Origin of the sequence: Allomuricauda sp. M10, assembly GCF_020782875.1 — a bacterium.
Taxonomy (GTDB): Bacteria; Bacteroidota; Bacteroidia; order Flavobacteriales; family Flavobacteriaceae; genus Flagellimonas.
The window spans coordinates 288358-346028 of sequence record NZ_JAJGBN010000002.1; the positions used below are offsets into that span (position 1 = coordinate 288358).

Sequence of the window (57671 nt, forward strand, 5' to 3'; positions counted from 1 at the left end):
TTACAAGGATCAGGTAATTGATCAAACGGCTACCGTAATCCAAAAATTGGAAGATGCCGGAGCGGTTCTGGTGGCGAAACTGGTTTCGGGTTCTTTGGCCCGTGGCGACGTTTGGTTCGGTGGCAAGACCAAAAACCCTTGGGATCTTAAACAAGGGGCAACTGGTTCTTCCGCTGGATCGGGATCGGCAACTTCCGCTGGTTTGGTTCCTTTTGCCTTGGGAACGGAAACCTTAGGTTCCATTACCTCACCAAGTACCCGGAACGGGGTTACCGGATTGCGCCCTACCTACGGAAGGGTGAGTCGTCATGGAGTAATGAGTTTAAGCTGGTCCATGGATAAGGTTGGGCCTTTGGCCAGAAATGCCGAGGATTGTGCCATCGTGTTTTCGGTAATTCAAGGGGAGGACAAGAATGATCTGACCACCAAAAATTTGGCTTTTGGTGTGGATTGGAACAAAGATGTGAAATCCCTCAAAGTAGCCTATCTGAAAAAGGACATTGAAAAGGATACCACCGATACGGGTGACAATTTGCGGAATGCCCTCAAAATCTTAACGGATATGGGCATTGAAATGACCGAGGTGGAACTTCCAGAAAATGTTCCCTACCGAGGATTCGACATTATCTTAAGAGCTGAGGCAGGTGCCTTTTTTGATGATTTGGTTCGTTCTGGCGAGGTAGATCTGATGGTAGAACAAGACCAACGATCTAGGGCCGCTTCCTTGCGTCAAAGTCGATTTATTCCTGCGGTGGAATACCTTCAGGCAAACCGACAACGCCAAGTGCTCATGCAAAAAATGCAGGATCTGATGAAGGATTATGACGTGCTGATCTCCCCTTCGTTCGGTAACGACCAATTGATGGCCACCAATTTAACCGGTCATCCGGTAATTGCCATTCCCACAGGTTTGGATAAGAAAACCCATCCGACCAGCATGACGTTTGTGGGCAAATTGTATGATGAGGCGAGTATTTTGTTATTGGCAAAGGCATTTCAAGATCAATCCGAGTTTGATGAATTGCATCCGCCTGGATATTGATCAAAGTTCCTTGGCAGGGTCCCAAAAGTGTTTTTGAAAGTCGACAATTTGATTGTCCTTGACTTTGACACCTTCATTTTCCAGTAGTTGTTGCATCAGATTGGTGCCATCAAAATGATGTTTTCCAGTCAATACCCCGGTGCGATTTACCACCCTATGAGCTGGCACATCTTTCGCTGAAGAATTGTTCATGGCCCAACCTACCATCCTAGCACTTCGGGCTGCGCCTAAATATTTGGCAATGGCTCCATAAGAAGTAACCCGACCATACGGAATCTCCCTTGCGACTTGATAAACCTTGTCAAAAAAATTAGTCTCTTCCATGTTATCGGTACAGAATACGCATCAGGGTGATGATCAACAACAAAAGCATCAAGGCACTCAGAATATAATTTGAGTTTTTCGAAAACCGATTGGTCTTGGTTTCCAGCTTATCAAAATAGAAAGTATAAAGATAGAGTACGGCAAAGGTACCTGTGCCAGCGGCGACCACAAAGGTGGTTATGTCCTGCGCCTCGAACTTGATCCAGCCGGCCTCGTTCCACATGGCGTTGAGACCACTGTAATAAGGAATGGTCAATAGATTGAGGGCCGCCAATAAAACCCCTTTAAAAAAGCTGTTCTTCTTGCTCAAGTTCACTTTTTTGAGCTTTTTCTCCTTATTCTGTTTGGCGACTATGAAAAAATAGATTGCGAAAAAGGCAAAAATGGCGATGGCAATTTTTAGAAGGATATCGATGACATCTGGATTCCGGTATAAAAATTTAGAGATGAAAACCGCCACATAGGCCTGGATCATGATCATGGAGGAGACCCCAAGGCTAAAAATGACCCCGTTCAACTTTCCTTTTTCCACACTGATCTTGGCTGCATTCATATTGAGCAGACCTGGCGGCACCGTTGCCATAAAGGCAGCCGAAAACGTGGCAAAAAAAAGGATGAGGATATGGGTCATGGGTCAGTGGTCAGTGAATCCTAAATTGGATGAAGGTAATTGGTTTTCCTTTTTCAAGATACTGATTTTCATAGAAAGTCTGAATCTCCAAAACCTCCGAAGGAGCACCTTCGTTCTTGTACACATCATGATTGGAGTAAATGATCTCATGGCCCAAACCTTGAAGCAGACCAAGGGTATACCCATGCATGAACTCACTGTCCGTCTTCAGGTTGACCACACCATCCTGTTTAAGGATTTGCTTGTATTTTTTCAGAAAATCAGGATTGGTCATCCTATGTTTGGTGCGTTTGTACTTGATCTGCGGATCAGGAAAGGTGATCCAAATTTCGGACACTTCACCAGGACCAAAAAGGTAATCTACCAACTCAATTTGGGAACGTAAAAAACCTACGTTCTTCAAATTTTCTTCCACAGCAATTTTGGCACCTCTCCAAAATCGGGCTCCCTTAATGTCTACGCCTATATAGTTTTTATCAGGATTTCTTTTGGCAAGCCCCACCGTGTATTCTCCTTTGCCACAACCCAATTCGAGCACAATGGGATGGTCATTGCCAAAAAACGAGGCCCAATTTCCCTTATACTGGAAGCCTTCCATCACATCGTCCCTTGTAGGCTGGACCACATTGGAAAAGGTTTCGTTTTCTTTGAACCGTTTTAGTTTGTTTTTACTTCCCACTTTCGAATTTTCTTGTGCAAAAATTTAATGATTTCGCAAAACTAAGGAAATCTATAACCAATTGGCATTTTGTTTTTTTGCAGTTATGCAAAATTCCAAACGAATCTTGGTGGCCCCATTGAATTGGGGATTGGGACACGCCACAAGGTGCATCCCCATAATTCAGGCATTGATCGATCATGGCCATCAACCTTTCATCGCTTCGGATGGGGTGGCGCTGTCCCTTTTGCAAAAGGAATTTCCGAATGTTCCTTCCTTTGAACTTTCTTCCTATAAAATCACTTATGCCGAAAAGGCGAGGAATTTTAAGATCAAGATGATCTGGGATTCACCAAAAGTACTGAAAGCCATATCCAAGGAGAAAAAAGAGGTGAAACGTTTGGTGAAAGAGCACAAGTTGGATGGCATCATTTCGGACAATAGATTGGGAGTGTTTTACAAAAAGGTGCCTTGTGTGTTCATCACCCACCAATTAAATGTATTGTCGGGCAATACCACTTGGATGAGCTCCAAAGTGCATCAAAAGGTGATCAAAAAATTTAATGCCTGCTGGGTTCCCGATGTTGAAGGAAAACCTAACCTCACTGGTAAATTGGGCCATTTGAAAAAATCCAAATTGAAGATTGCCTACTTAGGTCCTTTGAGTCGATTTGAAAAAAAGGAACTCCCAAAACAATACAATTTGATGGTGCTTTTATCTGGACCGGAGCCCCAACGGACGTTTTTGGAGGAAAAGCTGTTGAAGGAATTACAAGGGTTTGAAGGGAACATCCTTTTTGTGAAAGGTAAGATTGAAGGGGAACAAACCACGGAAGAAATAAAAACGGGAAAAGGTTCCATCACCCTTTACAATTATATGAAATCGGCGGAACTGGAAACATCCATCAACCAAAGTGAAAAAGTACTGTGCCGATCAGGGTATACCACGGTCATGGACTTGGCCAAATTGGAGAAAAAGGCCTTTTTTATCCCCACACCTGGGCAGTACGAACAGGAATATCTGGCTAAACGCTTGGAAAAACAGCAATTGGTTCCGTATTGCGAACAGGATGATTTTGCCTTGGAACAACTATCAAGAATGGAAGATTTTGAAGGACTTACCCAATTTGAATCCCCGATGGATTATGCGGGTTTGTTCACGGTCTTTTCCAAGGTGAACGAAAACTCGGACCCCACCCCGACCTCACTTTCCACATAAATTTTTTCACCATGGGCCTCAATGATGTGCTTTACAATGGATAGGCCCAATCCTGAGCCGCCCTCTGTTCTACTTCCGCTTTGGTCCACACGATAAAAGCGTTCAAAAAGTCGAGGGATGTGCTGTTTGGGAATACCCACGCCGTTATCGGTTACCCTAACGATCACTTTGTTCTTGATCAAATTTTCCACACTCACCTCGGTGGTTCCGTTGGCATGGCCATACTTAATAGAGTTCACCAAAAGGTTACTGATCACTTGTTGTATTTTTTCCCTATCTGCACTCACGAAAATGGGATTGGGATATTCCATATCAAAAGTGAGGGCAATATGCTTTTTAGCGGCCTTCATTTCCAACAGATCAAAGGTGTTTTGTATCAACTCTATAACATCAAAATCTTCTCGCTCCACCTTAAGTTCCCCTGCTTCAAACTTGGTAATCAAATCAAGGTCCTTTACGATGTAAATCAAGCGCTCCACACCCTTATTGGCTCTTTCCAAGTATTTTTCGCGGAGCTTTTTGTCGCGCATGGCGCCATCCAAAAGGGTAAGGATGTACCCTTGTACGGTAAACAAGGGAGTCTTCAGTTCGTGGGAAACGTTTCCCAAAAATTCCTTTCGGTACTCTTCCCTGATTTTTAAAGTATCGATCTCTATTTTCTTGCCTTCGGCAAATTTTTCGATTTCCTCCGTAAGGGTTTTCATGTCGGTGGTCACCGGTTTGGACGAAAAAGAAGAGGATTCCAAAAGGGTAACATCGTCATAGATCTTTTTGATCCTTCTATAAATAAAACGTTCTACACGTACTTGGATCACCGTAAAAGAGATAATAAAACTGATCAGTGCAAAGAGAGACGTGTATGCCCAATCCATATGGCCAAGGTCCATGTGGAACAACACAAAAAGCAGGGTGGTTAAAACGGTGATGAATAGGGATGACCTAAGGGCAAACTTGTATGATTTCCTTAGTTTAATGGCCATTAGAGAACAAACTTATACCCCACACCTTTCACGGTCTTGAAATGATCGTCCCCGATTTTTTCGCGTAGTTTTCGAATATGCACATCAATGGTACGGCCCCCTACGACCACCTCGTTGCCCCAGACTTTGTCCAGGATCACTTCTCGTTTGAAAACTTTGTTCGGCTTGGAGGTAAGAAGGGCCAAAAGTTCAAATTCTTTTCGGGGAAGCACAATTTCTTCACCGTTGTTCACGATTTTGTACTCTTCCCTATTGATTACAATTTCGCCGACTTTTACAATTTCATCGACTTCCTTTTTCTCCTCCTTCAACCTTCGAAGCAAGGCTTTTACCTTACTTACCAAAACTTTTGGCTTTATGGGTTTGGTGATATAGTCATCGGCCCCGGCATCAAAACCGGCCACTTGGGAGTAATCTTCCCCGCGCGCGGTTAAAAAAGCGATGATCGTATTTTCAAGACCGGGCGTGTTCCGGATCATTTCACACGCTTCAATACCGTCCATTTCGGGCATCATCACATCCATGATGATGAGATGTGGCTGTTTCTTTTTCGCCTTGGAAACTCCTTCGGCGCCATTTTTGGCCGTGAAGACCTCATAGCCTTCAGCGGAAAGATTGTAACCTACAATTTCCAGGATATCAGGTTCATCGTCAACAAGTAAGATCTTAATGTCCTTGGTTTTCATGGGATGGTATTTCAATGTTAATCCGTCAAATGTAAAGATAATACACTAACGGCATAAATGCTTAACGTTCATTTAATCTGATAACCTTATTGTAACGTTTCTCGAAAGAACACTTAACATGTGGCTAACATCGCTTTTACAGCATGACCGTTTCTTTGCCCCGAAATCTAAATGAGATACAACCGCGTATGAAAACGTATTTGATAGTGGCCTTTTCCTTCTTCACCTTGATTGCTTCTGCTCAGCAGAATGGAAGCATTGTAGGTAAATTGACGGACAAGGAACTAAACAACGAACCACTTCCTTTCGCCAACGTTCTGATCAAAGGAACTACAGTAGGAACCACGTCCGACTTCGATGGTCTTTTTGAGATTCCAGATGTAGCACCAGGATCCTATACCCTAGTATTTAGCTTTTTGGGATATGAGACTTTGGAAGTCCCCAATGTAGTGGTGGAAGCAGGAAAAGTTACCGAAATAAACACCGGCTTGGGTGCCAGTAGTGTAGGATTGGACGAAGTAGTAGTGACCACAACGGCCCGTAAAGATTCTGAAGTGGCCCTATTGCTACAACAAAAGAATGCCCTTGTAATGCAGGAGGCCATTAGTGCCGAGGCCCTTACCTTAAAAGGTATTGATGATGCCGCTGCGGCAGTTGCCCAAATTTCTGGTATTTCCAAACAACAAGGATCTAGCAATGTATATGTAAGAGGTTTGGGAGACCGTTACCAGAACACAACCATGAACGGTCTTTCGTTACCATCGAACGACGTAAACAAAAAGAACATCAATTTGGATCTTTTTGGGTCCTCGATCATTGAAAACGTTGCAGTAAGCAAAGCGTATAGTCCAACTTTTTATGGGGATTTTGCCGCGGGTAACGTGAACATCGACTCTAAAGAATATACCGGTGATGGATATTTGGAAGTTGCTGTTGGTGGTGGGATCAACACCAATGCTGCTGGCGAGGACTTTGTGAAAAGCGAGGGAACCAGCGATTTTGGCTTTTATAATAGGTACAGTCATGATCCCTTTGCTATCATTTTGCAGCATGATGTAGACCCAGAATCCGCTTTGGACCCAATTAATTTTTCTGGTGCTATTGAGGGTGGATATTCTTTCAACTTCAACAATGAAAAATCTCGTTTAAGCTTTTTTGGAGCTGCAAGCTTTGGCAATTCCTATGAATTGAGGGAAGGTCCTGCTAGGGATTTCACCAACGTTTTGAAATTTGATTTTCCAACGGTTCGTGAATATGCATATAAGACCACCACTACCATGCTTGGTAATGTGGCTTACAAAATCAATAGTGAGCACAAGATAAAGTACAGCTCTTTGTTTGTGAACAATTCCACTGATGCGGTGGGTTACTATGGTGTTGATGGTGATGGGTACAACAGGGATGGTATTACCTCTGACAACGGATTCTTTGTTCAGAATGTCCAGTTCAATCAAGATATGATCTTCGTGAACCAATTGACTGGTCAGCACATTTTCGACGAGAAAATATCCTTTGATTGGGGTGTTGGATTTAATAAAGTTTTCTCCGATGAACCAGATAGAAAAAGGTTTACCATGGAGAACTACCAATTCAGTTTGGATGATGACCCCAATACCAATCCAGTATTCTTTACCAATACGGCTTTTGAAAATCAGCGTTTTTTCCAAAGTATAGAGGATGATGAATTGAACAGTTATATGGACTTATCATACAAACTTTCAGACAACATTACCATGAACTTTGGATATAATGGAAGAAGAAAGGAACGTAGGTTCACTAGTATTAGATACGGCTACCGAATTTTTGATAGAACTACAGAAATCGAGGATGTTAATGATTTAAACTCCTTCTTTACAATTGAGAATAGCAGTTTGGTTGGAAATGAAAATGCGTTGTACGAAATAAGGAACCTCAATCCTATAACCAATGATATTGGTTCCATCAACAGACCAGGGTTACCCGATAATACCTATAAAGGAAACCTAGGTATCCATGCCGGGTATGTTTCTGTTGATTTCAAGGTTGGGGAAAAGTTGAACATTGTACCTGGTTTGAGAGCTGAATCTGTAAACCAAAAAATAGTTTACGATGTAATCAATCTTCCTCCTAGCGACCCAGGGTTTAGAAATGCCTATGAAAACTTGTTCCTTCCCAGTCTTAACTTGAAATATGCACTTACTGAAAATTCCAACCTTCGGGCTAGTTTCAGTAATACTGTTTCTTTCCCTGAATTCAAAGAAGTTGCCCCATTTGTTTATGAAGGTGTCACACAACGAGTTGGTGGTAATCCTGATCTTTTTGGAGGAAAAGATGGAACTGGGGTAAACTATTCGGACATCTACAACTTTGATATGAAGTATGAATGGTTCTTGGAAAGAGGTGAAATCATTTCATTGGCTGCTTTCGGAAAATTGATTCAAGACCCTGTCAACAAAGTAATTGCCGCGGACGCTACTGGAACCCAACGTTTTTTCAGAACCGGGGATCAAGCTGAAGCTTACGGGGTAGAGCTTGAATTGAGGAAGAACCTGGTTACTGATGCTGATGACAATGCCACAATTTCTGTGGGTATGAATGCAGCTTATACGTATACCCATCAAGATTTAAAATCCATTCAAGCTGGTGATGAAAACACTTTTGGAACTTCTTTCGACAGAGACTCTGACGAATTGGAAGGAGCCTCTCCTTTCATTATCAATGCCGATTTGAACTACAGCCCCGTTTTTGGCAATTATAAACCAAAAGCAACAGTAGTGTTCTCCTATTTCTCTGATCGTATTTATGCCCTTGGTGCAGGATCATTGGGCAACATCGTTGAAAACGGAGTTCCTACACTGAATTTTGTTTGGCAAAATGCAATAGGAGAACATTTTGAGGCCAATTTGAGTGCCAGAAACCTTTTGAATCCAGATGTAACCTTGACTAGGGAAAATACAGGCAATGGGGACATCATTATAAGACAGTATAACCTTGGGGTTAACATTGGGCTAACCCTTAAATATAAATTTTAATTCCTTTTTTAAACTTAAACAGATGAAAAACAAGTTTTTATTTTTAGGTATAGCCGCCGCTTTGTTCATTGCTTGTGAAGCCGACGATACCGCAGATATTGTTATCAACGATAACAGTGTTACGAACAACACCACCACAACTGGTGGCTCTACTGAAGAAACAGAAGTAAGGATTAGTGGCATTTACACTGAAGACCTAACCTTGGAGTCAGGTAAGGATTATATCCTAACCGGTGCCACAATTATGGCTAGTGGAACCACCCTTACCATTCCTGCTGGAACAACTATTAAAGCACAAGCTGCTGGAACAAGTGTCTATTTGGCAATCGCTCAAGGTGCTCAGATCATTGCCGATGGTACTGCTGCCAATCCAATCGTATTCACTTCTGCTGCAAGCAATCCATCTGCTGGTGACTGGGGTGGATTAATCCTTTTGGGAAGAGCTCCTATTAACTCTGTAACCGGCACCGCCACTTCTACTTCAGAGATTGGCAACCTTCCTTATGGTGGAAACCAATCAGACGATGACTCAGGAATTTTGAGATATGTTAGAGTTGAGTATTCAGGAGGTGCCGCAGATGGTCAGTCTGAAAATAATGGATTCTCCTTCTATGGTGTTGGTAATGGAACCATCGTAGAATACATTCAAGCCGTTGAAGGTGATGATGATGGTGTGGAATTTTTCGGGGGAACCGTTGACGTACGTTATGTTGTAGTCGTTAATGCTGCTGATGATTCTATCGATTGGACTGAAGGTTTCTCCGGTTCCGTAACAGATGCATATGTAATTCAAGGTGATGGAATCGGTGACGAAGCTTTCGAATGTGATGGATTCAACACTGATTACACCAATGCCACTGGAACTTTCTCTAATCCAACCGTAAGCAATGTTACGATAGTTAGTGAAAGTACTGCTGATAGCACAAGAGGTTTCTTGCTACGTGCAGGAACTCAAGGTACATTTACCAACATTGTTATTATTGGCAAAGCTACTGGTATCTCTGTGGATGATGATGATGCGGGTACTCCAACATCACAGAACATTACTGATGACACCCTAACCTTTACCGATGTTACTTTTACCAATGTAGGCGCAAATACCGAGATTGACGGTGGTGTAGCTGAAGGTGATTTGGTAACCGGAATCGGAAACGGAACTGGTACTGATTATGCTACCTGGACTGCTGGTTGGACCGTAGGTATCAACTAAGCCCAAAATCCAAATGAAAATATGGAGCCCCCGATCTCTCGGGGGCTTCTTTTTTGCATTTCGTCGAAAAGTAACCCCTTATTCATCAATTGGTTCCACGATCGCGTTACAATTTTTTTATATTTGTGGCACAGCGTTTGCAACCATTAACGTATGAAGCACTTTTACCTCGTCATTTTCTTTTTTGTGTGTGCTCTCGGATTTTCTCAGGAAAATGCCAAGGGCAGTGCCGATATTGACGGGTTCAAGCTCTATCCAAATCCTGTAACCCAAGGTAAGGTCTACATTGAGACTTCCTTGAATTCCCCAAAAAAAGTATTGGTCTTTGACGTGCTTGGCACCCAAGTTTTGGAAACCACCATTTTGGGTAAGGAACTCAACCTTTCCAACCTGGACAAAGGAGTGTATATCCTTCGTGTTTTTGAGAACAACAAAGTGGCTACCAGAAAGTTAATCATCAAATAGCCCGAATTTCCCCTTCAACAAACCACATTTTTTACGAGTTTCCCAACACACTGGCCCGTTTCACAACAAATAATGGGTGTTCTATAGCTGTTTATCTACATTTACGTTGCGCATTACCCCAAATCTGCATACATGAAGAAACTCTACTTTATTATACTTATGGCTTTACCCATACTTACTTACGGTCAGGAATTGGTCAGCATAAACACCGAGCCCATTCAAGAGCTCAAGGGTTTTAAGATGTACCCCAATCCGGCTTATGGGGATGAAGTGTACATCACCACCGAATCCAATGGCTCCAAGGACATTAAAATCTATGATGTTTTCGGGGAGGTTGTGTTAACGGATAGGATCAATACCAATACCTTGGACATTTCCCGACTTGTTCCTGGCGTGTACGTGCTCCAAGTAACGGAAGATAAAAAAACCATGACCCGAAAGCTGGTCGTGAAATAAGCAAGATCTTTTGAGCTCCTTTTACCAAGGGGCTTTTTTTTTGGGTAATTTTACCCATTCATGCATCCTATAAACACAGACCGAATCTTTTCCATTGCCAATTCCCATGAATTTGAGGACATGGCATTGCAACAATTCAACTATCAATATCGGAACAATTCGGTCTACCAGGGTTTTTGTGACCACTTGGGCAAATCCCCTTCCCACTTACAAAAACTGAGTGACATTCCTTTTTTGCCTATCGAATTTTTCAAGTCGCACAACGTTGTTTCCTCGACCGATAAACCTCAGGCTATTTTTGAAAGTAGTGGCACCACCCAAAGTGCTACCAGCAAACATTTTGTTCACGACTTATCATTGTACGAGCAAAGTTTTTTAAAGGGTTTTTCTTCCTTTTATGGACCTGTAGAAGATTATTGCATCCTAGCATTGCTTCCCGCTTATTTGGAACGCCAAGGATCATCATTGGTATATATGGCCAACGATTTGGTGAAACGATCCCAACATCCTGACAGTGGATTTTACCTGTACGATCTGGCATCACTTCAACAAAAAATGATGGTTTTGGAACAAAACGGAACCAAAACGCTATTGATCGGGGTCTCGTTTGCACTATTGGATTTGGCCGAACAATTTCCAATGAAACTCCAGAATACCATCATCATGGAAACTGGCGGTATGAAGGGTCGAAGAAAAGAGTTGATCAGGGAAGAACTTCACGGAATCCTTAAAAATGCCTTCGGTGTACCTACTATTCATTCGGAATATGGCATGACCGAATTGTTGTCCCAGGCCTATTCCAAAGGAAATGGGATTTTTGAAACCCCTCCTTGGATGAAGATCATTACCCGCGATACCGAAGATCCTTTGAGCCTTCAAACTGAGGGAAAAACAGGCGGCATTAATATTATAGATTTGGCCAATCTGTATTCCTGCTCCTTTATCGCTACCCAAGATTTAGGAAAGACCTATCCCGATGGTTCCTTTGAGGTTTTGGGAAGATTCGATAGCTCCGATATTCGCGGTTGTAATTTAATGGTGCTGTGAAAGAAATCCAACACTAACCAATGAGATTATCTTCAACCTGAACTTTACAAAAATGTCATCCTGAATGTAATGAAGAATCTAGTATTGCTTCATTCAATTCTAGAGATTTTTCGCTTTGCTCAAAATGGCATCAAAGTCTTTTTTCGTAAAAATGTTTTATTCCACCACTAAAACAAAGTGATTTTCGTCAACCTGAACTTGTTTCAGGTTCTCATCTGTAAGAAATTAAACTGCATGAGATTCTGAAATAAATTCAGAATGACGCTTTTTCAAAACTTTTAAAAAACCCGTCAAATGTTTATTCTACCACCAGCACAAAATAATTCTTCTTACCCCGTTGAAGCAATACAAATTTGTTGTTGATCAAATCCGCTTCGGTAATCAGATACTCTTCCCCAACTTTCTCCTTGTTCACAGAAATGGAATTTTGCTTCAGTTCCCTCCTAGCCTCGCCATTGGATCCCAAAAAGTTGGTCTTGGCGGCCAACGCACCGATCATATCCAATCCGGGAACAAGTTCTTCCCGAGAAACCTGAGCTTGGGGAACACCTTCAAAAACATCCAAAAAGGTTTTCTCGTTTAACCCTTTTAGATCTTGGGAGGTAGATTTCCCAAAAAGGATATCACTCGCCTTAATAGCATTTTCCAAGTCTTCCTTGGAGTGTACCATGGTAGTCACCTCTTCGGCCAATTTCCTTTGAAGCGCCCTTTCATGTGGCGCTTCTTTATGGGCGGCCACCAAATCCACTATTTCGGTCTGGGTCAAGAAGGTAAAGATCTTGATGTGTTTTTCGGCATCTTCATCGGAAGTGTTCAACCAGTACTGGTAGAATTTATAGGGTGAAGTACGTTCAGCATCCAACCACACATTGCCTCCTTCGGTTTTTCCGAATTTGGTACCGTCAGCCTTAGTAATCAAAGGACATGTAAGGGCAAATCCCTTGCCACCGCCAATTCTTCTGATAAGTTCCGTCCCCGTGGTAATGTTCCCCCATTGGTCGCTCCCTCCCATTTGAAGGGTACAGTCATGCTTTTGGAACAGGTACAAAAAGTCGTACCCCTGAACCAATTGATAGGTAAATTCGGTAAAGGACATTCCTTCCTTCGCATCCGCAGAAAGTCTCTTTTTCACGGAATCCTTGGCCATCATATAGTTCACCGTAATATGTTTCCCTACATCACGGATGAATTCCAGAAAGGAAAAATTCTTCATCCAATCGTAGTTGTTCACCAAAACGGCAGCATTCGGTTCGTCGCTTTCAAAATCCAAAAACCGGCTCAATTGTCCTTTTAGGGCTTCTTGGTTATGCCTTAAGGTTTTTTCATCCAAAAGATTACGTTCAGCGGATTTACCAGAGGGATCTCCGATCATTCCAGTGGCGCCACCTACCAAAGCATATGGTTTATGTCCCGCCAATTGAAAATGTTTCAACATCATTACACCTACCAAATGTCCAATGTGCAAGGAGTCTGCAGTAGGATCAATGCCCACGTAAGCGGCGCGCATTTCTTCCATTAGGTGTTCCTCGGCTCCGGGCATGACATCGTGGATCATTCCCCTCCATTGTAGTTCTTGGACAAAATTCTTCAACATGGTTGTTTTTTTGAATGGTTGCAAATATAAAATGAACTTGGCACTTGACTCCATAATTACGGCACAAATAGGTACTTTTACGTTATGATTTTGGTTACAGGAGGCACTGGATTGATCGGTTCCCATCTACTTTACCACTTGGTGAACAGTGGACAGCAGGTAAGGTCGATTTACCGTACCAAGGATTCATTACAAAAAGTCGCCAAGGTTTTTGGTTATTATGCTGACCAGCCTACCCCATTGATGGATAAAATTGAATGGGTTGAAGGCGACATTACCGATATTGGCGAGTTGACACAGGCATTTGAGGGCATTGACCTGGTCTACCATTGTGCCGCGCTGATTTCCTTTGATCCCAAGGATTTTAAAAAGCTGGAAAAAATCAACGTTGAGGGAACAGCAAACATTGTGAACCTTTGTTTGAAATTTGGCATTCAAAAACTCTGTTATGTGAGCTCCATTGCCGCCATCGGACCCAGTGTAAAAGGAAAAGTGGCCAATGAAGAAAATGATTGGAACGAAACCAACGCATCTGTTTATGGACTTACAAAGTACAATGCCGAGCTCGAAGTTTGGCGCGGTTCACAAGAAGGGTTGTCCGTGGTCATCGTAAATCCAGGGGTAGTCATTGGACCCGGCTTTTGGAAATCGGGGAGTGGTTCTTTTTTTACCTATGCCGCAAAGGGCAAAAAACATTTCATACCAAGTGGAACAGGGTTTGTTACTGTGGATGATGTAGTAAAGGCCATGGTAACCGTAATGGAATCCGCTATCCGATCCGAGCGGTTCATTTTGGTGGACCAAAATTGGACCTATGAACAATTGTTCCAAAAAATTGCCCCAAAACTTGGCGTGGCACCACCTACCAAAAAGCTTTCTTACTTATCCCTTGAAGTGTTCTGGAGATTGGATTGGCTCCGCAGTACTCTTTTCGGTAAAAGACGAAGGTTATCCAAGGCAACGGCCAAAGGACTTTATCATCAAGAAATTTATGATAATTCCAAATTGAAGGACGCCTTGGGATTTAAATACGGAGACTTGGAAGCCACCCTTGGTTTTTGTTGTTCCAAGTTTAGGGATTAACCAGTACCGGCTTCTTTTTTTCCTGTTTGACCTTCATGGAATCCTTTATGGCCTCAATGGAATCTTTTCTAGCTTCATTTGCTTTCCTGACACTTTCGTTCTTGGCTTTAGCAGTATCTTCCATGATTTTGGCCTGATCGTCCAATTTCTTCTTTACAGTTTCGTAAAGAGTCTGGTATTCCAAAGGAATAGAGGCATAATAGAGGTCGCTTTCGGAAAATTGGACACTGTCTATTCCATATTTGTCATATAAAAACTGCATAATATCGATACCGGAATCCTTAAACTTATTTTCGGCGGTAGATTTGGTAGCATTCAAAACGGCCAGATCATGAAGAATATCGGCCATTTTATCTTTGGGAATAAGATTTTCAGGTGCTTCAATCACCTTTTCGGCACAAGCAGTAACCATGAAAATTACCAAAAAAGAAGCTATTATCCTTTTCATTCCCTAGCGGTTAAAAATGAGTCTCTTTGCATTCTTTTGAGCAGCAAAAACACCATCATCATAGGCCAAAAGTCCATTCACAAATGTACGAACGACCTTGGACTCAAAAGTAACACCTTCAAACGGTGACCAACCACATTTATACAAAATATTGGCTTTTTTAACCTCGTTTTGGCAATTTCGATTTACTTGGACCAAATCCGCAAAATACCCTTCCCTTACATAACCACGCCTATCAATATCGAACAACTTGGCAGGGTTGTGACACATTTTTTCCACCATTTTTTCCAAGGAAATCATTCCTTCGGATTCTTTTTGTAGCATGGCCAAAAGGGCATGCTGTACCAATGGCCCACCGGATGGTGCCGTAGTGTAGGGATTGTCCTTTTCTTCAAGGGTGTGCGGGGCATGGTCTGTGGCTACCACATCAATTCGGTCGTCCAGTAAGGCTTCCCAAAGTTTTGCCCTGTCCGTTTTGGTCTTCACCGCCGGGTTCCACTTGATCAAGGTACCTTTTTCGGCATAATCGTCGTCTGAAAACCAAAGATGGTGGATACAAACTTCTGATGTAATTTTCTTTTCTTCCAAAGGAATCGCATTCGTAAAAAGGTCCGTTTCAATTCCTGTAGAAACATGGAAAACGTGTAACCTTGCCCCAGTCTTTTTTGCTAAGGCAATCGCTTTGGATGAGGATAGGTAACAGGCTTCTGCACTTCGGATGATGGGATGTAGTTCAACAGGGATGTTATTCCCGTAAATACCCTTGTATTTTTCCATATTGGCGCGAATGGTGCCCTCGTCCTCACAATGTGCAGAAATGACCATTTCGGTATTGCTGAAGATTTTTTCAAGGACTTCTTCATTATCCACCAACATGTTCCCTGTGGAAGACCCCAAAAACAATTTTACTCCGGAACAGGCATTCTTGTCCAACCGTTTCAATTCTTCCAAATTGTCATTGGTGCCCCCAAAAAGAAAGGAATAATTGGCAAAGGAATCCTTGGCGGCAATGGCCATTTTTTCCTCCAACTTTTCAATGGTGGTCGTCTGCGGATTGGTATTGGGCTGTTCCATGTAAGTTGTTATCCCTCCTGCAATGGCTGCACGACTTTCCGAAGCAATAGTGCCTTTATGTGTTAGGCCCGGTTCCCTAAAATGTACTTGGTCATCTATGACACCGGGCAACAAAAGGTCGCCATTCAAATCAATGACTTTTGCTTGGGAATCGGTTATGTCCCTATCCATTCGGGAAATGATTTCCCCTTCCAGTAAAACATCGGTTTCAAAAATGCTGTTCTCATTAACGACCTTGGCATTTTTCAACAGTATTTTTGACATGGCTAAAAGTTCTTTTTAAAGAAAATGCTCCTGAATTTCATGGCAATCACGCCAAAAATGGCTTCACGGATGATGGCTCCGTTCATTTTTGATTTTCCATTGACCCTATCCGTAAAGATAATGGAAACCTCTTCTATCTTGAATTTCTTGAGATAGCATCTGTACTTCATCTCAATTTGGAAGGCATACCCAATGAACCTTACATTGTCCAGGTTGATGGTTTCCAAAACCTTCCTTCTATAACAGACAAATCCAGCAGTGGGATCGTGCACTTTCATACCGGTTATGAACTTCACATAAAAGGAAGCACCGTAAGAAAGAAGAATCCTGGCCAAAGGCCAGTTCACCACATTTACCCCCTTTTTGTAACGGGAACCAACGGCTACATCGGCACCATTTACACAAGCCCTGTGCAAGCGTGAAAGGTCTGCAGGACGGTGTGAAAAATCGGCATCCATTTCAAAGATGTACTCGTAACCATGTGCCAGGGCCCATTTAAATCCATGGATATAGGCAGTGCCCAACCCCGACTTTTCCTTGCGAACCTCCAAAAAAAGGCTGTTGGGAAATTGTTCTTGAAGCTCCCTGACAGCGGCTGCCGTACCATCTGGGGAATTATCGTCCACAACTAGTACATGAAAATCCTTCTTGAGATCGAAAACCGTTTTTACAATGGCTTCAATATTCTCAATTTCATTGAAAGTGGGTATGATCACCAGGCCGTCCGCCATTCCTATTGGATTAGATTGCCAAAAATACGCTTTTCTATTTTCCTTCGCTAACCCAACTGCCAATGATCGGTTTCAACTTGGTCATTATTTGTAACTTTGGGCCTTAAAAACCCTGTCGATGTCTCAAAAGTTTCCCAAGCTTTTTCTTATTCTGTTGGCCATCCTTTTTGTGCTGAACCTCATTCAGGCTTCGGTTACGGAGCTCATTTATGATGAAGCCTATTATTGGTACTATGCCCAAAATCTGGCCTGGGGGTATTTTGACCATCCACCCATGGTGGCGTTCTTGATCAAACTCAGCAGCCTTTTGTTTGATGGCGAACTTGGGGTCAGGTTTATGAGTTGTGTGCTTTCAGCAGGTACTTATGCGCTTTTGTGGGACCTTATCGATAATCCAAAGAAAAGGGATTATGTGATACATTTCTTTTTGTTGGTGTTTTCCTTTACCTTGATGAATGCCTATGGATTCCTGACCTTACCCGATACACCCTTGTTATTTTTTACCGCTTTGTTCTTGTGGTTGTACAAACGTTTTTTAAAGGATCCATCCCTATTGACAACCTTGTTATTGGGACTTGTGATGGCTGCCTTGATGTACAGTAAATACCATGCTGTCTTGGTCATTTTATTTGTGTTTCTTTCCAATATTAAACTGATTTTCAACAAGAAAGCGTGGTTAGCGGTCATTTTGGCATTGGTTTGCTACATCCCCCATTTTGTGTGGCTTTACCAAAACGATTTTGTCTCCATCACCTTTCATTTGTATGAACGACCCAATCAAGAATATTCCTTCGATGGGTTCACTTTGGGGTATTTTCTGAATCTGATTGTCATCATCGGACTCTTGTTCTTTTGGGTCTATGGCGCCTTGTTCAAGTTTAGGCCCAAAGATCAATTTTCAAAAGCATTGATCTATTTGATCTATGGAATTTTGATTTTTTTCTTCATTTCAAGTTTTAATAGAAGGGTTCAGGCGCAGTGGGCCATTGCCATCACCATTCCTTTGATCATCATTGCTTTCAATCGCTTATTGGATAATGCCAAAAGCAGAAAATGGATGTACCGGATTGGGTGGGTAAGCATGATACTTTTACTCTATGCCCGAGTATGGATGGTGTATCAACCTTTATTTCCCGTTCTGTATGAAACCCATGGTAACAAGCAATGGGTAAACACATTGCATGACAAAACAGGTGATGTTCCCGTAGTTTTTGAAAATTCGTACCGTCGTGCCCCCATGTACCAGTTTTATTCTAGTATTCCAGCCATTTCCTTGAACAACTATATGTACCGGAAAAATCAGTATTCCATTGATGGATCCGAAGAAAAGGTAAGGGGCAAAAAAGTTCTGTATGTGACCCAATATCGTAAATCAGGCGATATTACCTATATGCATTTGGACAGCACGGTGTTCCATGGTATTTACATTAACGATTTTCAGTCGTACCGAAGCCTAAAATGCATCGTTGACAAACGGGAATCGGCTATTGGTTATGACCTTAAAGTTTATAATCCCTATCCTTTCGATATTCCTTTGGAACAATTGAAATATACCATTTCCTATTCCAATGCCTACAAGCAAGTACAACAAATGTTGCCTTTAAAAGTAAACCCCGAAGGATTACAAGGGCCATTTCTTAAAACAAAGGATACCCTGTATTATTCTTTTGAGCTCCCCTTGACCAAAATGGAAAATCCGGTGTACTTTAGGATAGGTATTTCGGAAAACGGATTGCCGCCAGGTTTGAACGGACAACCTACAAAAATTCAGGAATGAACCCAATAGAAAAAAGCATTACTTCACTGGATTGGATGACTTTGGTGCTGTTCTCCGGTTTGGTATTGTTGGCTATTGGAAAATATATAAATAATGCCAAGTTCCTGAATTTCATCATTCTACCTTTTAATGATAAATATGTTTTGCTGAACAGTAGAAAAGGACCTTTGTTGAACTGGTTCCATATTTTAATGTCCCTCTTCCAATTGCTAAATCTATCCCTTTTCATTTACCTAGTATTGGATGTCTTTAAAATGATAACGGTACTTGATCCGATAATGGCATTTTTTGTCATTTTGGGCGGACTGGCCCTTTTCGAATTGACCAAATTGATCCTTCAGGCCTTTACGGGATTTGTGTTCAATAACCAAGAATTTATCCTCAGCATCATTTTCAGCAAAACTTCATACCTCAACTACAGCAGTTTGGTAATAGCCTTGGCAAACATTTTACTGATATACGTTTTAATCGACTCAAAAACAATCATATATGGTGCAATTGCCTTAATAATCATAATAAATGGCATTGGTACTATCAAGCTGTTGAAGAACTATCAAAAAGCCATGTTTCCGTATTTTGTGTATTTTATTTTGTACCTTTGCGCACTCGAAATTGCGCCCTTGGTGTTAATTGGAAGCTATCTAAAAGTTTAAAAACTTATGAAAGTAAAAACAATTTTGGTTTCCCAACCAGAACCCAAAGTCGAAAATTCCCCCTATTCCAGATTGATCGAAAAGGAAAAAATTAAAGTGGATTTTAGGCCATTCATTCATGTGGAGGGGGTTGAAGCCAAAAATGTTAGGCAGCAAAAAATTGATTTGAAGAATTTTACGGCGATCATCCTGACCAGCAGAAACTCTGTTGATCATTTTTTCAGGATTGCCGAGGAAATGCGCTTTAAGGTTCCGGACACCATGAAATATTTTTGCCAGTCAGAGGCCGTGGCCTACTACCTGCAAAAGTATGTAGTGTATAGAAAACGAAAGATCTATGTAGGCAAAAGGACTTTCAATGAATTGATTCCGTTGATGAAAAAATACAAGGACGAAAAATTCCTGCTACCATCCTCCGATCAATTGAAACCTTCTGTACCCGAAGCTTTGAACGAGCTTGGCGTAGATTGGAAACGAGGTATTTTCTACAAGACAGTGATCAGTGACCTGTCCGACCTTAGAGATGTTTACTATGACATCCTGGTGTTCTTCAGTCCTTCCGGGATCGAATCCCTTTTGAAGAATTTCCCGAATTTTGAACAGAACAATACGCGTATTGCCGTTTTTGGCAACAGTACTGTAAAAGCAGCAACAGAAGCGGGACTTAGGATCGACATTCAGGCGCCAACTCCGGAGACACCCTCCATGACGATGGCCCTGCAGAAGTACATCACCAGTGTGAACAAGTAAAAAAAAAATACTGTAAAAAAAATGAACGCCCCCGCAATGCGGGGGCGTCTTGTTAAAAGGCATATCGTTGTGGGCCGCCTCGTCTAATTTCCTCACTGGCAAAGGCCTCGAATTTTTTAAAGTTCTCCCTGAAGGCATTGGTCAGTTTAAAGGCCGTAGTGTAATAGGCCTCATCGTTGTTCCATGTGGTCCTGGGACTCAACACCTCTTTGGGAACACCGGGGCATTCCCTTGGTTGAGCCACTCCAAATACGGAATGGATATGGTACTTGTCGTAACTATATAATCCTAATTCACCGCTTAGTGCAGCGCTGATCATAGCACGGGTGTATTTCAGTTTCATTCGTGTACCAACCCCATAAGGACCTCCTGTCCATCCCGTGTTCACCAACCAAACATCAACCCCTGATTCAATCATTTTTTTGCTCAACATTTCAGCATATTTGGTAGGATGCAGAGGCATGAACGGTGCGCCAAAACAGGCCGAAAAAGAAGGTTGGGGCTCCACTACTCCCGCCTCGGTGCCGGCCACTTTTGCCGTATAGCCCGAGATAAAATGGTAAGCCGCTTGTGCCGGGGTCAATTTGGAAATAGGAGGCAACACTCCAAAGGCATCCGCAGTAAGGAAAAAGATATTCTTTACATTTTTGCCTATGGAAGGTACCTGAATATTTTCAATATGGTCTATAGGATAACTAACCCTTGTATTTTGGGTGATGGAAGTATTTGAAAAATCGACCACACCGTTTCCGTCCATGATCACATTTTCCAGGATAGCGCCTTTTTTGATGGCTCCATAAATTTCAGGTTCGTTCTCTTTACATAGATCGATGACCTTGGCATAGCATCCCCCTTCAAAATTGAAAACGGTGTTATCCGGTGTCCATCCATGTTCATCATCCCCGATCAGCTTTCGGTTTGGGTCGGTAGACAAGGTGGTCTTTCCTGTTCCCGATAGCCCGAAGAAAATGGCCGTATCCCCATCATGCCCCACGTTTGCGGAACAGTGCATGGGCAAGGTGTTTTTGTAAACTGGCAAAATAAAATTAAGGGCCGAGAAAATACCTTTTTTAATTTCTCCAGTATATCCGGTACCCCCGATCAAAGCAATTTTTTTGGTGAAATTCAGAATGGCAAAATTGTGCTGGCGGGTTCCATCCACGGTAGCATCAGCCTTAAAGCCCGGTGCATTGACAACCGTCCATTCCGGGGTAAAATTTTCAAGTTCTTCATCCGTAGGTCTAAGGAACATATTGTAGGCGAACATATTGGACCATGGGTACTCATTGATCACCCGAATATTCATTTGATAGTCTGCATCGGCACAAGCATAGGAATCACGGACATAAAGTTCCTTGGTGTCCAAGTAATTGATGACCTTGTCATAGAGTTTATCAAACTTGTCACTATCAAAAGGAATATTGATGTTTCCCCACCAAACCTTATCCTCCGTTACGGAGTCTTTTACAATAAAGCGATCAAGGGGCGACCTGCCAGTAAATTCACCGGTATCAACCGCCAAAGCACCAGAAGAAGCTTCTTTACCCATACCTTTTTCCAAGGTAACATCATGGAGTTCATCAGGGGAAAGTTGGTAATTGATGTTGTCATGTTGTATTCCATAAGACTTTAACGAAATCGTTTTCGAAACTTGGGCAGAATCCTTCATGTTTTAGATTTAAAATTGTTACAAAGCTAGAAAATTATAACGTTTTCGTAACCGATTTTGGGCTCAATTGGATGGTTTTTTGGTCAAAATGTAGTATCCCAAAAAAATCCAGCCCAGGATTATGAATACACCTCCCAAAGGTGTTAAAAAACCGATACTTTTAAAGTCAAAAGCAGTTAAACTGTTCAACGCCAACAGATAAATAGAAAACGAAAACAAGATCACCCCGATTAGCACCAATACGTAGACCCGTTTTTTATGTGGGTCGGCAAGTCCATTATAGAGCCCTAAAAAGAGGAGGAACAATGCCTGGTACATTTGGTAGCGTACTCCGGTTTCAAAGGTTTCAACGGAATCCGCATCTACCAATTTCTGCAATCCATGGGCACCAAAAGCACCTAGTATGATGGCCAAAAGACCCATAAAAACCCCTGTAGCCAAAATTGTTCTGTTCATAACTTTAAGTAGTAATATTTTTAGAAATATAACATTTTGATACCTTAGTATCTTACAATTACAAAATTACTGAAAACCTATGGTCCGAACTATTTTGGTTATTGGAGCAGGTAAATCAACCTCCTATCTTTTGGATTATCTTTTAAAAAAATCCAATGAAGAAAACCTTCAGATACTTATTGGTGATCTGAAGCCAGAACATATTCCTTCGGAATTTGCCGATCACCCCAACTGTACTGTGTTCGCTTTGGACATTTTTAACGATGAGGCCCGAAAAAAAGCTGTGGAAAGTGCATCCATAGTGGTTTCCATGTTGCCAGCTAGTCTTCATATAAAAGTTGCCGAAGATTGCCTTCACTATAAAAAACACCTGATCACCGCCTCCTATATCAGTAAAGAACTAAAGGCTTTGGATGAGCAGGTAAAGAAAAATGGACTGGTGTTCATGAACGAAATAGGTCTTGATCCCGGCATTGACCACATGAGTGCTATGGAAATCATTGACCGCATTACAGAAGCTGGAGGCAAAATGCTGTTGTTTGAATCGTTCACCGGGGGATTGGTGGCCCCTGCAAGCGACACCAACCTTTGGCATTACAAATTCACTTGGAATCCCCGCAATGTGGTTTTGGCGGGACAGGGAGGGGCCGCAAAGTTTATTCAAGAGGGTACCTACAAATACATTCCCTATCAAAAACTGTTTAGAAGGACCGAATTTCTAGATATTGAAGGGTATGGTACTTTTGAAGCCTATGCCAACAGGGATTCCTTGGATTATCGAGAGGCTTATGGACTTCAAAATGTGTTAACGCTGTATCGGGGAACCATCCGTAGAGTTGGATTTTCCAAGGCTTGGCAGATGTTCGTGATCTTGGGAATGACGGATGACAGCTACGTTATTGAAAATTCGGAAGGCATGTCCTTCCGCGAGTATGTGAATCTTTTTCTACCCTATTCGCCCACCGATTCCGTGGAATTGAAACTGCGACATTACCTCAAAATAGATCAGGACGATATCATGTGGGGCAAATTATTAGAACTGAATCTTTTTGATCACAAGCGGAAAATACCTTTGAAAAATGCTACCCCGGCACAAATGCTCCAGTATATCTTGGAACAAAGCTGGACCCTTCAAGAAGACGAAAAGGATATGATCGTAATGTACCATAAGTTTGGCTACGAACTGAACGGTGAAAAAAAACAGATCGATGCCAACATGGTGGTCATTGGTGAGAACCGTACCTATACCGCCATGTCCAAAACCGTTGGACTTCCTGTAGCGATGGCCACCCTTCAAATCCTGAACGGAAAAATTTGCACCCCAGGGGTGCAAATTCCCATTCGGAAAGAAGTGTATGCCCCTATTTTATCCGAATTGAAAACATACGGAATCCGCTTCAAGGAATACCAAGTACCCTACTTGGGGTACAATCCTGATTCTGTTGCCGGTTAGGTTTTTATAGAATTTGGCTACCTTTACCTTCATATTAAAATATGACTGGTGAAAAACAATAACAATTCTTTGAAAATTGACGGCATCGACAAGAAGATTCTAAGATACCTGATGGAAGACGCCCGTAAACCCATATTGGAAATTGCCCGCAACATTGGCATTTCAGGTGCCGCCATTCACCAAAGACTTCGCAAATTGGAAAGTTCCGGACTTTTGGCAGGATCCAAGTTTGTCATCAACCCCAGGATTTTGGGCTATACCACCATGGCGTATATCGGTATTTTTTTGGATAAGGCCATGTCCAACCCCAGGGCAGTAAAAGAATTGGAAAAGATCCCCGAAGTGTTGGAATGCCATTACACCACGGGAAACTGGTCCATCTTGATAAAGGTTTTGTGCCGCGATAATGAACACCTCATGCAGGTCCTTAACAAAAAAATCCAACAGATTGAAGGAGTATCCCGTACCGAGACCTTTATTTCTTTGGACCAGCAAATTGATCGACAAATTCAGATTTGATATTTTGATTCAATCTAAATAAAGATTACATTTGGCCCATGGTTGAAATCTATCGGTCCAAATATTATTCCCTTCATCAGGCTGCCAATGAGCGTGCCTTTTACCTTGATCTTGGGCAAAAGACCGTTCGCATGTCCCTATGCCAGCTTTTATCGCTTCGTCACAAGGTTCTTTCCATTTCCATAGAAACTCATTTTGATAGCGACCTCAACAAACATGGGTTCGAAGTTTTAATGCTTTGCAACAAGGAACACTTGTTCATACTGAACACTTTGGAAATCATTGACCTTAAAAACTTAGTGGAACATGGCTTTGTAGCTTTGGGGCTTTCTGCAGAAAAAGAAACTATCGCCGCTTAGTTATTTTCTTATTTTGACCTATCATAAATTACCTTAAAATTGGGGGTGCCTTCCTATTAAAACGGGTGAAAATTTGTAATTTTAGGATTACAATTACTTAAAAGCCTATTTATATGAAAGATATTGCAAGACAAAGCATGAGCATAAAGGTAGAATCTATGGATATGCTCAATGCCCAGATCAAGATGGAAGCCCATGCCTCTGCCACCTATTTGGCCATGGCATCATGGTGCGAGCAAAATGGGTTTTTTACCAGTGCCAAGTTTTTCTTCAAACAAGCTGAAGAAGAACGGGAACATATGATGAAAATCTTTAATTTTTTGGTAGACACCGGTGGAAGTCCCATTTCTCCCGAGATTACCAACATCAACCATGATTATGCCTCCATTGTGGATGTGTTCGAAAATACTTTGGAACATGAGGTGAAGGTGACCAAATCCATCCACAATATTGTGAAAAAAGCCAGAGATTTAGGAGATATCGCTACCGAGCGTTTCTTGGATTGGTTTGTAATGGAACAGGTTGAGGAAGAAAACACTATCCGCGACATTTTGGACATGATCGCCATAACCGGCACCGAAGGTGTAGGTCTTCAAATGATCGATAACCAAGTTGCCAAATGGATTGAATAAATGATCCAAAAGCATAAAAAACAAAAGGGGCCAAATGGCCCCTTTTTTATTGCTCTTTTTTTCTTAATCCCTGCTGCCTCCAAAAACCTGAAGTCCCCAGTAGAGCAAAGAAGCCAAAGCACCTACAGCTGCAACCAAATAGGTTCTTGCCGCCCATTTTAAGGCATCATCAGCCCCGGCATATTCTTCTTGACTCACCATGTGCTTCTGTTTCAGCCACACCAATGCCCTTTTACTGGCATCATACTCCACGGGTAATGTGATAAAACTGAACAAGGTGGCAAAGCCCATTAGGATCAACCCGATCACGGCAATGGTAAAACCGATTCCACCAGTAACACCGGTAGCTGCCATTAGGGCAATACCCCCAAACACGATCCAGGTAGACATTCCAGAGGTTACGCTAACCACCGGCACCAATTTGGAACGCATGGTCAACCATTCATAAGCTTGTGCATGTTGCACCGCGTGACCACACTCGTGGGCGGCAACGGCTGCTGCTGCTGCATTACGTTGACTGTACACGCCTTCACTCAAGTTTACCGTTTTGTTTTTGGGATTATAGTGGTCCGTCAACATTCCAGGAGTGGAAATCACCTTTACATCACGAATACCATGGTCGCTCAACATTTTCTCGGCAATTTCGGCACCGCTCATTCCGTTGCGCAAATGCACCTGGGAATATTTTTTGAACTTACTCTTCAATTGGTTGCTTACCAACCAGCTGACCAGGGCTATTGCACCAATCAATATATAGTACATCATCATAACTTTCTATTTTTTGCTTTTAGTAAATATACTACTATAATGCAAAAACCCCGCCAATTCATGACGGGGTGGTTATACTGACAAAATGTAAGTTATGCGAATACCGGTTCTTCCAAATGGAAAGCTTCCGCAATTTCTTTATAGACCACTTCTCCCTCCACAATATTGAGTCCCATGGACAGGGATTTATCCATTTTGCAGGCACTACGCCATCCAAGATTAGCCAATTTTAGCACATAGGGCAGTGTTACATTCGTCAAGGCAACAGTAGAAGTATAAGGCACTGCCCCTGGCATATTGGCTACACAGTAATGGACCACATCGTCTACAATATAAATGGGATCCTCATGGGTTGTGGGTTTGGTGGTTTCCACGCATCCTCCTTGATCCACGGCAACATCCACGATTACCGTTCCGGGACGCATGTCCTTGAGCATGTCCCGTGTGATCAAGTTGGGGGCCTTGGCCCCTTTCAAAAGAACGCCACCGATAATTAGGTCGTGGGTCTGTATATGTTTTCTGATATTGAACTCATTGGAAAATTCGGTGATGACATGGCTGGGCATTATGTCATTCACCATTCGGAGTCTTTTCATGTTCACATCCATGATGGTTACCTGCGCCCCGAGCCCTGCTGCCATTTTTGCAGCCTGAATCCCCACGGTACCGGCCCCTAGCACCAAAACCCGGCCTGGCGCCACTCCGGGAACACCTCCCAAAAGTACACCCCTCCCTTTTACGGGCTTTTCCAGATATTTGGCACCTTGTTGAATGGCCATCCTTCCGGCTACTTCGGACATTGGGGTCAAAAGTGGCAACGAGCCATCCTCATCCTCCACCGTTTCGTATGCAATACAAATGGCCTTGCTATTGATCATGGCCTTGGTCAATGCCTCGCTGGATGCAAAATGAAAATAGGTGAAAATAATCTGTCCCTTTTTGATCAAATGGTATTCTTGTGCGATAGGCTCCTTTACCTTCACGATCATATCGCTCATGGCATACACCTGACCGATGGTATCCAAAATTGTGGCCCCTGCACGCTGATAGTCCTGGTTGAAAAAACCGCTTCCCTCACCAGCTCCAGACTGTACATAAACGGTGTGGTTGTTCTTTACCAATTCAAAAACCCCAGCAGGTGTCATACCCACTCGGTTTTCATTGTTCTTGATTTCTTTTGGTACCCCGACTATCATTTTTAATGTTTTTTGATGTTTCTGCGTCAAAGGTGAGCAAAAAAAATAGACTGAAACAGAAAAAATCGATAAAAAACAGGGGTTACTGGTCAAAAAACATGCTTTTTAACATTTATACCCTATTTTTTAATGGGGTTGTGATTATAAATATATTTTTATTTGAGTTGACCCCTATTTTTTTTAGGGGTATATATATTTAAAAATAAAAAAGCATACCGATCGGCATGCTTTTCTGTGCTATTGTTATAAGATTCTTATTGATTGCCCCTATTTTATAATGAAACTAAATTTTCGTCTACCTAAACCTGTTTCAGGTTCTCATTGAACTATTTATGAATACGGATGAGATTCCGAACCAAGCTCGGAATGACGGAACAACACGTGTTGCTTTTAAACCTATCCTACTATATTGACAATCTTTCCGGGAACCACAATCACTTTTTTAGGTGCCCTTCCCTGCAATTGTTCTTGGGTTTTTTCATGGGCCAACACCGCTGCTTCAATGGCCTTGCTGTCCATATCCGTTGGCAATTCCAACTTGAACCTCACTTTACCATTAAATTGAATCGGATACTCCTTGCGGCTCTCCACCAAATATTTTGCTTCAAACGTAGGGAATGGAGCTTCCGCAATGGACTCCGTATGGCCCAATCGCTCCCAAAGTTCTTCGGCAATATGTGGCGCGTAGGGCGATACCAGAATGGCCAACGGCTCCAAAATGGATTTGCTGGTACATTTTTGGGCAGTGAGTTCGTTCACGCAGATCATAAAGTTGGATACTGAGGTGTTGAACGAAAAGTGCTCGATGTCTTCTTGTACCTTCTTGATGGTCTTGTGCAATGTTTTTAGGTTATCGGCGGTGGGCTCCGCTTCGGTGACGCTTCGACTACGCTCAGCGTCCGTATCGAAAAAGGGCGTGTACAGCTTCCATAGTTTCTTCAAAAAGGAAGATACGCCAGTAATCCCAGCAGTGTTCCAAGGCTTGGATTGCTCCAAAGGACCCAAGAACATTTCGTACAACCGAAGGGAATCCGCTCCATACTCCTCACAAATGGCATCAGGGTTGACGACATTCAGTTTTGACTTGGACATTTTTTCGACTTCTCTGCCAACCTTATAGATATCATTTGAACTATAAATTTCTTCACCATTCTCTCCAATAAATATGGCATTTGAATATTCGTTGCCAAATTCATCATCCTTTTTCAAACTGTCAATATCTAATTCATCAGATGCATTAACGTATTTTACTTTAACACGAATGGGATTAAAGTCAATTGAACATTCATAATCGTCTATTTCTTGATCTTGTCTGAGCTCATTAAATTCTCCCTCTATATATGCAGCAAGTCTCTTACCTAAAAATGAAAAATCTTTTGTTCTTTCATGTTCCTCCACTCTTCCTTTGGAAACCAAAACTACTTCCTCGAAAGAATTATCTTGTTCTGAGATTCTTCCAGCCTCATTAAATCTTACCGACAAAAAAGTCACTCTAACCCTATAAACAAAAGCACTCGTTCCGGTTATCATCCCTTGGTTGATCAACTTTTTAGCATACTCGTCCTTGGACACATAGCCCATATCGAACATAAACTTTTGCCAAAAACGGGAATACAACAAGTGGCCCGTGGCGTGCTCGCTACCTCCAATGTAGAGATCCACATCTTGCCAATAGTCAATGGCTTCCTTGGAGAAAATGGCCTCGTTGTTTCGGGGATCCATGTACCTATTAAAGTATTGGGAGCTTCCTGCCCAACCCGGCATAGTGTTCAATTCCAATGGAAAAACAGTTTTATAATCAATTAATTGATTATTGACCACTGTACATTGTTCCGTGTTCCAAGCCCAATGGGTGGCATTGCCCAAGGGTGGTTCGCCCGTTTCGGTGGGAAGGTATTTTTCCACTTTGGGTAGTTCCAATGGCAAGTGTTCCAAAGCGATCATCTGCGGCATCCCGTCCACATAATACACAGGGAAAGGTTCCCCCCAATACCGTTGACGGCTGAACACCGCATCCCGAAGGCGATAATTCACCTTGCCCTTACCCTGACCTATTTTTTCCAGTTCTGCGATGGCCTTTTTGGTGGCTTCCTTATAGGAAAGTCCATTCAAAAAGTCGGAATTGGCGATAATGGTCGCGGCCTTGTCGGCAAAAGCCTCTTCGGAAATATCCACACCCTCAAAAATATTGGGGATGTCTATGTTGTAATGTTTCGCAAAATCATAATCGCGTTGATCTCCGCACGGAACGGCCATCACGGCACCTGTTCCATAGCTGGCCAACACGTAGTCGCCGATCCAGATCGGAATAGGCTCTTTAGTGAACGGATGCTCGGCATAAGCTCCGGTAAAAGCACCCGACACCGTTTTTACATCGGCCATACGGTCCCGTTCAGAACGTTTTGCGGTGGCCTCCACGTAGGCTTCCACCTCAGCTTTTTGTTCTGGGGTAGTAATCTTGGCCACCAACTCATGTTCCGGGGCCAAAGTCATAAAGCTCACCCCAAAAATGGTATCGGGGCGGGTGGTAAAGACTTCTATCTGATAGGGGTGATTGAGCGGAGTCGAAATCACATCTTTTTGAGACTTCTCGACTGCGCTCGAAGTGACACCATCACCAGAAATCACATCTTTTTGAGACTTCTCGACTGCGCTCGAAATGACACCTTCGTCGCTTCGACTACGCTCAGCGTCCAATACATTAAAAGTTACTGATGCTCCTTCAGAACGACCGATCCAGTTGGTTTGGGAATCCTTCAAGGGTTGTGGCCAATCAATCTTGTCCAAACCATCCAACAAACGCTGGGCATAAGCGGTAATACGCATGCTCCACTGCGTCATTTTTTTACGAATCACCGGGTGTCCCCCTCGTTCCGAAACGCCATTTACAATCTCATCATTGGCCAAAACAGTCCCCAAGGCCGGACACCAGTTCACCTCGGTATCCGCCAAATAGGTCAACCTATATTTCAAAAGGATTTCTTGCTTTTCCTTTGCTGAAAAATGGTTCCAATCCGAAGCAGAAAAAGTTGGAGTATCGTCATCACAAGCAGCTTGCACATTGGCATTCCCTTCTTTTTCAAATATGGAAACCAAGGTTTCAATGTTTTCCGCTTTATCGGATGTTTTATTGTACCACGAATTAAACAATTGGATGAAAATCCACTGTGTCCATTTGTAATACGCAGGGTTGGAAGTACGCACTTCTCGACTCCAATCGAAAGAGAAACCCAATTGATCTAACTGCTCCCGATATCTTTTGATGTTGTTTTCGGTAGTAATAGCCGGATGCTGGCCGGTTTGGATGGCGTACTGTTCTGCCGGCAAACCGAAGGAATCATACCCCATGGGATGCAATACGTTGAACCCTTTGTGTCTTTTGTAGCGCGAATAAATATCCGTGGCAATGTAGCCCAGCGGGTGACCCACGTGCAATCCCGCCCCCGAAGGATAGGGGAACATGGACAACGCATAAAATTTGGGTTTATCGGAATGATTGGAAGCCTTAAAGGTTTCATGCTCTGCCCAATACTTCTGCCACTTGGCTTCAATTTCACGGAAATTGTAGTTCATCATACTTCTTTATGGTAATTTGTCACATCGAGCCCTTCGACTGCGCTCAGGGTAAACTCTGGTCGAGATGTCTCAAACATATTGGAAGAGATTTCTCGCCCTGATACATCAGGACTCGAAATGACAATAAACTGTATCTCTTTTCGAGTTGCAAAAATAGGTTTAATCCCCTAAATACAATTTACTTTTCTATTTTTACGTACTGATTCCACTATATGAGCCAATATATTGAAAGATATCAGCGAAGAAAACTGATCTCCTCTTATTTTTCCGTGGTTTTGAGTATTGCCTTGGTCCTTTTCCTGTTGGGTGTACTCGGACTTTTGGTATTGAACACCAAAAAGTTGGCGGACCATTTTAAGGAGCAGATCACCATTTCGGTCTTCCTGAAGGACAATGCAAAACCCGTGGAAATTGATCAATTGCAAAAAAGTCTGGCCTTGGCCGAATACACCAAGTCTGCCGAATATATTTCCAAGGAAGATGCCGCGGAGCAATATAGCGAGGATATTGGGGAAAATTTTGTGGAGTTTTTGGGGTATAACCCGCTTCAAAATTCCATCGATGTGCATTTGAAGGCCGATTTTGTTTCTCCTGAACAGATTGAACAGATTGCAGGTGACCTGGCCTCCAAAACCTATGTGGAAGAAGTGAGTTATGACAAGCCCTTGATCGAGCTACTAAATGACAACGCCCGAAAAATCAGTCTCTGGATCTTGGTAGCCAGTGCCATTTTCACGGTTATTGCAGTTTTGCTCATTAACAGCTCCATTCGATTGTCCATTTACTCCAAACGATTCATTATCAAGACCATGCAAATGGTTGGCGCCACCAAAACCTTCATTAGACGACCGTTTATTTGGACGAACATTAAGTTGGGAATGGTAGGTGCCGTGGTAGCTTTGATCGCTTTGGGCATTTTGATCTATTACATCAACAAGAATTTTCCCGAGCTGAACCTGTTCAACGAATATGTGGCCCTCATCTTTTTGTTTGTGGGGGTATTTGGTTTGGGAGTGATCATTTCATGGGCGAGCACCCATTTTGCCACCCAACGCTTCCTTAACTTGAGGACGGACGATTTGTACTATTAGACACAAGACTCTGGAACGCTGCGCTTTTAGATATAGGACGGCGTAAACCTGGGAAAGTTTTGATTAAATTTGTGGCATGAGTAAGAAAAACAACAACGATCAAAAAACCAATAGGGAGTTCCTTTTTCAGAAGAAAAACTACCTTTTCCTTTTTATCGGAATTGCGTTTATCGCCTTGGGCTTTATTTTGATGGCCGGAGGCGGGAGTGACGATCCCAACGTATTCAATCCGGATATCTACAGTTTTAGAAGGATTCGATTGGCACCGACATTGGTCCTTATCGGTTTGGGCATTCAGATATATGCCATTTTGTTGAACCCTAACAAAAACAAGGAATAATTTGGAATTGATCGATGCTATCATCCTTGGGATCATTCAAGGATTGACCGAATTTTTACCCGTATCCTCCAGTGGGCATTTGGAATTGGGAAAAGCGATTTTGGGAGCCCATGCCATGCCTGAGGAAAGTTTGTTGTTTACCGTGATCCTTCACTTTGCCACCGCTTTGAGCACGATTGTGGTATTCAGAAAAGATATTCTTGGAATTTTTAAGGGCCTTTTTCAATTCAAGTGGAATGAAGAAACTCAGTTTTCCCTTAAAATCATCATCTCCATGATTCCGGCTGCTTTGGTCGGACTCTTTTTGAACGATTTTATCGAAGTATTCTTTGATGGTGCCATCGTGATCGTGGGCATCATGTTAGTGATCACTGCCTTTTTGCTATATCTGGCCGATTTGGCCAAAACCACGGATAAAGGGGTTTCGTTCCGAAGTGCTTTCGTTATTGGAATGGCCCAGGCCGTCGCCATTTTACCAGGAATTTCCCGAAGTGGGGCCACTATTTCCGCGGCAGTACTTTTAGGTGTGGACAAAGGAAAATCAGCACGTTTTTCGTTCTTGATGGTTGTTCCTCTGATCCTAGGAAAAGTAGCCAAGGATTTGATGGGTGGTGATATCAATTTTCATGGGGACCAAGCTGTTGCCATGGGCGCTGGATTTGTTGCAGCCTTCATCGCCGGCCTTGCTGCCTGTACCTGGATGATCAAACTGGTACGCCAAAGCAAACTGACCTATTTTGCCATCTATTGTTTGATTGTTGGCTTGATCGCCCTTGCTTGGAGTATCTGGGGATAGATTTTTATCTTTGCCCAAACCCCAAAGCCTTTGAAAACCGAAGAAGATTTTTTAACCGGTCAGATCATTTTGATCGACAAACCTTTGGAATGGACTTCGTTCCAAGCCGTGAATGCCCTAAAATGGGCCATCCGGAAAAAATTCAACCTTAAAAAGTTGAAAATTGGCCATGCGGGCACCTTAGATCCATTGGCCACTGGGCTTTTGATTATTTGTACCGGTAAATTCACCAAAAAAATTCCCGAATTACAAGGACAGGTCAAGGAATACACCGGAACCTTCACCCTTGGTGCCACAACTCCTTCCTATGATATGGAAACCGAAGTGGACCAAACTTTTCCAATGGAACATATCACTGAAGCATCCATTCAAAATGCAACCCAACATTTTTTGGGTGAAATAGAACAGTTACCACCAGTATTTTCCGCCTTAAAAAAAGATGGAAAACGATTGTATGAGTTCGCTAGAAAGGGAGAGCAAGTGGAAGTGCAACCAAGAAAAATCGAAATTTTGGAATTCGAAATCACCAGAATTGATCTGCCAGAAGTCGATTTTAGGGTGGTTTGCAGTAAGGGTACCTATATCAGGTCCTTGGCGCATGATTTTGGCAAAGTTTTGGATTCCGGGGCCTATTTATCGGCACTTCGGAGAACCAAAATAGGGGATTATAACGTAAATAAAGCTACCACCCCCTTGGTTTTCAAAGAAGAATTGGGGTAAAAAAGATGCTTGTCAACAAAAGGCAAGGATGTTTTGGATAAAATATTTTTCGAAAAAAGCGGTTATAGATAGACCATGAACCTGAACAGAAGCCAATTATCGCTCCTAATCACCTTCTTCTCCATGTCCATAGTGGTTTTGTTGCTATTCAGCATCCACTTAGGGGGCATGCAGGAGGATGAGTATGTTATTGAGATGAGTTTGGCCGATGAAGATATCGAGGAGCTCATTAAGCAAGAGGAGCAGAAATTGGAGGAATTGGCCGCCAACAGTGATCCTATAAAAAGCCACATGGCCTATAACGAGACTGCAAAGCCTACCATTGGCAGCCCCGAACCTCTCAAAACCTTGGAAGAGCTGATGGAGGAAAGAGCCATGAGCAGTGAAACAGGAGAACCAGGAGGAGACGCTGCGTTCAATGAGCAATTGCAGCAATTAAAGGCCCAGCGGGACGAGAAAAAACAAAAATTGGGGGAACGTGATGCCCAAAAAGAAGAATTCACCAATTACCTCAAGGACAGACGTACTTCCATTTCCTTTTCTTTGATCGATCGTAATTCCTACGAACTGCCACCACCCATTTATACCTGTATTGAAGGCGGCAAGGTGGTCATCAACATTAAAGTGGATGGCAATGGCTATGTGACCGAAGCCGACTTTAATGATAAAAGTTCCGGTACCAGTAATGGTTGTTTGGTTGACAAAGCTATTGAATATGCCCTTCGGGCCCGATTTAGTCCGAGTACCAAAAGTGAGCAGATCGGCACCATTACCTACCTATTCCAGAGCAAGTAACTGCAGGATTTCCGATAGAATTTCTTCGCCTTTATCCTTGTTATACCATACTTGAAGTTCCTGCTTGCAGGCATCTGTCAATTTTCCGTGTTCTTTTTTGCAGTCTTCCACCATTTGGGCGGCTCCCTGTGGTCTTGGTCCCCATTCCCCAACAATGGTTTGGTTGTGGTTGTCCAGAACAATCACCTTTGGAATGGATTTGGAACCGTGGGTTAAAAAAGCATCCATAAGATTGGGATGTTCGTCCCTCAAAACCACTTTCAGGGATATTTTTGGGTTAGATTCTGCAATCTTATTCACTACCGGCAAACTAGCAGCCGCATCACCACACCAACTTTCAGTGATGACTAGAAACGTCAAATCCTGTTGTAACTTGGAAAGTTTATCAATGGCTTCCCCAGGGAGTTTAAAGGTTTTGTCCCATCGGGTCATCCGACGGTCGTTGAGTTGGGTAAAATTGATTCGGGATTCGGACTGTTCCTCACCGGTTGTTTTTCCATTCAACGCAAAGTCATGGACCAATTCCCGATACTGAGGGCAATCCATTCCTTTTGCTATTCCTTCCTTAACAAAATCCAATTTTTCTTCTTGCAAAACCTCCATAAAAAAATTTTTGTCAAAAGTAGCTCGGGCCCTAAGCCCATTTGCTGACTTTTGTCATTGGTTGCCAATCAATCGCAATCCTTACAAAGTGAAAAAATTATAATGCTTTTGGGTTGATGGCCAAGCTTTTGAACAAGGTGGCCTTCGTTTTAAAGAACTTGTTTTCCATCTCGTTTTGCTTTAAAAAGGCATCAATCAATTTACCTTCACGGGTATTGATCAAGAAAAGGGAGCTTTCACCAAAACTGAATTTCCTTTCCTCCGCAGCCAACAAAGTGGCATAATCTTTTACAATAGCATCGATCAATTGGTTCTGGGTCACATAAGAATCCAATTCCCTGTAAATGGCAGTAACCTTATTTTGGATCTCCACCTCAGCGTTGTCCCTTTCAAAAACGGCATCCTTCAATTTGAACTTGGCCAATTTTAGATCTCCTCTTTCCTTCCTTAAAAACAAGGGCAATTGAAAGGACAGTCCTCCCTTGTAATTTTCCGTGACGAAGGAATTCATCAGTTCCGGGGTTTCGGTGATGAAATTGTATTCCACATCAAGTTTAGGCAACAGTTTATTGGTTTTCAATCGTTTGTCAACCTGCAAGCCTTCAATTTTGTATTCCAACGACATTAATTTTGGATGGTTTTCCAGATTGAAACTATCCAAGGGCACTCCCTCAATTTCCAAAGTAGTGTCTACATCAAATGCCATATCTTCATCGGGTCGTACCCCTTCCTGCAATTCCACTGGAACATCCTCGATCCACAAAAAATTGGACAGCTCCAATGACTTTTTCATCAGGTTCACTTTGGCCTGCTCAAATCCGAGAGCTCGATTTCGTACCGCGATCTTTGCCTCAACCGTATCGATCATGGCCTTGTCCCCTGCCAGGGCACTTTCCCGGATACCGTTGAACCTGATCTCCGCATTCTCCAAAAAATCCTGATATACTTTGGCATCTTTATGGGCCTGTACCCAATCAAAATAGGCAACCGAAGCTTTATATAGCACCTCGTTCACTTGAAGGTCCTGCTCCGCCTTGGATTGCTCCCTAAAAAATTTGGCTTTGCGAAGCGTGGCCATCCGTTCATTGATCCAAAATCCCTGTGCCAATGACATGGAAACCCCTGCACTGTAGAGACCGTCTTCGGGCAAGGTTTCATCCGGATTCAGATAATATCCTTCGTTCTGCTGAAAATTGCCTTTGAGTTCGATTCCGAACCATGTAGGAATTTTGAACGTGGTGTTCAATCGGTCCCAATACTCGGTGCCCTTAAATTCCTTTCGTTCATAATCCACCTCTATTTTTGGGTCGAAACCACCTCTGGCTTTCATCAAATTGGCCTGTCCCATAGCGATGTTCAACTGCGCCTGCTTGGCCACAGGATGGTATTTTTTCACATAGCCCAAATATTCCTTGAAACCCAACACCAACGAATCTTGCTGGGCGCTACCTTGAGTGACCCACAAAAAAGCAACAAGGAACAAGCCGATAGCCCTATTTCTTGGTAGCATCTGCACTGGTATTTTGGGGTTGATAATAGTTAGGCGGGAAACCGTTAAGCTGTCTCCACAGTTCGAACCAGATCGGAACATCTTCCAAAAGGGCCATGGTACTGGCTCCTGATCCAACCCGAATATCTTTTGGCCATGGCGCCTCTTCTTCATCCGGGGCCAAAAGCACCCGATATTTGCCATTCGGGCTGATGAAGGTTTCAATCGCCACTATTTTACCTCCGAAGGTACCATAGGAAACATTGGGCCAACCGCTGAACACGATGGATGGCCAACCATCAAACTGGATACGGACCTTTTCCCCCACATGCACCAAGGGAAGGTCAATGGGATCCACATACGTTTCCACAGCAATGTCGTAATTGGCCGGCATGATACCCACCAATTGTGCACCTTCTTTAAAAGTTTCTCCGATTCCGGATTGGATAGCCTTATTGATGTACCCACTTTGCGGCGCACGAATGTAGAGCAGGCTGTTCCGCATCTCGTAATTGGTGTACTCGTTTTCCAACTTGGTCACCTGCGCCTCCGAATCAAATTGGTTGGACTGGGCCGTATACAGATCACTCTGGGCCTTGGATATCTTGTCCGTATATTCCGCTTGCACCCGATTGATTTCTACTTGGGCATTGATCACATCATTTTTACTGGTGAGCAACTTGTTTTCCTGGCTGATGAGTTTGGCCTGGGTTTCTTGAAGTTTTAGACGTTTTTCTTCCACATCTGTAATGGCTTTTAGGCCTTCTTCCTGTAGTTGCACCACCCGATCATACTGCCTTTGTGCAATGGCAATATTGGTCTTGGCGGCTTCCAAATCAATGCTATCACTCTTCACCTTCAACTTGGATTGAATCAATTTGTTTTTGGCCTGTTCCAATTTTAAACCTCTTTCTTGATTAAGTGCAGTAATCTGGGTTCCAAGGGCTTTTACTTTCTCTTGATACGAGGTAACCGACATGGACTTGGCCTTGATCTGTTGTCCGGTACGCTCTACCAAATTGGGATCAAAGTATTCGCTCTTTACTTCGGAAATATAAAGGATGGTATCCCCTTTTTCCACGAAATCACCTTCCCGAACATACCATTTTTCAATCCGGCCCGGAATTGGGGATTGAATGGTCTGTGGCCTTTGGTCCGGTGTCAAGGTGGTCAAGTACCCCTTGCCGGAGATGTTCTGGGTCCAAGGTAAAAACAGGACAATGAACATAATGATGGAAAACACCGCCAAAAAACGGTTGAATTGCTTGTAATGTCTTTTGTGGAAAACCTTTTTACCGGCTTTATATCCGGTCAGGTCCACCGTTTCGTTCAACTTGCTATGTGAGGAAATATTCAACATAATTCTTAATTTTTTTGGATCAAACGTCCATTTTCCATTCGCACCACCGCATCACATCTACTTACCCACTTTGGGTTTTCACTGACTACCACCAAGGCCCAGCCATTGGATGAATCGGTTAGGAAGTCCATTATTCTTTCGGTCTCTTCTTCATCAAATTGATCCAGGGGATCTTTAAGGATCATCAACTTGGGCCGGATGACGATACTCCTGGCCAACACAATTTTCTTGGATATGAAATCCGGTATTTTTTTGCCTTCGGGATATAACATGGTCTTTAAGCCGAGGGGCTGCTCCTTCACAAATTGCGTAAGTCCGACCTTCTCCAAGGCCCAGTACACATCCTCCATTGATAATTCAGTATTCCCGAAGGTGATGTTGTCCAAAATGGTTCCTTCAAATGGGTATTCCTCTGTAAGGGCATGGCCCAACAAGGACCTGTACTCCCGCAGGTTAACCCCAGAAATGGCCACATTGTTCACAAATATATTCCCTTGATCAGGCTCAATTATCCCCGCTATCAAACGCAACAGGGTTGCTCTTCCCGATCCATTCGGACCCTGGATCAACATGCGTTTACCAGGTGGAATCATCAAAGAAATATTGTCTATGATCCTCTTATCACGTCCTGGAACGTTATATACCAAATTTTGCAATTCTATGGTTAGGCCATCTTTTCCTGCAAAAGGAGTTTCCCCTTCTTGGTGCTCCAGTTCCTTATCCACAACTTGGCCTAATTTTTCCAGGGAAGTGAGCAAATCGTAAAAGGTTTCAAGGCCCAAAATCATTTTTTCAACGGAGCTGATAACCAAAAGGATGATGATTTCTGCAGCCACAAACTGCCCAATGTTCATTTCCTGATCCAATACCAAAAGACCACCGATAAGCAAAAGTCCGGCCGTAACCAGAACCTTGAATCCGATCATTTGGATGAACTGCAGTACCAAAACCCTAAAATGGCTTTCCCTTGCATCTAGATAATCCGCTACCAAGGCATCGTTTCTTTGTATGGCCTGAGATGTTTTTCCGGAGAGTTTAAAGCTGATGATGGACCTTGCAATCTCCTGTATCCAATGGGCCACCTTGTATTTCATTTTGGATTCTTCCAAACTGGTGTCCAATCCACGTTGGGCCGTAAACTTGAATACTATGTAGATCAACAATACCAGTAACAATCCATATATGATGAAAAATGGGTGGTAGAAAGAAAGCAACAGGAGTCCGAAAACAATCTGCAACAAGGCCGCCGGAAAATCGATCAATACCTTTGTCAATGATTTTTGAATGGTGAGGGTATCAAAAAAACGGTTGGCCAGTTCAGGCGGGTAATAATTTCTGAGTTCCCTCATCTTGATTTTCGGAAACCTATACGCAAACTCAAAGGATGCTCGGGTGAAGATCTTCTGCTGCAGGTTTTCAATGATCCTTATCTGCATCAATTGAAGCGTACCCACAAAGGCCACACCCAAGGTCACCAAAACCACCAAAACCACCCAAGAGGTGCTCACCCTGGCTCCTTGTATCAAATTAATGATGGCTTGGATACCCAAAGGGAGGGAGAGGTTCACCAATCCGGCAAATATGGCGTAATAAAAAATTTGAAAAATGTCTTTTTTGTCCAGGGCAAGCAGGCCCATCAACCGCTGCCAAGCGGTGAGAATGTTTTTAGCCATTAACTTTGAGGTTTAACGTTTTGAAAATCAAATCCGTAAAAAATTGGGTCGGCGTAACGGTTTCGTTACAATTGGTAAGCATGGGAAAATGTTCTTTCAGGAAATATTGGTGCAGGGTACCCTCCAAAATGGTACTGGCCAGACTTAAAGGGTAGGCATAGGACTTGTCCACAGCCACGATCATATCACTCAAACGGCCCACTAATCTTTTACATACAATAAAATACCCGTTCTTGTCCTCATTGTTTACTTCTTTTACCAAGTACGATTTGGAGTATTCGTTGACAATGATCTTGTTCAGTATTTCTTCGTTGACATGGGAAAAAGCGTTGTCCTCTTCCACATTTTGGGTGAGCACTTCAATGGCCTTGGTCAGCTTTTCCACAGGATCGGAAATTCCGTTGGTATCAAAGACCATTCGGTATTCCATCCAACCCCAGTACCATGATGCCAGATAGAGCAATAGCTTGTGCTTGTTCTCAAAATAGCGATAAATGGAACTTTCATTGGAATGGATACGGACCCCAAGCTTTTTGAAGGTGAAATGCTCAAAACCGATTTCATCGATGAGCAGAATACTTTCTTCCACAATTTTTTTCCCAAGACTCGAAGACTCAGGGTCCTTGATATACAACTTGTCGTTTATCCCAATTTTTAGGGAGTGCATCAACACGTCCATTTGAACAATTTTAAAAATAATTCTCGCTAAATTAATAGTATTACTATTATATGCCAATACTTTAACTTTCGGTTAACGATCCATCTATTTCGCTTACTTTTGAAAAAAAATGATGCAGGATGGATAAACATAGGTGTGGTTGGTGTTTGGGAGACCCCTTGTATGAGGCTTATCATGATATGGAATGGGGAGTGCCTGTTAAAGATGACGAGACCCTTTTTGAATTCTTGATATTGGAAACCTTCCAAGCTGGTCTTAGCTGGATAACCATTCTGCGAAAACGGGAGCATTTTAGGGAAGCCTTTGATCATTTCGATTATAAAAAAATAGCGGAATACGGTCAGGAAAAGGTGGATGAACTGCTTCAAAACCCAGGTATCATCCGTAATAAACTGAAGGTACATGCCACTGTGACCAATGCCCAGGCTTTCATGGAAGTGCAAAAGGAATTTGGAAGTTTTAGCAGTTACATTTGGGGATTTGTAAACGGTTCGCCCATTAAAAATGCCTTGCCTCACTACAAACAAGCTCCGGCGACCACGCCACTTTCCGATGCCATTAGCAAGGACTTAAAAAAACGCGGGTTTAAATTTGTGGGCAGTACCGTGATCTACGCGCATATGCAAGCTACCGGTATGGTGAACGATCATGAAGTCAACTGTTTCCGGTACCATGAAGTATAATATTGTTGTCCTAATAGCTTTACTAACGCAGATAGCGTATGGGCAGAACAAGTATGAAAAGGAATCGAGGATAGCCCAAGAGCAGTTTCCGAACACTTCCTATTCCTTGATTCAAAATTATCTGGCCGATGCCAAAAGGGTCCGATTTTATTTTGAAACAAACGGGGACCGCAAAAGCTACGAAGCAAAGTTTAAAAAAGGAAAACTACATTATAGTGTTGAATTTGACCAGAACGGAAACTTGGAAGATGTGGAATTTATAATTGCAGAAATTGATATTCCCGAGGATACCTGGCAAATCATCACAGATTATCTTCGAAACAATTTTCCTAAATATAGGATCAAAAAAATCCAACAACAACATCCATTACATCAACAAAATCCAAAGAAAACCATACACGATGCTCTCCAGAACCTGATTTTACCCTATATCAACTACGAGGTGGTCTTTGCCGTTAAGGAAAATAAGAGCTATCAATCCTATGAGGCCCTTTTCAATGCCGAAGGACAGTTCGTGAAAATCAGCAAATCTTTCCCTGCAAGTTACGACCATGTCCTGTATTAAATCCCACCTTTCCATGCTATTTTTACTATTTGTAGGAATGGCTAGCGCCCAGGAAAATCTGACTGGTTATTGGGAACCGAAATTTTCTGTCAATTATAAGGTTACAGGGCTGTATTCCCATAATTTTTCTCTATCGAACCGTAACTACCTGCTTGATGACGGTCAATTTACCTTACAGGGAAGACAATTGGACCTGGCCCATTTTTCAAAACTGAAAGTACGGGACAACCAAAGTATTTCTGTTGGGGTCCAATACAGATTCCGGAACAATTTTGAAGACGGTGAAAATGAACTTCGTTTTACGCAACAATACAATTTTACTTATAGGCCCTACACCATTAGATTTGGTCACCGGATAAGTGCCGAGCAACGTATTACCCAATCCCTGACCACGCATCGGTTCCGATATCGGATTGCTTTGGATGTTCCGTTGCAAGGTGAAAAATTAGATCCAGGGGAACCCTATTTCGTAGGCTCCCTTGAAAACCTCTGGAGTGTTTCCAAAGGAAACTCCCCACAATATGACACCCGCATATCAAGTCAAATAGGCTGGTTAATTGGTAAGGACCTTACTATTCAATTGGGATTGGAATATAGATTTGAAGATTTTACGGCCGTATCTCCCAAAAACGTTATTTTCCTATTGACCGGCGCCCAATTGGCGCTTTAAAATTTTCATGAAACGGTTTCTGGGAATGAGCTCGGCACCCAAGCTTTCCAAATGGTCTGTGTGCACTTGGCAATCGATTAGGGCATATCCATTTTGTTCCAGTCCCAGTGCCATTTTGATGAAGGCAAACTTTGATGCGTTTGGTTTTAAACTGAACATACTCTCTCCACAGAACACATGTCCCAAGTCCACCCCATATAATCCGCCGACCAGTTCACCATTTTCCCAAACTTCATAGGATTTGGCCCACCCGGCCTTGTGCAATTCGGTATAAGCAGATTTCATTTCAGGTGTGATCCAAGTGCCATCTTGCCCCGAGCGTTCCACTTTTCCGCAAAGTTCCATCACCTTTTCAAAGCACATATTTTGGGTAAGTTCAAAAACATCATCTCGTAAAATCTTGCGCATGCTTTTGGAAATCCTGAGTTTTTTTGGAAACAACACCATTCTGGGATCGGGGCTCCACCAAAGGATTAGGGAATCGTCATTGAACCATGGAAAAATGCCATTCTTATAGGCCAAAAGGAGCCGTTCCATGGAAAGATCACCCCCAACGGCCAGTAAGCCATCCTCATTGGCCGCTTCCACGGGTGGAAACTCCATCCTGTTGTTCAAAAAGTACAGGGGCAAACCCTCTTCAAAGTTTTCCACAGGGCAATTTTTTCCTTAAAAATAATCAATAGGGTTTAAAATGAAAAGATCCGGGAGTTTACCCAGATCTTTCCTATTCTTTTTATTGAAGACGCTTAAAACGGAAGATCGTCGTGGTCTTCTTCATTATAGTCATCAACAGGTTCAAAGGCTTCCATTGGTGGAACCGGTGGCATGTTGCCCGTGTTGGATTCCGGTTGCAAACTCTCAACCCTCCATCCTTGAATGGAATTGAAATATTTGGTTTCTCCCTGTGGGTTTACCCATTCCCTTCCTCTTAGGTTGATACTGACCTTTACCATTTGTCCCGCACTGAAATTGTTCAAAAGATCACATTTGTCCTGAACAAATTCAATCAATATATGCTGCGGATATTGCTCCTCGGTGGTCACTACCAACTCTCTTTTCCTGAAACCATTGTTTCCATACGTCTTGGTTTCGTCTACCATTTTGATTCTTCCCTGAACTTCCATGTATGTTAATTTTTGTTGAATTTCAAAAGTACACAAAATGATTTCCTTTGGAACCCGTTATTTCAACGAACTATTAACATGTTTTCCATTTTCTGCTATCTTTAATAACAATTCAGCCTAAAATGAACTTCAGTCCAAAAAGGAAAACCTCCAACATCATTCTGCTGATTTCCGCATTTGTGATCGTAAGTTTGATATTGTGGAACACCAATAGTTTTTTCAAAAAGTTCAAAGAGGAGGAACGGCTTAAAATGGAGATCTGGGCCACCGCCCAATTGGAGCTGGTGCAATCTTCCGTAGACCAAGAACTGGGGAACCTTACCCTAAAAGTACTGGGCAACAACACCTCCACCCCTATGATCCTGCTCAATGAGAAGGGCTCTTACAAAACCCACAATATTCCTGAGGATAAGATATCCGACAGTGTATATATCCACAAAAAAATAGCACAGTTCAAAAACGAGAACGAGCCCATTTTGATCATTCAGGATGGGGAATTGTTGGAAACACTTTACTACGGCAACTCTGAGGTTTTGAACAAATTGAAGTATTATCCGTTGGCGCTTTTATTGATCATATTTTTGTTCGGAACGGTGATTTTTTTCTTTTTCAGGACGAACAAGGCTTCTGAGCAGAACAAGCTTTGGGCGGGTATGGCCAAGGAAACGGCCCATCAAATTGGTACGCCCTTGACATCACTTTTAGGCTGGAACGAGCTATTGAAAACAGAAAATATCAACCAGGAAGTGACCAAAGAAATTGGCAAGGATATTGATCGTCTTCAAACCATCACCGAGCGTTTTTCCAAGATAGGCTCCATCCCAGAATTGCACGAACATAACATTGTAGCGGAAACCGAGAAAGCCTATGAATACCTGAAAAAGAGAAGTTCCAGACTGGTGCATTTTTCTTTCAGCAGCAATGTGGACAACGTGCCTGTGCTTTTAAATCCACCGCTATATAACTGGAGCATAGAAAATCTAGTGAAAAATGGAATCGATGCCATGAGGGGCAAGGGCAACATCGCCATACAGATCGAGAAAAAAGGAAACTTTGTTCATATATCCGTTTCCGATACCGGACATGGCATTGCCAAAAGTGAATGGCAGAACATTTTCAGTCCGGGGGTAACCTCCAAGAAAAGAGGCTGGGGATTAGGACTTTCGCTTGTTAAAAGGATAGTGGAAGAGTACCATAAAGGAAAAATTAAAGTATTTTCGTCCAGTAAGGAAGGAACAATCATGCAGATTTCCCTGAGAGCAATTGAAAAATGACCTATGGCTAAGGAAAAAAGACTCGTAATAAAGGAAGCTGATATTACCAATAACTGCCCCGAATGTTATAACCAAGAACTTAAGCTTACCTTTTTTCAAAAACACACCTTTAACCCGTTCTTCCACAGGACCACAAACGAGGTAACCCACGAAATAGAGTGTAAGAAATGTCACTCCAAAATTTATCCGGTCAACTGGACCCCGGATATTGAAAGGGTTTTTGACTACTACAATAAATTGGTACAACCCGATAGGCCTTCGGTGCGCTTCACCACCCTATTCTTTATCATCTTGGTTTTGATGCTTTGCTTGGTGGCAGGTGGGGTCTATTTCTTTTTGGAAGGATTTAACTAAGGTGGGATTTTATGGCTTCGGCCACTTCCTCAAACTCTTCCGCTTTTAGGCTTTCCTTATGTTGAAACGTGGCATTGGCCATACTTTGTAGGGGAATCAAGTGCACATGCACGTGTGGTACTTCCAACCCGATGACGGTCATGCCCACCCGCTTACAGGGCACTGCTTTTTCCAAAGCGATCCCCACCTTTCTTGAAAAAGCCATCAGTTTCATGTAAGCATCCTCATCCATTTCCAAGATCTTGTTCACTTCCTTTTTAGGAACGCATAGTGTATGCCCTTTGGAGTTTGGGTTTATGTCCAAAAAAGCAAAATGATCCTCGTCCTCGGCAATTTTGTAGCAAGGAATGTCCCCGTTGATAATCTTGGTAAAAATGCTGGCCATTGTGGTTTGGTTTAAAATGAAAAATCCCGTCTTAAGACGGGATTAAAGATACTGATTTTTAATGGCTGTCAATCCCTGGAGATTTCCAATATTTCCAATTTCAGGGTTCCGTTCGGCACCTTGATCTCGGCTACTTCCCCAACGGTTTTACCCAAAAGTCCTTTCCCAATGGGAGAGGTTACCGATATTTTTCCGGTTTTAAGGTCGGCTTCACTTTCCGCAACCAGGGTATACTTCATTTGCATGCCATTGGCCTGGTTCTTCAATTTTACGGTGGAAAGCACCAATATTTTGGAATTGTCCAATTGCGATTCGTCAATCAAACGCGCATTGGCCAAGGTTTCTTCCATTTTGGAAATCTTCATTTCCAAAAGGCCCTGTGCTTCCTTGGCGGCATCGTACTCGGCATTTTCGGATAAGTCTCCTTTGTCCCGAGCCTCCGCAATGGCCTGTGATGCTTTTGGACGTTCCACATCCTTGAGTTGGTTCAACTCATCCCTCAATTTCTTTAGTCCTTCGGCGGTGTAGTATGATACTTTGCTCATCACTTCAAAATTTTAATGCAAAAGAACATTGAAGAAAATCAAAAAATAATTTCCCCAATGAACGCTTCTCTACAAATACAAAAAATCCTCAACGAGTCCCATGACCTGCATGGATTTTGCGAGGATTTAACGCAAATATAGGCAAATTTTGTTCAACTTTGTTGCTACGTTGATAAGAAACCCCTACCATGAAGCACTTTTGGAGCCTTGCCCTGCTCGTTTCGTTAATTTCCTGTAGTTCAGACAGTACCAATAGAAATCCGTATCTGCAAGAAGTGAGTTTTCGCTTCGAATTAAACCTGAACCTTCCCCTTTATACGAACCTGAACACCATAGGAAATCCTGTATATGTTGGCAATAGCGGAGTAGGCACGCGGGGTGCCTTTGTGATCAAATCCAGTTTGGATACTTATTATGCCTTTGAGGCCAGTTGTCCCAACCATACCCCGAACAGCTGTTCTACCATGACCATTGATGGACAAAATGTGGTGTGCAGTTGCGAAGGGTACACCTATAACCTGTTCACAGGACAACAATTGGACCGCCCAGATGATGGAAATAGATATTATGATCTGCTGTATTACCGTGCCACTTTGAACGGGAACGTGGTGGTCATTTCCAACTAAAGGGTTCCTAAAATCTTGTCCATTACCCAGCTGGTATGCACCCCTGATTTTCCTGTGGATGGATGAAATGATTTGCCTAATAAGTGGTTTTTGATGTTGGCCACATGGAATTCTTGAATATGATCTGGATGAGGAATTTCTACCGTTTGAAAACCTGTTTCATTTTCCAATTGAAGCGAGGCTTCATCCAAAACAGAAAAACTGATTTTTCCTTTGGAACCATAAATATCGACCTTATCTACCCGTTGATGGGTGCCGAAATTCCAAAAGCCTTCACCTGTAACCCCATTTTGATGCAGCCAAACCCCTGAAACTGCATCGAAGGCCGAATACAACCCTTGTTGATTTTTGGCAATCCCACTTGCTTCAACAACATCCCCCAAGAGAAAAGTAAACAGGTCCAATCCGTGACTTGCCAAGTCATCAAAATAACCCCCTGGGGCAATTTGTTTATCCGTACGCCAATTGTAGTTGCCATTCAAATCCAAATTGTTGGGTGGTTTCGATTTTTCCCAATGGATGTGGCGCACCTCACCGATCAAACCATCATCCAACCATTCCTTTATTTTTAGAAATCGAGGGAGGGAGCGCCGATAATAGGCCACGAACAAGGGCAATCCTTTTTCTTCAAACGCCTTATAAATGGCCAAACTATCTTGATAATTTGGGGCCATGGGTTTTTCCACACAGCAGGGTTTGCCCGCTTCGGCCACTAGTAACGCATATTTTTTATGGGAATCAGGAGGAGTGGCAATATATATGGCATCTATTTCAGGATTGAAAATGACTTCCTCGGCATCGGTAGTCCATTGCGGAATATGGTGCCTTTTGGCGTAATCTTCAGCCTTATCAGCATTGCGCCGCATGACCATATCCACTCTAAAACCAGGAGTGTTTCGGTACGCTGGAACACTCTTTTTTTCGGCCACGCCTCCGCAACCGATCACGCCCCATCGCAAGGGCTTCTTTTCTGAAAAATGAAAATGGGATTCTGCCATCTTGTTAAAATTACAGAATCCCATTCATTTCATATCCTAAAAATTGAAAGTGGCCCCTAACAAAAAGTTGATTCCCGCTTGGGGGTAGTAGCCGGCACCTTCAATGGTGGTTATGGTTCCAGGGTTGGAAAAATCATCATCATAGGTATAAAAATACCCGTTGGAAACTATGTCCGCATCAAAAATATTATTCACTAGACCAGAAAGCACAATACTTTTCACAAAGGCATTGGTCTGGATCACATACTGAATATTGAAATCGGTTTGGGTGTAACTATCCAAGGTTGACCCCTCGGAATCGATATTGCCCATGTACTGTTTTCCTACGAATTTGGACAACAACGACACTTGAAAATTTTCATGCGGTTGGTAGGTCAAAATGTTACCCGCAATCAATTGGGGGGAATAGGCAATATGGGTATTCCCTAGGTCTTGAAGCACCCCATCCCGTTGAAAATAAAAGTCGAGGTTTCTGTTATCGCTCAAAGCCAGATTAGGTCTCCACAAAAATTTCTGGGCAAACCTCAAATTGGCATCCAATTCCAACCCAAATCGGTAACTGTCACCAACATTCGCCCTTAAGGGCGCGCCAACATCGTTGAGTTCCCCGGTAAGTACCAACTGATCTTTGTAACACATGTAGTACACATTGGCATTCAATTGAAAATCTGGAGAAACATAACGCCAGCCCAGCTCAAAATCGTTCAACTTTTCAGGTCGGGGACTGCCACTTTCATAATCGTTTCGGTTGGGTTCCCTATTGGCCCTGGCATATGAAAAATAGAAATTGTTGTTGGGGTTCAAATCGAACGTGACACCTGCTTTTGGATTGAAAAAATTGAAGGTGTCATCCACCAGACCGGTATCATCCCCATTGGCTTCATAACCCACCCTACGGTATTGCACATCCCCAAAAACAGACCATTTATTCGTCAACTGATAATTAGCCTTGGCATATCCGTTAAAATCAGTTTTGGTGGAATTATCATCATAATATCGATCTCTGATTTCGCTGTTACTGGCGTATCGCGCCCAGATGATTTCCCCAAAGTGGTCTCCCTTGTATTCGTTGTAACCTCCGCCTAAAATTAGTTTGAGGTTATTCTTATCATAAGTTGCCGAAAAAACGGTTCCGTAAAAATCATTGTCCAACCAACGTCTGCGGATCAGATCGGTACTTTCCAAGGGCTCTCCATCTACCATGATGGGTTCCAAACCGTAATCTGCAAAATCTTCATCTTCTTTGTACTGTTCAAAATATCCTCTACCGGGCGTAAAATGCAAGGCTAAATGCGTGGTCCAATCCGGGCTCCAGGTTTCATTCCAATGCAATTGAAAGTGATCTTGCTTGTAGTTGTCCTCCTCCCTGTCGTAGAATTGAATGTTCCCATTTTCATCGCTGTACATTCCTGCCGAATTAAAGGTACGATTGGTGGCAAGCTCATCAGCAGTGATACCGTTCCAAGCTTGATAGGTGACTTCATGACCGCCAAAAAGCAAAGCTTTCACTAAGGTGTTATCATCCTTGTACACACCTTGTAAAAAGTAGGCATCCAGTTTGGAACTCGCCCGATCCACATAACCATCAGAAGTTACGCGGGAGAGTCTCCCAGAAAATTCCACATAATCATTGAGCAACCCTGTACTGAACTTTACATTGTTCCGAAGGGTATTAAAACTTCCGATGGAGGAAGAAACCTTAGCATAAGCCTCTTCTGAAAAAGCATCGGTGAGCATGTTAAGACTGGCACCGAAGGCCCCTGCACCATTAGTAGAGGTTCCCACCCCACGCTGCAGCTGCAAACTTTGGGTAGAGGAAGAAAAATCGGGCATGTTCACCCAAAAAGTTCCTTGGGACTCGGCATCGTTGTACGGCACCCCATTAATGGTAACGTTCACCCTTGTGGCATCGCTACCACGCACCCGAATGCCGGTGTAGCCGATTCCGGCTCCGGCGTCCGAAGTGGTCACCACGGCCGGCATGAAATTCATCAAAATGGGCACATCTTGCCCCAAGTTTCGAGGAGTGATGTCCTCCTTTTCCAAATTGGAAAAGGTAATGGGAAATTCCTTCGTTACCCGGACGGCTTGGACCAGGACTTCGTCCAAGACCACTTTTTTGCCTTCCAAAGTGTCGGCAGGTTCATTTTGTTGGGCACTCAAGCTGAGTCCCAGCCCGCAAAGGGCCAATGTTGTGAATAAAGGTTTCATTCGTAAAAATGTTACGAATAAAAGGGGTCATTATTCTTGTTAATAAATTGATTTTTGTTTCTAAAGAAACATAGAAATTCCAAGATGCGCTTGGCGCAATCCCTTGGCAGCATTACCCGCCCAGGTTCATTGGGTATAATCTCAGCCTTGATTAAGTTTTGGGTTTTAAGTTGGAAGTTCTAAGTTATGTCGACCTAACTTGAACCTTATCATTTAAAACTTTGAACTGCTACAAAGCACCCCTTTGAGATGGGGCAAATGTAGTGTTCGGACATCATATTTCATAAAAAACCATCCGGAATTTTAACTTTTGGTTAGAACTATGGTCCCAAAGTCTGGGCGTATATAAGAATATGTACCCTAGATCCAAAAAAAGATTTACACTAAAAATTATATTCAGTTATGCCGTGCTGGGCATATTGGCGCTGCTGGCCGCTTATTTCATCTATGATGAATTCAAAAGCTACACGGCGACACAAAGCAAAGGGGATGACAACCTTAAACTGTTACGCACCAACGAACTGTTGACCAATTTATACGAGGCGGAAAACCTGTCCAAATTGGCATTGCAGTCCAAACAACCGAAAGATCTTAAGGCCTATGCCCAAAAAGTAGACTCGATTACTGTCTTGATTGATTCCCTAAAACCCTTGGCCCGAACCAATGTAGGTGACCAAGTTGCGAAACTTGATAGTGTTCAAAAACTACTACAACAAAAAGTTTATAACAGTGCCGAGTTACGCAGGCTCAAGGTGAAAAATGAAAACAATGCCTCTTTTGATTCCGTTTTGGAGGCCTTCCATAAAATGGAAGTGGAGATGGGAAGGATCACCCCGGAGACATTTGCTCCCAATTTTGAGCAACTCTCGCCCGAAACCCAGCAATCCATTCGGGAATATGTAGCCTTTTTGAACAAGAACATCCCCAATTCTAATGCCGCTTCCAATGCCAACAATATTGACTCGATCCTGGAGGTTTCCAAATCGATTTTAAACAAGGCAAAGACCCAAACCGCCGCCATGGAACGGTCCATGTTGCAAAAGGAACTTCAAATTTACCGTACCGATCTGGAACTTTCGCAAAAGATGCGGAGTGTCCTTTCCGATTTTGAACGGGAAATGGTGCAGAACGCCTTTATGGACAACATCACCCAAAAGCAAGCTCTGAAAAGAAGTACCCGTTTGGCCGGGGGTGCGGTGATTTTGGGGTTGCTCATCGTAATCCTCTTCACTTTTCTGATATCCAAAGACTATTGGAAAGGACAGCGATACCAAGAACAATTGGAAAAAGCGAAAAAATACTCCGAATTGCTTTTGAAGAGTCGGGAACAGTTGATTTTCACAGTGAGCCATGATCTTAGGACCCCTTTGAACACCATTAACGGATATTCCGAATTGATGGAGCACAGCGGCCTCAACAACAAACAATTGACCTATTTGAAAAATGTGAAATCGGCTTCAGGATATGTAAACAATTTGGTCAACGATCTTTTGGATTTTTCCAAACTGGAAGCTGGAAAAGTACAATTGGAAAAAGTCCCCTTTGTGCTTGCCCCATTGATCCACGAAACGGCAGGTCATTTTGATGAAACCAACACCAAAAAAAATCTGGAACTGATTCTGCAGATTTCCGAAGAACTCAGCAAACCCATCATTAGCGATCCTTTCCGTATTCGCCAGATTTTGACGAACCTCATCGGAAATGCCTATAAGTTTACTGAGAAAGGATTCATTAAGGTTGTTGCAGCGGTACAGGAAAAAAAAGATGGTCCTTGGATTCAGATTCAGGTAATCGATACCGGTATCGGTATTGAAAAGGAAAAACAGGAATTGATCTTTCAGGAATTTACGCAAGCAGGGGACAAAAATGAGCACAAACACAGTGGTTACGGCCTTGGACTCACCATCTCCAAAAAATTGACAGAACTGTTAGGAGGAACACTATCCCTATCAAGTGAGGTAAACAAAGGCAGTACCTTCACTTTGGAGGTTCCTGTCCAATTTTCGGAGCATTCTATCCTTGATAAGGGTCCGGACAAGGAACATACTCGAGAACTACCGGTTTCGGTCTTGGTAATCGATGATGATGAAAATATGTTGGGTCTCATTGCCGAAATTTGCAAGGCTAATCAGATCATGGTCAGAACGGTTTCAAATTTCAAGCAATTGGAATCCTCGGAGATTTTTGGTTTTAACAAAGTACTCACGGACATACAAATGCCCAAAATGGATGGCTTCGCTGTTCTGGGAACATTGAAAGCAATGGGGTTTGAAAATCCGGTAATTGCCATGACCGGTCAATCCATTAGCAAGAAATCCACCTTCATCAGTGCCGGTTTTACTGATGTGATACAAAAACCTTTTTCTGCACACATGCTTCTTTCCGTATTGGGTAAAACGAATGATCATTTGGAAGAAAGCCCCTTAGTCCTGAAAATCGATTCGACATTGTTCAGCATAACACAGATTGCCGAATTTTTAGATGGTCCCAAGGCTATTCAGGAAGTACTACAGGTTTTTTTGGAGAACAACCGTTTGAATTTGGACCTGCTCTTTACCTCTATCGGCAATAGTGATTTTAAGGAACTGAGAGCTGTGGCGCATAAAATGTTACCCATGTTCCGACAATTGGAAGTACAGGATTCCATACCTATTTTAGAGCAGTTGGAAAACCTTGATGAACATGAAAAAGGAGAACAGGTTTATCAATTGCTTACGGAACTAAAACAGTTGTTGTTTGATTTGGAAACGGAAATTCAAGATTATTTGATCAAACTTCCAGTTGGTACTGATTGATCTTGTTGTAAAGGGTCTTTCGGGTGATCTGTAAAAGCTTGGCCGCCTTGCTCTTGTTGAAATTGGTCTGTTTTAATGCCTCCATGATTCGTTCCTTTTCAAAATCCGATTTGGAAAAGATTGGTTCTTGGGTTCCGTTGACCCCCTGCACCACTTCGTTTGACAAGGCATCGGGTAAAACCATCTCTCCTTGGGAAAAAAGAACGGCACGTTTTATCACATTTTTCATTTCACGAAGGTTGCCAGGCCAGGAATAATCCAACAACAGTTGTTTGGTTTCTTCAGAAAAATCGAGAACTTCTTTGCCCAATTCAGAATTGGCCCTGTCCAAAAAATAATTGGCAAACAAGAGAATATCCTCTTTCCTTTCACGCAAGGAGGGCACCTCAATGGAAAACTCGTTCAACCGATGGTACAAATCTTCCCTGAAAGCCCCATCGTCGATGGCTTCCAAAAGGTTTTCATTGGTAGCAGCTATAATCCGAAGGTCCAAATGGATTTCCTTGGTACTCCCCACCCTTTTGATCTTTCGCTCTTGGATGGCCCTAAGTAATTGCACCTGATGCTCATAGGACAGGTTTCCCACTTCATCCAAAAAGAGAGTGCCGCCGTTGGCCGCCTCAAAATGGCCTACCTTGTCTTCAACGGCCCCGGTAAAACTACCCTTCACATGACCGAAAAATTCACTTGTGGCAATTTCCTTGGGTATGGCACCGCAATCCACGGCCACAAAAGGTTGATCGCTTCGGTTACTGGCTTTGTGGATGGCATTTGCAGTTACTTCCTTACCTGTACCACTTTCCCCGGTCAATAGAACTGACATATTAGTGGGAGCCACCAATTGCACATACTGCTGCAATTTTTTAGAACTTTCGCTTTCTCCTGCCAAAAAGCTATTCGGGTTTTTCTTTACAGTTTTTATTGGAGAAGTTTCAACCTTTTCTTGTTGATTTCTGTTGTTAGTGGCCAAAGCATTGTTGATCACGGTTACAATTTCATCCGGTGTAAAAGGTTTTGAAATATAATCGAAAGCCCCATTTTTAATGGCATTTACAGCAGTTCGGACTTCGGCGTAGCCTGTCATCAAGATGACTTGGGTATGGGGTGATTCTTTTTTTACCTGCGGAAGGAGGGTAACCCCATTACCTTTGGGCAACCTCACATCGGAAAGGATCACGTCAAAATGGGAAGTTCTCAATTGCTCTTCGGCCTCCTTGATGGTATAACTTGTGGATACGGCAAAACCATTCTTGGTCAAAAACTTTTCAAGCATTTGACAGAAAGCAGTGTCGTCTTCAATGATCAGGATTTTGGGCATAGCTTAGATATCTAATATACGATACCAAAAGCCGATGGGATGGTGCTTCACTTATAAATTTATCACAAAAAAAGGGCTGCAAATGCAGCCCTTTTCAACCAAACTAACTAACCTAACACGGTCTCGAAAACTTAAATTACATGTCGATCCAGTTACCATCGGCATCGGCATATACGGTTCCTGTAGTACCATCTTCCAGAGATAGATCCAATTTGAACTGGTCCTTCTCATTCTTGTAGGCTTTGTCAATTTTGGCCGTGGGGTAGTTTTTCTCCACTGCTTTTGAAACGGCTTCAGGAAGGGAAGCAACTTCTATTTCCTCAAAATCCTGGGCAACGATTACTGTGGCGTTATCCACATCAAGTTCTGGAGTTTCTACGTTGGCGAAAGCTGTGATTCCTACGAAGGACAATACGGTTGCAATTGCTAAATTTTTCATGGTATATGATTTTAATGTTTTACTTGCTTAGTTATATGAAAAACCAATGCCAGAATTTTGAGTCTTGCCAATTTCCATTTTAATTACTGATTATCAATCACTTAAAAAATATAGGAATTTTTACATCTGTGTAAAAGTGTGTAATTATCAGGTTGAAGTGTGTAAAAAGTAAACAAGAAAGGTCGCTTTCGCGACCTTTCATCCTGACCAACTATAGTCACAAGGAAATAAGACTATTATAGGGTTGGCAGAAATGGACAATACATGGATAGTGTTTAGCTAGCATCATCCGGATGTTTTCTTTTATCCTTTTCTTTTTTAATTTTTAAATACGATAACAACATATATATCGCCATGGCCAATGAGACCAGGTTGAAAAACAGAATTATTTTAAAGAGCATACTTTCATTATTGTGGACCGCCATTTTGGTTCAAAAGAGAGCTGCACTAGGCGTACAGCTCTCTTAACCAAATCAACCAACCTAAAGCAAGACAACCCGCAAGGATTATCTATTTTTTTCCATTACGCGAAAACAGCTGATCCAAATACATTCAATCCTTTTCGAGTATACCTTATTCGACACCTTTTTTAGGAAGTAGTCACCTTGACAACAAAAAAAATCCGCTGTTTGTTTGAACAGCGGATCTTATATTTTGATTGTCTGATACTTACGCTTGGTGGCTCGGTTTTAAAAGATCGTTCACCGTTTTCACCGGATTGAAGGTCACTAAAGGAACTTCAACGAAAAGTGTATTCCAGAATGCCATACCACCATTCCAAAGTCCGGGTAGCTCCAAAGCTTTCAGCTCTTTGCCTTCTTGGGTTTTACTTGTAATGAAGCCTTGCTTTTCGTCCACATAATCCAACAGATTGTACTTCTCTCCCTTATGGTTGCGCACTCCGCAGACCAAATCCACAGGGTTAAAATGCGTTGAGTTTTTGAGTAGGGAAGCCTGTTGGTCATCATCCATATCAATTTGGGCGGACTCGATAATCTGGAGTGAAATGTTTCCATCGCCATCTTCGATCCAAAAGGGCCCGCCGCCGGGTTCGCCTTCGTTCTTCACCATTCCGCAAATACGGATCGGGCGATTGATCCTATCCTTCAATACGGAAAGCTGTTCGTCAACGTCCATGTCATCGAAATCATTTGGCATCCTAACATTCAGGTCTTTCTCCAAAAACTCCTTGATTTCTTCAGATTTGGAAATGGAAACATCCCCTTCATCCAAAAGTTTGGCATAACCAAAAGCCTTGTTCTGCACCTTGGCCAAAACCCCGGCCAGCATTTTTTTGCTGTTGGCGACTTGTTCCAAGTTTTTATCGATTACTACATTGTCAATATTCTTGATGAAGATGATGTCCGCATCCTGATCATTGAGATTCTCGATCAATGCACCATGTCCTCCCGGTCTGAACAATAAGGAGCCATCCCCATTTTTGAAAGGTTGGTTGTCCAAACCAACGGCAATGGTATCTGTGGATGGTTTTTGATTGGAATAGCTGATATCGAATTTTGTATTGGTCAGCTTTGCTATTTTGGGTGAAACTTTGGATTCTTCCTCAGCGAACATTTCATCATGCTGTTCGGAAACCGTGAAGTGTAAATTTGCCTTCCCCAATGTTTTGGCATACAGTGCTGCCTCTTTCAAATGTTCTTCAAACGGGGTTGCACTGCCTGTTTTATACCTATGGAACGGCAATAATCCTTTCGGATAAAAACCGTAATTGAGTCCACTTTCCACCAACATTTCCTTCACGAACAGATAAGCTTCCTCATCTTTACTGGACGCCTTTCCCTTGATCCTTTCCATGATCAGGTCATAAAAAGGAAATTTTGACATTTGATCCACAAACTTTTGCGCGTCCTTATCTCCGGTCCGTGCAATATAATCGGATAGACTTTCCTTTTTAGGATCGAATGCGTCCAAAAAGTTGAACATGGCCTTGAACATTCGGGATGCGGCACCTGATGCAGGAACAAATTTCAAAAAATCCAAGTTACCCCTGTGGTCCTCAAAATATTGGACCAGGTCAGTTTGTTCCTTATCAGAAAATCGGAGGATACCGTTGCCTACAACGGCCGCCTTGACCAATTTCACAAATGGGATGCCTTCCCTGAAAGTTTCAATCTGGCGCATCACTTTTTCCTTGGTAATTCCTTTGGAATCCAATTGTTCCAAGTCTTTCGGACTCAATGTTATCATGTTCTGGAGAAGTTTATCAATGTGTTCTGTTGCCTTTTTTAGCCTAGTGGCTTTATCTCCCTTTAAAATAATAAAATTCCGATGATATTTCTCCAATGATTCCTTGAAATACGCATACATTCGTTCACGTTCATCCGGTTTGTCCCGAAGATCGTCTGCAACCCAAGGGGTATCTATATAGGTCAACAGATACAGATCATAACTGTTTTTCAAGGCGTACTTTTCCAAAATGGGGTCACAGGTACCAGTATAATAGGCTTCTGAATAGACTTTGGTCTCCAAAAGATCGGTATCGCAAATGAGTACCTTATTGGCCGTTTTTGCCAATCGGTTTTCCAGTTCCATTTGTCCGTAGGCTATTGGGACCAGGTCTTTGGGCTCGCAGGTCTTTTGTTCCCTGTCCCATTTATCTTGAAGGTACTCCCGGGCGTATTCGGGCACCCATTCCGTATTGTAATGTTCGGCCAGTTGGCCCGCCAGCGTTGTTTTTCCTGTGGATTCAGGTCCAAAAAGGACTACTTTTATGAGGTTTGAAGGCTCTTGCCCAAGTTTTTCTTCCATGCTAGATATCCCTGTATGGCCAAAACGGTAAAGATGAGGTATTGCAGAGAGAACATGCCCCATCCCCTATAAGCGTACAAAGGTACGGTTATTAGGTCACCAATGATCCATAGTGTCCAGTTTTCAAGTTTCTTGTTGGCCATATACCACATTCCTGTAAAAAAGATACCAGAGGTCACGATGTCCACATAATTGGTTGTACCAATTTCTGCTCCAAAGGCCATATAAACCCCATAGGTGACCAACATGGTGAGGATAAAAAATCCGAATCCCACCCATTTTTCTTTCTTATTTGTCCGAGTGATATGGACCAAAAGTTCACGATCATCCTTTCTTCGGGCCCAGTTCCACCATCCATAAATACTCATGATGGAATAGTAGAAATTCATCATCATGTCCCCAAAAAGACTATCCGTAAAAAAGATGTAGGTGGTGATTACCGTGGCTACCAACCCTGTGGGGTAGACCAAAATATCCTCTTTTTTGGCATAGACCACACTGGCAATCCCAAAGAAAAATGCAGTGGCCTCCAGTATGATCAAGGACAGTTCCCTATCCTCATAAGGCCCTAGGAAAAAATCAAAAATGGGGTTCATAATCGCTTCTGTCAGATTTCACGAGCTTCATGGTCAGCACCA

At 42.7% G+C, this 57671-nt stretch carries 57 protein-coding genes (2 of these 57 only partly in view); 27 read left to right on the forward strand and 30 right to left on the reverse strand.

Annotation, left to right across the window (positions count from 1 at the left end; genetic code table 11):
• On the forward strand, positions 1 to 1042 hold the 3' portion of the coding sequence (locus LKX84_RS06375; RefSeq protein ID WP_228236303.1) for an amidase. 620 nt of this gene lie to the left of the window's left edge; only the last 1042 of its 1662 coding nucleotides appear in the window; its start codon lies off the left edge, out of view; its stop codon occupies positions 1040 to 1042.
• Here LKX84_RS06375 and LKX84_RS06380 read toward each other — a convergent pair whose 3' ends face one another.
• From LKX84_RS06380 to trmB, 3 genes are read right to left on the reverse strand one after another with little or no spacing between them, the layout of a single operon-like run.
• Positions 1043 to 1366 carry an MGMT family protein gene (locus tag LKX84_RS06380; RefSeq protein ID WP_228236304.1) on the reverse strand — a complete coding sequence of 108 codons (324 nt, stop codon included), beginning with the start codon at positions 1364 to 1366 and terminating at the stop codon, positions 1043 to 1045.
• A gap of 1 nt (position 1367) precedes the next feature.
• Positions 1368 to 1997 (reverse strand): LysE family transporter, encoded by a 630-nt coding sequence (locus tag LKX84_RS06385; RefSeq protein ID WP_228236305.1) that lies wholly within the window; start codon positions 1995 to 1997, stop codon positions 1368 to 1370.
• 10 nt (positions 1998 to 2007) lie between these two features.
• On the reverse strand, positions 2008 to 2676 hold the full coding sequence (gene trmB / locus LKX84_RS06390; RefSeq protein ID WP_228236306.1) for a tRNA (guanosine(46)-N7)-methyltransferase TrmB: 669 nt from the start codon (positions 2674 to 2676) through the stop codon (positions 2008 to 2010).
• Between the two features lie 85 nt (positions 2677 to 2761).
• Here trmB and LKX84_RS06395 point away from each other — a divergent pair, with 85 nt between their 5' ends.
• Positions 2762 to 3874 (forward strand): glycosyltransferase, encoded by a 1113-nt coding sequence (locus tag LKX84_RS06395; RefSeq protein WP_228236307.1) that lies wholly within the window; start codon positions 2762 to 2764, stop codon positions 3872 to 3874.
• On the opposite strand, the gene LKX84_RS06400 is transcribed toward LKX84_RS06395, so the two are convergent.
• Together LKX84_RS06400 and LKX84_RS06405 are read right to left on the reverse strand one after the other, a co-directional pair.
• On the reverse strand, positions 3799 to 4854 hold the full coding sequence (locus tag LKX84_RS06400; RefSeq protein ID WP_228236308.1) for a sensor histidine kinase: 1056 nt from the start codon (positions 4852 to 4854) through the stop codon (positions 3799 to 3801). The two genes, LKX84_RS06395 and LKX84_RS06400, sit on opposite strands and share 76 nt — an antisense overlap.
• Positions 4854 to 5540 carry a response regulator transcription factor gene (locus LKX84_RS06405; protein WP_163631598.1) on the reverse strand — a complete coding sequence of 229 codons (687 nt, stop codon included), beginning with the start codon at positions 5538 to 5540 and terminating at the stop codon, positions 4854 to 4856. The genes LKX84_RS06400 and LKX84_RS06405 overlap by 1 nt, the downstream gene beginning before the upstream one ends.
• Positions 5541 to 5728: 188 nt before the next feature.
• Between LKX84_RS06405 and LKX84_RS06410 the strand changes: the two genes are divergently transcribed.
• The 5 genes from LKX84_RS06410 to LKX84_RS06430 all read left to right on the forward strand — a co-directional run bounded on the left by LKX84_RS06410 (position 5729) and on the right by LKX84_RS06430 (position 11729).
• Positions 5729 to 8551: a TonB-dependent receptor gene (locus LKX84_RS06410; RefSeq protein ID WP_228236309.1), complete on the forward strand. Its 2823-nt coding sequence runs from the start codon at positions 5729 to 5731 to the stop codon at positions 8549 to 8551.
• 22 nt (positions 8552 to 8573) lie between these two features.
• Entirely contained in the window at positions 8574 to 9761 is a 1188-nt protein-coding gene (locus LKX84_RS06415; RefSeq protein ID WP_228236310.1) for a multidrug transporter, read from the forward strand.
• A 153-nt stretch (positions 9762 to 9914) separates the two neighbouring features.
• Positions 9915 to 10226 (forward strand): T9SS type A sorting domain-containing protein, encoded by a 312-nt coding sequence (locus LKX84_RS06420; RefSeq protein ID WP_228236311.1) that lies wholly within the window; start codon positions 9915 to 9917, stop codon positions 10224 to 10226.
• 132 nt (positions 10227 to 10358) lie between these two features.
• Complete coding sequence (locus LKX84_RS06425; protein WP_228236312.1) at positions 10359 to 10682, forward strand: T9SS type A sorting domain-containing protein; 324 nt, start codon at positions 10359 to 10361, stop codon at positions 10680 to 10682.
• 60 nt (positions 10683 to 10742) lie between these two features.
• Positions 10743 to 11729: an acyl transferase gene (locus LKX84_RS06430; RefSeq protein WP_228236313.1), complete on the forward strand. Its 987-nt coding sequence runs from the start codon at positions 10743 to 10745 to the stop codon at positions 11727 to 11729.
• Positions 11730 to 12027: 298 nt separating this feature from the next.
• On the opposite strand, the gene tyrS is transcribed toward LKX84_RS06430, so the two are convergent.
• On the reverse strand, positions 12028 to 13323 hold the full coding sequence (gene tyrS, locus LKX84_RS06435) for a tyrosine--tRNA ligase (RefSeq protein WP_228236314.1): 1296 nt from the start codon (positions 13321 to 13323) through the stop codon (positions 12028 to 12030).
• An 84-nt stretch (positions 13324 to 13407) separates the two neighbouring features.
• Here tyrS and LKX84_RS06440 point away from each other — a divergent pair, with 84 nt between their 5' ends.
• A complete protein-coding gene (locus LKX84_RS06440) occupies positions 13408 to 14406 on the forward strand; it encodes an SDR family NAD(P)-dependent oxidoreductase (RefSeq protein WP_228236315.1) in 999 nt (332 codons plus the stop codon).
• On the opposite strand, the gene LKX84_RS06445 is transcribed toward LKX84_RS06440, so the two are convergent.
• The 3 genes from LKX84_RS06445 to LKX84_RS06455 are packed head-to-tail and all read right to left on the reverse strand — an operon-like array spanning position 14396 to position 16923.
• Complete coding sequence (locus LKX84_RS06445) at positions 14396 to 14854, reverse strand: DUF4296 domain-containing protein (RefSeq protein ID WP_228236316.1); 459 nt, start codon at positions 14852 to 14854, stop codon at positions 14396 to 14398. The two genes, LKX84_RS06440 and LKX84_RS06445, sit on opposite strands and share 11 nt — an antisense overlap.
• A gap of 3 nt (positions 14855 to 14857) precedes the next feature.
• A complete protein-coding gene (locus tag LKX84_RS06450) occupies positions 14858 to 16192 on the reverse strand; it encodes a dihydroorotase (RefSeq protein ID WP_228236317.1) in 1335 nt (444 codons plus the stop codon).
• Between the two features lie 2 nt (positions 16193 to 16194).
• Positions 16195 to 16923: a polyprenol monophosphomannose synthase gene (locus tag LKX84_RS06455; protein WP_228236318.1), complete on the reverse strand. Its 729-nt coding sequence runs from the start codon at positions 16921 to 16923 to the stop codon at positions 16195 to 16197.
• Positions 16924 to 17041: 118 nt separating this feature from the next.
• Here LKX84_RS06455 and LKX84_RS06460 point away from each other — a divergent pair, with 118 nt between their 5' ends.
• The 3 genes from LKX84_RS06460 to LKX84_RS06470 are packed head-to-tail and all read left to right on the forward strand — an operon-like array spanning position 17042 to position 20103.
• Entirely contained in the window at positions 17042 to 18700 is a 1659-nt protein-coding gene (locus LKX84_RS06460; protein WP_228236319.1) for a glycosyltransferase family 39 protein, read from the forward strand.
• Positions 18697 to 19353, forward strand: coding sequence for a DUF4271 domain-containing protein (locus tag LKX84_RS06465; protein ID WP_228236320.1), 657 nt, complete (start codon positions 18697 to 18699; stop codon positions 19351 to 19353). Before LKX84_RS06460 ends, LKX84_RS06465 begins: the two co-directional genes overlap by 4 nt.
• 6 nt (positions 19354 to 19359) lie before the next feature.
• Positions 19360 to 20103 (forward strand): uroporphyrinogen-III synthase, encoded by a 744-nt coding sequence (locus LKX84_RS06470; RefSeq protein ID WP_228236321.1) that lies wholly within the window; start codon positions 19360 to 19362, stop codon positions 20101 to 20103.
• Between the two features lie 52 nt (positions 20104 to 20155).
• Here LKX84_RS06470 and pckA read toward each other — a convergent pair whose 3' ends face one another.
• Both pckA and LKX84_RS06480 read right to left on the reverse strand, forming a co-directional pair.
• A complete protein-coding gene (gene pckA, locus LKX84_RS06475; protein ID WP_228236322.1) occupies positions 20156 to 21772 on the reverse strand; it encodes a phosphoenolpyruvate carboxykinase (ATP) in 1617 nt (538 codons plus the stop codon).
• A gap of 63 nt (positions 21773 to 21835) precedes the next feature.
• Complete coding sequence (locus LKX84_RS06480; RefSeq protein WP_228236323.1) at positions 21836 to 22228, reverse strand: DUF423 domain-containing protein; 393 nt, start codon at positions 22226 to 22228, stop codon at positions 21836 to 21838.
• Positions 22229 to 22307: 79 nt separating this feature from the next.
• Here LKX84_RS06480 and LKX84_RS06485 point away from each other — a divergent pair, with 79 nt between their 5' ends.
• From LKX84_RS06485 to LKX84_RS06500, 4 genes are all read left to right on the forward strand, one after another.
• The gene (locus LKX84_RS06485) at positions 22308 to 23681 is read left to right on the forward strand and encodes a saccharopine dehydrogenase family protein (protein WP_228236324.1); all 1374 of its coding nucleotides are present in this window, start codon (positions 22308 to 22310) and stop codon (positions 23679 to 23681) included.
• Positions 23682 to 23729: 48 nt separating this feature from the next.
• Positions 23730 to 24200 carry an Lrp/AsnC ligand binding domain-containing protein gene (locus LKX84_RS06490; protein WP_228236325.1) on the forward strand — a complete coding sequence of 157 codons (471 nt, stop codon included), beginning with the start codon at positions 23730 to 23732 and terminating at the stop codon, positions 24198 to 24200.
• A gap of 38 nt (positions 24201 to 24238) precedes the next feature.
• Positions 24239 to 24559, forward strand: coding sequence for a hypothetical protein (locus LKX84_RS06495; RefSeq protein WP_228236326.1), 321 nt, complete (start codon positions 24239 to 24241; stop codon positions 24557 to 24559).
• 113 nt (positions 24560 to 24672) lie between these two features.
• A complete protein-coding gene (locus LKX84_RS06500; protein WP_228236327.1) occupies positions 24673 to 25191 on the forward strand; it encodes a ferritin in 519 nt (172 codons plus the stop codon).
• Between the two features lie 63 nt (positions 25192 to 25254).
• Here the strand turns inward: LKX84_RS06500 and LKX84_RS06505 are convergent, their stop codons facing one another.
• The 3 genes from LKX84_RS06505 to LKX84_RS06515 form a co-directional block, all read right to left on the reverse strand.
• Positions 25255 to 25959 carry a zinc metallopeptidase gene (locus LKX84_RS06505; protein WP_228236328.1) on the reverse strand — a complete coding sequence of 235 codons (705 nt, stop codon included), beginning with the start codon at positions 25957 to 25959 and terminating at the stop codon, positions 25255 to 25257.
• A gap of 92 nt (positions 25960 to 26051) precedes the next feature.
• On the reverse strand, positions 26052 to 27155 hold the full coding sequence (gene ald / locus LKX84_RS06510; protein ID WP_228236329.1) for an alanine dehydrogenase: 1104 nt from the start codon (positions 27153 to 27155) through the stop codon (positions 26052 to 26054).
• A gap of 396 nt (positions 27156 to 27551) precedes the next feature.
• A complete protein-coding gene (locus tag LKX84_RS06515) occupies positions 27552 to 30728 on the reverse strand; it encodes a leucine--tRNA ligase (RefSeq protein ID WP_228236813.1) in 3177 nt (1058 codons plus the stop codon).
• A 215-nt stretch (positions 30729 to 30943) separates the two neighbouring features.
• On the opposite strand from LKX84_RS06515, the gene LKX84_RS06520 reads away from it, so the two are divergent.
• The 5 genes from LKX84_RS06520 to LKX84_RS06540 all read left to right on the forward strand — a co-directional run bounded on the left by LKX84_RS06520 (position 30944) and on the right by LKX84_RS06540 (position 34473).
• Positions 30944 to 31822, forward strand: coding sequence for a cell division protein FtsX (locus LKX84_RS06520; RefSeq protein ID WP_228236330.1), 879 nt, complete (start codon positions 30944 to 30946; stop codon positions 31820 to 31822).
• A gap of 76 nt (positions 31823 to 31898) precedes the next feature.
• Complete coding sequence (locus LKX84_RS06525) at positions 31899 to 32162, forward strand: DUF3098 domain-containing protein (protein WP_228236331.1); 264 nt, start codon at positions 31899 to 31901, stop codon at positions 32160 to 32162.
• A 1-nt stretch (position 32163) separates the two neighbouring features.
• A complete protein-coding gene (locus tag LKX84_RS06530; protein ID WP_228236332.1) occupies positions 32164 to 32958 on the forward strand; it encodes an undecaprenyl-diphosphate phosphatase in 795 nt (264 codons plus the stop codon).
• Positions 32959 to 32988: 30 nt separating this feature from the next.
• The gene (gene truB, locus LKX84_RS06535) at positions 32989 to 33678 is read left to right on the forward strand and encodes a tRNA pseudouridine(55) synthase TruB (protein ID WP_228236333.1); all 690 of its coding nucleotides are present in this window, start codon (positions 32989 to 32991) and stop codon (positions 33676 to 33678) included.
• A gap of 75 nt (positions 33679 to 33753) precedes the next feature.
• Positions 33754 to 34473, forward strand: a complete 720-nt coding sequence (locus tag LKX84_RS06540; protein WP_228236334.1) for a hypothetical protein — start codon at positions 33754 to 33756, stop codon at positions 34471 to 34473.
• Here the strand turns inward: LKX84_RS06540 and LKX84_RS06545 are convergent.
• From LKX84_RS06545 to LKX84_RS06565, 5 genes are all read right to left on the reverse strand, one after another.
• The gene (locus tag LKX84_RS06545) at positions 34456 to 35076 is read right to left on the reverse strand and encodes a thioredoxin family protein (protein WP_228236335.1); all 621 of its coding nucleotides are present in this window, start codon (positions 35074 to 35076) and stop codon (positions 34456 to 34458) included. The two genes, LKX84_RS06540 and LKX84_RS06545, sit on opposite strands and share 18 nt — an antisense overlap.
• Positions 35077 to 35173: 97 nt before the next feature.
• Complete coding sequence (locus tag LKX84_RS06550) at positions 35174 to 36586, reverse strand: TolC family protein (RefSeq protein WP_228236336.1); 1413 nt, start codon at positions 36584 to 36586, stop codon at positions 35174 to 35176.
• Positions 36570 to 37925 carry an HlyD family secretion protein gene (locus LKX84_RS06555; protein WP_228236337.1) on the reverse strand — a complete coding sequence of 452 codons (1356 nt, stop codon included), beginning with the start codon at positions 37923 to 37925 and terminating at the stop codon, positions 36570 to 36572. The genes LKX84_RS06550 and LKX84_RS06555 overlap by 17 nt, the downstream gene beginning before the upstream one ends.
• Positions 37926 to 37930: 5 nt before the next feature.
• Positions 37931 to 39598, reverse strand: coding sequence for a peptidase domain-containing ABC transporter (locus LKX84_RS06560; RefSeq protein ID WP_228236338.1), 1668 nt, complete (start codon positions 39596 to 39598; stop codon positions 37931 to 37933).
• The gene (locus tag LKX84_RS06565) at positions 39591 to 40277 is read right to left on the reverse strand and encodes a TetR/AcrR family transcriptional regulator (RefSeq protein WP_228236339.1); all 687 of its coding nucleotides are present in this window, start codon (positions 40275 to 40277) and stop codon (positions 39591 to 39593) included. Before LKX84_RS06565 ends, LKX84_RS06560 begins: the two co-directional genes overlap by 8 nt.
• Before the next feature lie 119 nt (positions 40278 to 40396).
• On the opposite strand from LKX84_RS06565, the gene LKX84_RS06570 reads away from it, so the two are divergent.
• Genes LKX84_RS06570 through LKX84_RS06580 form a run of 3 tightly spaced genes read left to right on the forward strand, consistent with a single transcriptional unit; the run spans position 40397 to position 42195 of the window.
• Positions 40397 to 40960: a DNA-3-methyladenine glycosylase I gene (locus LKX84_RS06570; RefSeq protein ID WP_228236340.1), complete on the forward strand. Its 564-nt coding sequence runs from the start codon at positions 40397 to 40399 to the stop codon at positions 40958 to 40960.
• Entirely contained in the window at positions 40926 to 41525 is a 600-nt protein-coding gene (locus LKX84_RS06575; RefSeq protein WP_228236341.1) for a hypothetical protein, read from the forward strand. The genes LKX84_RS06570 and LKX84_RS06575 overlap by 35 nt, the downstream gene beginning before the upstream one ends.
• Positions 41526 to 41538: 13 nt before the next feature.
• Positions 41539 to 42195 (forward strand): DUF2490 domain-containing protein, encoded by a 657-nt coding sequence (locus LKX84_RS06580; protein WP_228236342.1) that lies wholly within the window; start codon positions 41539 to 41541, stop codon positions 42193 to 42195.
• On the opposite strand, the gene aat is transcribed toward LKX84_RS06580, so the two are convergent.
• Both aat and LKX84_RS06590 read right to left on the reverse strand, forming a co-directional pair.
• Complete coding sequence (gene aat, locus LKX84_RS06585) at positions 42166 to 42798, reverse strand: leucyl/phenylalanyl-tRNA--protein transferase (protein ID WP_228236814.1); 633 nt, start codon at positions 42796 to 42798, stop codon at positions 42166 to 42168. The two genes, LKX84_RS06580 and aat, sit on opposite strands and share 30 nt — an antisense overlap.
• Positions 42799 to 42941: 143 nt before the next feature.
• Positions 42942 to 43319, reverse strand: coding sequence for a DUF3127 domain-containing protein (locus LKX84_RS06590; RefSeq protein WP_228236343.1), 378 nt, complete (start codon positions 43317 to 43319; stop codon positions 42942 to 42944).
• Positions 43320 to 43441: 122 nt separating this feature from the next.
• Between LKX84_RS06590 and LKX84_RS06595 the strand changes: the two genes are divergently transcribed.
• Together LKX84_RS06595 and LKX84_RS06600 are read left to right on the forward strand one after the other, a co-directional pair.
• Entirely contained in the window at positions 43442 to 44593 is a 1152-nt protein-coding gene (locus LKX84_RS06595) for a sensor histidine kinase (RefSeq protein ID WP_228236344.1), read from the forward strand.
• A 3-nt stretch (positions 44594 to 44596) separates the two neighbouring features.
• Positions 44597 to 44947: a hypothetical protein gene (locus tag LKX84_RS06600; RefSeq protein WP_228236345.1), complete on the forward strand. Its 351-nt coding sequence runs from the start codon at positions 44597 to 44599 to the stop codon at positions 44945 to 44947.
• Here LKX84_RS06600 and LKX84_RS06605 read toward each other — a convergent pair.
• Positions 44940 to 45332: an HIT family protein gene (locus LKX84_RS06605; protein ID WP_228236346.1), complete on the reverse strand. Its 393-nt coding sequence runs from the start codon at positions 45330 to 45332 to the stop codon at positions 44940 to 44942. The two genes, LKX84_RS06600 and LKX84_RS06605, sit on opposite strands and share 8 nt — an antisense overlap.
• A 68-nt stretch (positions 45333 to 45400) precedes the next feature.
• A complete protein-coding gene (greA, locus tag LKX84_RS06610) occupies positions 45401 to 45877 on the reverse strand; it encodes a transcription elongation factor GreA (RefSeq protein WP_228236347.1) in 477 nt (158 codons plus the stop codon).
• A gap of 188 nt (positions 45878 to 46065) precedes the next feature.
• On the opposite strand from greA, the gene LKX84_RS06615 reads away from it, so the two are divergent.
• The gene (locus tag LKX84_RS06615; RefSeq protein WP_228236348.1) at positions 46066 to 46503 is read left to right on the forward strand and encodes a Rieske (2Fe-2S) protein; all 438 of its coding nucleotides are present in this window, start codon (positions 46066 to 46068) and stop codon (positions 46501 to 46503) included.
• On the opposite strand, the gene LKX84_RS06620 is transcribed toward LKX84_RS06615, so the two are convergent.
• The gene (locus tag LKX84_RS06620; protein WP_228236349.1) at positions 46500 to 47501 is read right to left on the reverse strand and encodes a Gfo/Idh/MocA family protein; all 1002 of its coding nucleotides are present in this window, start codon (positions 47499 to 47501) and stop codon (positions 46500 to 46502) included. The genes LKX84_RS06615 and LKX84_RS06620 overlap by 4 nt on opposite strands.
• 36 nt (positions 47502 to 47537) lie before the next feature.
• Positions 47538 to 49712, reverse strand: coding sequence for a TonB-dependent receptor (locus LKX84_RS06625; protein ID WP_228236350.1), 2175 nt, complete (start codon positions 49710 to 49712; stop codon positions 47538 to 47540).
• Positions 49713 to 50065: 353 nt separating this feature from the next.
• On the opposite strand from LKX84_RS06625, the gene LKX84_RS06630 reads away from it, so the two are divergent.
• Positions 50066 to 52507: a hybrid sensor histidine kinase/response regulator gene (locus LKX84_RS06630; RefSeq protein ID WP_228236351.1), complete on the forward strand. Its 2442-nt coding sequence runs from the start codon at positions 50066 to 50068 to the stop codon at positions 52505 to 52507.
• Here the strand turns inward: LKX84_RS06630 and LKX84_RS06635 are convergent.
• The 5 genes from LKX84_RS06635 to LKX84_RS06655 form a co-directional block, all read right to left on the reverse strand.
• Positions 52482 to 53825 (reverse strand): sigma-54-dependent transcriptional regulator, encoded by a 1344-nt coding sequence (locus LKX84_RS06635; RefSeq protein ID WP_228236352.1) that lies wholly within the window; start codon positions 53823 to 53825, stop codon positions 52482 to 52484. The two genes, LKX84_RS06630 and LKX84_RS06635, sit on opposite strands and share 26 nt — an antisense overlap.
• 136 nt (positions 53826 to 53961) lie before the next feature.
• Positions 53962 to 54264, reverse strand: coding sequence for a hypothetical protein (locus LKX84_RS06640; RefSeq protein ID WP_228236353.1), 303 nt, complete (start codon positions 54262 to 54264; stop codon positions 53962 to 53964).
• A gap of 669 nt (positions 54265 to 54933) precedes the next feature.
• Entirely contained in the window at positions 54934 to 57033 is a 2100-nt protein-coding gene (locus LKX84_RS06645; protein WP_228236354.1) for a DUF4301 family protein, read from the reverse strand.
• Positions 56994 to 57629, reverse strand: coding sequence for a nicotinamide riboside transporter PnuC (gene pnuC / locus LKX84_RS06650; protein WP_228236355.1), 636 nt, complete (start codon positions 57627 to 57629; stop codon positions 56994 to 56996). The genes LKX84_RS06645 and pnuC overlap by 40 nt, the downstream gene beginning before the upstream one ends.
• Positions 57613 to 57671 carry the 3' portion of a YkoF family thiamine/hydroxymethylpyrimidine-binding protein gene (locus LKX84_RS06655; protein ID WP_228236815.1) on the reverse strand. Its footprint extends 202 nt past the window's final position, so the window shows 59 of its 261 coding nt (coding positions 203–261); its start codon lies off the right edge, out of view; its stop codon occupies positions 57613 to 57615. The genes pnuC and LKX84_RS06655 overlap by 17 nt, the downstream gene beginning before the upstream one ends.

Bases quoted from the DNA above. Each gene is read 5' to 3' on its own strand.
- LKX84_RS06380 (WP_228236304.1), bottom strand. From the start codon at position 1,366: ATGGAAGAGACTAATTTTTTTGACAAGGTTTATCAAGTCGCAAGGGAG.
- LKX84_RS06385 (WP_228236305.1), bottom strand. From the start codon at position 1,997: ATGACCCATATCCTCATCCTTTTTTTTGCCACGTTTTCGGCTGCCTTT.
- LKX84_RS06395 (WP_228236307.1), top strand. From the start codon at position 2,762: ATGCAAAATTCCAAACGAATCTTGGTGGCCCCATTGAATTGGGGATTG.
- LKX84_RS06400 (WP_228236308.1), bottom strand. From the start codon at position 4,854: ATGGCCATTAAACTAAGGAAATCATACAAGTTTGCCCTTAGGTCATCC.
- LKX84_RS06405 (WP_163631598.1), bottom strand. From the start codon at position 5,540: ATGAAAACCAAGGACATTAAGATCTTACTTGTTGACGATGAACCTGAT.
- LKX84_RS06410 (WP_228236309.1), top strand. From the start codon at position 5,729: ATGAAAACGTATTTGATAGTGGCCTTTTCCTTCTTCACCTTGATTGCT.
- LKX84_RS06415 (WP_228236310.1), top strand. From the start codon at position 8,574: ATGAAAAACAAGTTTTTATTTTTAGGTATAGCCGCCGCTTTGTTCATT.
- LKX84_RS06420 (WP_228236311.1), top strand. From the start codon at position 9,915: ATGAAGCACTTTTACCTCGTCATTTTCTTTTTTGTGTGTGCTCTCGGA.
- LKX84_RS06425 (WP_228236312.1), top strand. From the start codon at position 10,359: ATGAAGAAACTCTACTTTATTATACTTATGGCTTTACCCATACTTACT.
- LKX84_RS06430 (WP_228236313.1), top strand. From the start codon at position 10,743: ATGCATCCTATAAACACAGACCGAATCTTTTCCATTGCCAATTCCCAT.
- tyrS (WP_228236314.1), bottom strand. From the start codon at position 13,323: ATGTTGAAGAATTTTGTCCAAGAACTACAATGGAGGGGAATGATCCAC.
- LKX84_RS06440 (WP_228236315.1), top strand. From the start codon at position 13,408: ATGATTTTGGTTACAGGAGGCACTGGATTGATCGGTTCCCATCTACTT.
- LKX84_RS06445 (WP_228236316.1), bottom strand. From the start codon at position 14,854: ATGAAAAGGATAATAGCTTCTTTTTTGGTAATTTTCATGGTTACTGCT.
- LKX84_RS06450 (WP_228236317.1), bottom strand. From the start codon at position 16,192: ATGTCAAAAATACTGTTGAAAAATGCCAAGGTCGTTAATGAGAACAGC.
- LKX84_RS06455 (WP_228236318.1), bottom strand. From the start codon at position 16,923: ATGGCGGACGGCCTGGTGATCATACCCACTTTCAATGAAATTGAGAAT.
- LKX84_RS06460 (WP_228236319.1), top strand. From the start codon at position 17,042: ATGTCTCAAAAGTTTCCCAAGCTTTTTCTTATTCTGTTGGCCATCCTT.
- LKX84_RS06465 (WP_228236320.1), top strand. From the start codon at position 18,697: ATGAACCCAATAGAAAAAAGCATTACTTCACTGGATTGGATGACTTTG.
- LKX84_RS06470 (WP_228236321.1), top strand. From the start codon at position 19,360: ATGAAAGTAAAAACAATTTTGGTTTCCCAACCAGAACCCAAAGTCGAA.
- pckA (WP_228236322.1), bottom strand. From the start codon at position 21,772: ATGAAGGATTCTGCCCAAGTTTCGAAAACGATTTCGTTAAAGTCTTAT.
- LKX84_RS06480 (WP_228236323.1), bottom strand. From the start codon at position 22,228: ATGAACAGAACAATTTTGGCTACAGGGGTTTTTATGGGTCTTTTGGCC.
- LKX84_RS06485 (WP_228236324.1), top strand. From the start codon at position 22,308: ATGGTCCGAACTATTTTGGTTATTGGAGCAGGTAAATCAACCTCCTAT.
- LKX84_RS06495 (WP_228236326.1), top strand. From the start codon at position 24,239: ATGGTTGAAATCTATCGGTCCAAATATTATTCCCTTCATCAGGCTGCC.
- LKX84_RS06500 (WP_228236327.1), top strand. From the start codon at position 24,673: ATGAAAGATATTGCAAGACAAAGCATGAGCATAAAGGTAGAATCTATG.
- LKX84_RS06505 (WP_228236328.1), bottom strand. From the start codon at position 25,959: ATGATGATGTACTATATATTGATTGGTGCAATAGCCCTGGTCAGCTGG.
- ald (WP_228236329.1), bottom strand. From the start codon at position 27,155: ATGATAGTCGGGGTACCAAAAGAAATCAAGAACAATGAAAACCGAGTG.
- LKX84_RS06515 (WP_228236813.1), bottom strand. From the start codon at position 30,728: ATGAACTACAATTTCCGTGAAATTGAAGCCAAGTGGCAGAAGTATTGG.
- LKX84_RS06520 (WP_228236330.1), top strand. From the start codon at position 30,944: ATGAGCCAATATATTGAAAGATATCAGCGAAGAAAACTGATCTCCTCT.
- LKX84_RS06525 (WP_228236331.1), top strand. From the start codon at position 31,899: ATGAGTAAGAAAAACAACAACGATCAAAAAACCAATAGGGAGTTCCTT.
- LKX84_RS06540 (WP_228236334.1), top strand. From the start codon at position 33,754: ATGAACCTGAACAGAAGCCAATTATCGCTCCTAATCACCTTCTTCTCC.
- LKX84_RS06545 (WP_228236335.1), bottom strand. From the start codon at position 35,076: ATGGAGGTTTTGCAAGAAGAAAAATTGGATTTTGTTAAGGAAGGAATA.
- LKX84_RS06550 (WP_228236336.1), bottom strand. From the start codon at position 36,586: ATGCTACCAAGAAATAGGGCTATCGGCTTGTTCCTTGTTGCTTTTTTG.
- LKX84_RS06555 (WP_228236337.1), bottom strand. From the start codon at position 37,925: ATGTTGAATATTTCCTCACATAGCAAGTTGAACGAAACGGTGGACCTG.
- LKX84_RS06560 (WP_228236338.1), bottom strand. From the start codon at position 39,598: ATGGCTAAAAACATTCTCACCGCTTGGCAGCGGTTGATGGGCCTGCTT.
- LKX84_RS06565 (WP_228236339.1), bottom strand. From the start codon at position 40,277: ATGGACGTGTTGATGCACTCCCTAAAAATTGGGATAAACGACAAGTTG.
- LKX84_RS06570 (WP_228236340.1), top strand. From the start codon at position 40,397: ATGGATAAACATAGGTGTGGTTGGTGTTTGGGAGACCCCTTGTATGAG.
- LKX84_RS06575 (WP_228236341.1), top strand. From the start codon at position 40,926: ATGAAGTCAACTGTTTCCGGTACCATGAAGTATAATATTGTTGTCCTA.
- LKX84_RS06580 (WP_228236342.1), top strand. From the start codon at position 41,539: ATGCTATTTTTACTATTTGTAGGAATGGCTAGCGCCCAGGAAAATCTG.
- aat (WP_228236814.1), bottom strand. From the start codon at position 42,798: ATGGAGTTTCCACCCGTGGAAGCGGCCAATGAGGATGGCTTACTGGCC.
- LKX84_RS06590 (WP_228236343.1), bottom strand. From the start codon at position 43,319: ATGGAAGTTCAGGGAAGAATCAAAATGGTAGACGAAACCAAGACGTAT.
- LKX84_RS06595 (WP_228236344.1), top strand. From the start codon at position 43,442: ATGAACTTCAGTCCAAAAAGGAAAACCTCCAACATCATTCTGCTGATT.
- LKX84_RS06600 (WP_228236345.1), top strand. From the start codon at position 44,597: ATGGCTAAGGAAAAAAGACTCGTAATAAAGGAAGCTGATATTACCAAT.
- LKX84_RS06605 (WP_228236346.1), bottom strand. From the start codon at position 45,332: ATGGCCAGCATTTTTACCAAGATTATCAACGGGGACATTCCTTGCTAC.
- greA (WP_228236347.1), bottom strand. From the start codon at position 45,877: ATGAGCAAAGTATCATACTACACCGCCGAAGGACTAAAGAAATTGAGG.
- LKX84_RS06615 (WP_228236348.1), top strand. From the start codon at position 46,066: ATGAAGCACTTTTGGAGCCTTGCCCTGCTCGTTTCGTTAATTTCCTGT.
- LKX84_RS06620 (WP_228236349.1), bottom strand. From the start codon at position 47,501: ATGGCAGAATCCCATTTTCATTTTTCAGAAAAGAAGCCCTTGCGATGG.
- LKX84_RS06625 (WP_228236350.1), bottom strand. From the start codon at position 49,712: ATGAAACCTTTATTCACAACATTGGCCCTTTGCGGGCTGGGACTCAGC.
- LKX84_RS06630 (WP_228236351.1), top strand. From the start codon at position 50,066: ATGTACCCTAGATCCAAAAAAAGATTTACACTAAAAATTATATTCAGT.
- LKX84_RS06635 (WP_228236352.1), bottom strand. From the start codon at position 53,825: ATGCCCAAAATCCTGATCATTGAAGACGACACTGCTTTCTGTCAAATG.
- LKX84_RS06640 (WP_228236353.1), bottom strand. From the start codon at position 54,264: ATGAAAAATTTAGCAATTGCAACCGTATTGTCCTTCGTAGGAATCACA.
- LKX84_RS06645 (WP_228236354.1), bottom strand. From the start codon at position 57,033: ATGGAAGAAAAACTTGGGCAAGAGCCTTCAAACCTCATAAAAGTAGTC.
- pnuC (WP_228236355.1), bottom strand. From the start codon at position 57,629: ATGAACCCCATTTTTGATTTTTTCCTAGGGCCTTATGAGGATAGGGAA.